Raw genomic sequence first — 57,671 nt, 5'->3', positions numbered from 1 at the left:
AGGACGCCGGCAAGGCAGAGCGCGTAGCCCGCGGACTGCGCCACGGCACGATTTGGATCAACGACTTCCACCCCTACCTGCCGCAGGCAGAGTGGGGCGGATACAAGTGCTCGGGCAATGGCCGCGAGCTGGGCCCGACTGGCCTGGCCGAGTACCAGGAGCACAAGCACGTCTACCGCAACCTGTCCCCGGCTGCGACCGGGCAGTTCGGTTTGAACTCCTAAGGCAAAGCTCAAGCCCGCGGGGATTCCCGCGGGCTTTTGTTTTTTCTTAGGCCCGGGACCGCTCGGCCATGTACGTGGACACCCGCGCGGCCGCCTCCAGGAGCATCCACCCGGAGAGCTGCACTGATAGATCGCGCTCGGCGATGCGGATCACCCCGACAGCCTCGCGCAGGTTGGTCGGGCCCAGGCCGTAGTTGTGGGGCAGGCGCGCATCCGCGGTCCAGTCGGTGGCAAAGACTGGTAGGCCGTCGACCTCCAAGCGGTGGTTCCACACGCTGGTTGCGGAGGCCAGCACCATGCGCGCCGCGAGCTTCTTGGCCGCCCGATTCGCTGGGGTATCCTCCGGCATGCGCACCGCGACGTCGGCAAGATAGCGCACCAGAATGCCCTTGAACAGGCCTCCGTCACCGTCACCGGTCTCGTGGTCGATCACTCCGGCTGGGGTGGCCATGTGGCTGGCCACTGCCTGCACCAACTCGCGGATGCGGGTGATAAAGCGCATGGCCTCGTCGATCTTGTCGGCATCCGCGATGTCGCCGATGCCCTCTCGGTAGCCAAAACCGGCTCGCTCGCGCAGCGCCAGGGCGATGTCCAAGCAGGCGCCCAGCGCAACGCCCTGGTTGTACGGGTGGATGTTGCGCACAATCTCCATGCCGTCCATGCGCATGCGGATGCCGTCCATGACCAGGCCGCGATCGTCCACGAGGTTGTCAAAGATCCAGTCGACGACCTCGACGGCCTTGTCCAGCCGTCCGGTACGCGCCATCATGATGGCGGCCGGGCCGTTCGCCGGCACGTTAAAGAAGGTTTCCCCACCGGTGCGCCAGGGCAGTACACCGGTGACGTCGTCAAGCCCCGCCAGGATGTTGAACTCCAGGTCAGCCAGAGACTTCGGGGCCTTGACCTTGTCCAGCTCCCCTGCCCGGCCAAGAGCGAGCGCGAGCCACGCCTTGTCGTCGTAATAGCGGTTGCGCTCATACTTGCCGTTGCGCACGCGGATCCCCCGCATGGTGGCCACGATGCGTTGGCGACGATCCCGGGTGTTCTCACGCTGGGCTGCATCTACCAGGCAGTCCAAGTAATGCGCCTGCCACCAGTAGTGCCAGTTGATAAACAGCTTTTCCTTGGTCATCGGCGGCCAGCTGACCACCGCCAGGTTGGTATGGGGAACACCAAAGACGCACTGTGCATGGCGATCATTGATGGCGTTTTCCGCCAGCGTTGCCCTATGCGCCCACTTTTCGTGCACGGAGATCCTCTCTCTACCTAGAACTGCCACCACGTATGCAGTCTGTTTTACAAATCTTAGAGTAGTCACGGGACGGGCTCGATCGCTTTTGCCTTTTCAGGGCAACCATTGCTCTTAATCCCATACGCCGATCGAAAACGCACCTGTTACCTCGGGCCCATCGAGCCCTTTCGAGCGGCCACCGGCCGGGCAGCGTTTGTGAGAGTCGGCTGCACTGCTTGGCAACCCACAGGTCGCGAAACCTGGAATGGGCGATGTTCCCCGGAGCAACAAACCGAGCCTAAATCACGGTATCGGTGTAGAAATAGCTATAGATCTCTCGAGTTTAGTTTTTGAGATCATCCCTCCGAGATAGCGCATCAACCACAACATGCTTTCGTAGGTAATCACGCATATACGGGAGCTCGAAGTCGACGAAGCCATAACCGGCACTGGTTATAAGTTCCGCATCAATAAGCCTGCGCCGATAATTCCCTACATACTGAGCATTTGCTTCCATTCGTTGCGCTATGTCAGACATGGACGACGGCCCATCATCCACCGCCATGGCCGCAAGGAAAGTTCGATCCACTGCCGATAGATCAGCTAGGGCAGACTCATGAACCAGCTGCCCCAGTTTCCGTCTTGCCACTACGGCGGCTTTGGCCACCGAGCCCTCCGTGATGACCTCTCCCTCCCGTTCCCTAAAACACTGCTGACCAATCAACTGAATGAGGAAGGGATAACCCCCGCACGCTTCGACTGCAGCATCGAGACCTTCGACACTCCACGTGAAACCAGCATCTTCAATAGGGTCTTTCAGTGCTCGCCTGACATCTTGACCATCAATCAATCCAAGATCGATCCTGTTAGCCCGACGCAGGAAGGTGACAGGATTTTTGCCCTCATCACTAGCTAGAAGCGGCTTGATGGACTGCGGTATGCCGGCGATCGCCACTGCAACGTTGCGGTCCTCCCGCACCAGGTGTTGGATCACGGTTCCGAATTCAATTGCTTCTTCGCGCCGATGATAGTGCAGTTCATCAAGAGTAATCAGAAGTCCAACAGGGCTCTGATTGAGTGCCCGATCTCGCTCTTCTTGGCGCTCTAGAAACTCCGTAAGAGCCGAGCGCAGCGTTACCTTTGGTTGGTACTGAACGACGTTCTCGAACTGGACACTGCCTACCGCCGGGATACCAATTCCCGAGATCTTCTTCTTATGAGTTTCTGAGCCTTCATCTGACATTCTGTACAGAGCTTCAATGATTCGCTCCGTAAACCCTTTTGTCGCTGTCTCAGAAATAACCCACCAGGATCTTTCCCTTGCTTTACTCTCGAACGCGTTGAGCAAGGCAGTCTTGCCCACACCGCGAAGCCCCGTGATCAGGGAGATGCGCTCATGAGACCCCGGCCCATCATCAAGGGCGTTTTCAAAATCCTCAATCTCATCCTCACGACCGGCAAGATAAGGCGGCGTGGAGCCCAAAGTCGCTCGGAAAGGGTTCTGGGGGCGGTTCATGATGCCGAGTGTACCTGCAGTTTTTAATCTCTTACAATCTTTTTAATCTTTACTATCTCGCACGTCTACGCAGTTCAGTAGGGCTTTTCTTAAAAATTTTAGACCCCAACCCCAACGCCCCCTGAAAGGCCTCAAGCTGCAACCAGCCCCTACTTCGCCCATCGCCCATGGGTGGGCAAGCGTCCCCAATGGCAATCCCACACCTCACCTTCGGGGATTCGACCGGGGAATCCCCATGCGGACGAGGGCCTTTTTCAGTAACGGCACCAGGTCCTCCGGCCCGCGTTCGATGCCACGCACCATCAGCCCGTCGATAAGCAAGCGCAGCTCCACAGCGTCGAACGCTTCCGGCTTCTCCGAAAAGCGCCCGATGGACTCGCACAGATAATCAAGTTTCTCGGCAGCTTGGCGTCGTGCCTTTTCTAACGCCGGGCTCCTGCCACCCCCAGCAAGGATGGCAAGGTGGCTAAGGGATTCAGCCAGCGTCTTCTCCGTGAGGGGCAAGACTAGCGATATGGCCTCAACACAGGCGTCGAATACCTCTCGACGACCTTGGCGCGCCTCATTGAGAATCTGTCCAATCTTTTCTCCCTGAAGCGAAAAGCACTCACCGAGGACGGCTACGAAAAGATCGTCGTGGCTGGGAAAGATGTGGCGCAGACTACCCGTGGACATGCCTGCCTCTTCCGCAACTCGTCGAACACTTGCCTCCGAAATACCGTCCCGCGCAATGAGTCGACGCGCTGCCGCAAGCCCTTCTTTGCGCCGCTGATCTGCCGTTTTCCTAACCACATCTCACAAACTAACACGATTGTGCTAAATTCACGATCAGTGCTCTAACACGTTCGTACTAGAAGGAAGTCTCCATGATCGTCGCTTTTATCGTCTTCTGTGAATTCGCCTTCTGGGCCGCCATCGGCACCGGCCTACTCCTGCGCTATCGCCTGAACAAACCGAAGGCCGGGCTCGTCGCCCTATCTCTCTCCCCAGTCATCGACCTCGCGCTGCTCATCGCTACCACCATTGACCTCCGAGGAGGCGGCGAGGTCCAAGCGCCTCACTTCCTCGCTGCGTTCTATATCGGTTTCTCAGTGATGTTCGGGCGCTCGATGGTGCAGTGGGCAGACGAAACGTACCGTCGCCGCGTACTGGGCCATGACGTTCCGCTCCGGGTCAACACCCTGACCAGCGAGCTGAAAAGTCTGGCACGCGCTGCAGGCGCAGTGGCAGTGGCAGGCCTCATTGCGGAGGTCGTTCGCCTCGTTGCACCGGAGGCCGCTGAGCTGCGCCAGACGTGGAGTATTGGAGGAAGCATCTTGTTCCTCTGGCTCATTTTCGGCCCGGGCTGGCAGCTAGTCTTTGGCTCCCGGAAACCAGCTTCCGCCCGCTAGACGCCTCATCAATAGTTTTCGCTCACCACGATTGCTTCAGATCCGCGTGCTGGCGAATCCAGGCGTGCATAGCGATCCCGGCCGCCACACCAGCGTTAATCGAGCGCGTCGAGCCGAACTGCGCGATCGAGCACGTCATCACCGCGGCCTTTTGAGCTGCCTCGCTCACGCCCGGACCCTCCTGCCCGAAGAGCAAGAGGCATCGACGCGGTAGGTCAGCAGTCTCCAGCGGCACGCTTCCGGGGGTGTTATCAATCGCCACCACAGTCAGGCCATGCTCAACCGCGTAGCGCATGAGGTCATCCACGGTCTGGTGATGTTCCAGGTGCTGGTAGCGATCCGTCACCATCGCTCCGCGCCGGTTCCACCGCCTGCGCCCCACAATGTGCACGGTGTCCGCCGCAAACGCATTCGCCGTGCGCACGACGGTGCCGATGTTCGCGTCGTTCTCAAAGTTCTCGATGGCCACGTGCAGCTCATGGCGCCGCGTATCGATGTCCTCGATAATCGCCGCCCGAGTCCAATACCGGTAGGCATCGACGACGTTGCGGCGATCCCCTTCGCTGAGCAGCTCCGGATCGTAGCGCTTATCGACGGGTCGGGGCACCCCCGGGTGTTCCTCCTCCCAGGGCCCCACACCGTGTCGCCCTTGCCCCCACTCGGTGGGGCCGGGGGCGCTGTCGGTTTGACTAGTCGAGTCCAAGATCGCTCAGGCCCAGCAGGTAGCGGTACTCCACGCCTTCGGCCCGGATGACGTCAGCCGCACCCGTGTTGCGGTCTACGACCGTCGCCACGGCGACGACCTCTGCGCCAGCCTCGCGCAGGGCGGCCACAGCGGTGAGCGGCGAGTTGCCAGTCGTGGTGGTGTCCTCGACGACCAGGACCTTCTTGCCCTCGACGTCCGCACCCTCGATGCGGCGCTGCATGCCGTGCTTCTTGGCTTCCTTGCGCACCACGCAGGCATCGATCGGGCGGCCTGCGGCGTGCATGATCGAAGTCGCCACCGGGTCAGCCCCCAGAGTCAGACCGCCGACCACGGCGAAGTCCAGGTCATCCGTCAGCTCGCGCAGCAGGGAACCGATCAAGGGCGAAGCCTCGTGGTGCAGCGTCGCACGACGCAGGTCCACGTAGTAATCGGCCTCCTTGCCGGAGGACAGCGTGACCTTGCCGTGCACGACAGCCAGCTCCTTGACCAGCTCAGCGAGGCGTTGCAGTTTCTGCGCGTTAGGAGTACTCATAGGTTCCCTATCTTAGCGTTGCTCGTCGTCAAAGAGGGTCGAGCCCGAGCTCAGATCTCGCCACACGCGAGCCTCCTCGGGAGCCTGGTGGCGCGGAGATCCATCCGCGATCGCATCGATCTCATCGCCACCAATTGAGCGGGGCTGCACTACTCCGCGGGCCTGGGCTTGTGCTCGCGTGGGCAGCTCGAGCGGCTCCTCCGGACGCTTGACCAGCGGAGTGGTCTCGGAGCTCTCCTCGCCAGCCAGCACCCGCCCGGATTCCCCGACAGTCCGCGTGGGGGCCACCGGGCGGGGAGGCATCTGCCGCGAGGGCACGAAGTCCCCGATATGCAGCGCCAGACCTGCCTCCGAGCTGGGCGGCAGCGTGCGGGCCGCATCCGCCAGCAGCGCCAAGGGCGCCAGCATGGCCTCCCAGTCCGCGGCGTGCGAGCGCTCAGCCGTTTGCGCCAGCACCCAGTCGGACTCCGTCCACACCGCGGTCACCACGTCTGGCATGAGCTCGAGCGCGGTGGTGACACGGACGTCGAGAAGCCGCTGAAGCACCGAGGCATCCGAGCCATAGCTTTGGAAACCCGCGACCTCGTCCCCCGGCACCAGGTCCTCGGAGGATCCCAGGTCGGTGCGGCGGAAGTCCACCACGATGTCCGAGCTCGCGCCCGTGCGCATGGCCATGACGTTGGTTCCGCCCAGATCCATAAGCAGCATCTCGTGCCCGTACTCAAAACCCGAGGCGATGTCGCGCGCCGGTGCACCGGTGGATGCTGCACCTCGCGTCCATTCGTCAATCAAGTAGTCGTCGGTGCGAGCGAAGTCGTAGCCCCGGGCCTCTGCCCAGGACTTGCGCTCGCGCCTGGTCGAACCGGGCAGGTGCAGGCCAGAACTGCGGTGCGCACTGAAGCGCTTCGGCTCGCTCGGCTTATCGCTGGGCTTTTCGACGACCGGGGCAGGCTCCGGTTCAGGCTCTACCGCCGGTTCCGGTTCCTCGACTGGGTCCGGAATGGGCTCCGGTTCAGGTTCCGCTACCGGCTCCGGCTCCTCGTGGGAAGCCTCCTCCGCAACCGGTGCGGGCTCTTCCAGCACGTACTCTTCCGGTTCGTCCTGCTCTACGGCAGGCTGAGACTCCGGCTCAGTGGAGGGGGCGATCTGAGCGCGATTGTGGGCGTCGATACGCAACAACACCACCGCGGCAAGCAGGGCGGCGAGGGCGAGTGCAATAAGTAGATAGGCCATCGCCCAGTTAGCTTAGTCGCCGCGCTCGACCGGGTTCTTCGGATCCGCCGACCATTGCGACCAACCGCCCACGTAGTGCGCAGCCCCGGTCAGTCCCGCGGACTCCATGGCGGCCAGGGCGAGTGCGGAGTGGTTGCCAGATCCCGAGTACACGATCACGTTCGAGGAGTCGTAGAGGCCCGCTGCCGCGAAGCGTTCGCGCACCTGCTCCGGGGTCTTGACCTTGTTCTCCACGGTGAACAGCTCATCGACCGGGATAGACACCGCACCCGGGATGTGCCCGGCCTTGAGGTCGAGGATCTCGCGGCGGCCGGCGTAACGGTTGGGCTGGCGGACGTCGACAAGCACCCCCTGGTGGTTCTTCACGTCCTCGATCGTGGCCACCGGCATGGAGCCCGGACGCACGGTCACATCGGCGTGACCTGAAATGTTGCCGGGCCCGACCACTGCCGGGCCACCAGCAGCGCGCCAGGCGTCCAGCCCGCCGCCCATGATGGCCACGTTCTCCACGCCTGCCCAGCGCAATACCCACCAGGCACGAGCGGCAAAAAGCCCGTGGCCCTGGTCGTACACGACTACCTGCCGGTCCTGGCGCAGGCCCCAATAATCCACGGCGCGCTGCAGCTGCTCCACCTCGGGCAACGGGTTACGCCCACTACGCGAACCCGGCAGCCCCGACAACGCTGCGTCTGGATCACAGAACAGTGCCGTGGGGATATGCCCGGCGCGATAACGCTGGTAACCGCCCTCGGAGTTGGTTTCCCAGATCGAGGCCAGAATGGTCAGGGCGCGACCGTGCTGGACGGCTGCACGGATGTCGGTAGCGGAGACGAAGGGGGAATCGTAGGTGCGCGGAGTCATGTCCACGAGCTTAGGCCTATTGCCTTGCGAGCGCAGAGATCACCTAGGCCCAATAGCCAGGAGAAACTTCCACGACTTCCTGCTCACGCAGCTGTTCCAGCCATTCCATCAATCCCTCCCGGGGATCATCCGGCCCCACATTGACCGCGATGACCCCCGCCGGCCCCTCCTCCACGGCGAGGCCGAGCTGCAGCAAAGGTGAAGCCACGTCGACACCGTGCGGCAGAATGCGCAGAGTCGAGTTCCCACCGCGTACCTCCACGCGGTCCACGTGCCAGCGCTGCGCCACCTTCACACAGGCAACAATGTCGCCCAACGCTACGTCCGCGCACACAAACGGGATGCTGGTGAGCACAAAGCGCCCCTGTCCCAGCGCACGCGCGCGCAGCTCTTCCTTGGTGCTGCCGCAGGTGGCCACAACCGTCTGATCCGTCACCCTGGCCAATCTAGGCTGGGGAAGCATGACCGTCGAACTCGCCCAACAACTCGTTCGTATCCCCAGCTTCTCGCGCGACCACGCCGCCCAGCGCCGCGTGCAGGACGTGTGCGTGGACTTTGTCCGGTCCCGCGTTACTGCGGACGCGCTCACGGTGCGCCGTAGTGCCGGCGATGACGCGCCCTGGACGCTGCTTAGCGTGGGCGAGGGTGGAGTGCTGTTCGCCTGCCACACCGACACTGTTCCAGTTGGCGAGGGCTGGTCGTTCGATCCCCATTCCGGCGAGCTCAAAGACGGGAGGTTGTTCGGCCGCGGGTCTGTCGACATGAAGGGCGGACTCGCCGCCGGCATCGACGCCCTGATCTATGCGGCCGAGCGGGGGTTGGCCACCAGCGTGCTGCTGACCTCAGACGAGGAGATCGGCGGTTTCGGCGCCGAGGCCTGGGCCGCACAGGGATCGCTCAACCCGCGCCTGGTGATCATTCCCGAGGCCACCGACAACACCTACTCGCGCGGCCACCGCGGCGCCGACTGGCTCACCGTCACCGCCACCGGCCGCTCCGCCCACGGATCCACGCCGCAGGCCGGCGTAAACGCGATTAGGTTACTGAGCACCGCGGTTATTTCGCTTCTCGACGACGCCCCCATCAACCACGACCCCTACCTCGGCCCCGACACCATCAACCTGGGAACGATCACCGGCGGCACCGCCCCGAACATGGTCCCGGATTCCGCATCCATGGTGCTGGACTGCCGCACCGTCGCTGGCGGCGATGACCTGGTGGCCTGGTTGGAGGGCCTTCACCCGGCGATTTCGGTCGAGCGCACCTTGATTCGACCTGCCCTGCATGCCCGCGACACCGCTGGGCTTCTCCAGGGCTTCGAGGACGTTGGGCCCGCAACGTACTTCACCGACGGCGCCCTGCTCCAGGATGCCGTCGGTGAGGCCCCGATTGTGATCTGGGGCCCAGGTGAGCCCGACCAGATGCACACGGTTGGCGAAAGTTTGCTGCTGAGCTCCTACGACGCTGCAGTTAAGAACTACTGCTCGGTGGTGGAGCGCGCTGCTTTGGGGCGCTGAGCCGCTGTGAGCCGATTCCTTTAGAGGTCTAGGGCTCAAGCTGGCAACAATGTCGGACGGCTGAAGCAGTTTTCGCCCCTGGCCGTCCGACATTGTTGCCACGCTGGCTAGCCATCGCCCCGATTAGGCAGCGGCCGAGGTGATCTCCATGCCCTCGCCGCCCTCAGCCACGTCGACGTTGACCAGGTCGCCGTCGCGCACATCGCCGGCCAGCAGCTTCTTGGCCAGGGAATCGCCGATCGACTGCTGAATCAGGCGACGCAGCGGGCGGGCACCGTAGGCCGGGTCGTAGCCACGCTCGGCCAGCCAGAGCTTGGCGGCGTCGGAGACGTTGAGGCCCAAGCGGCGTCCGGCCAGACGATCGCGCAGGTCACCCAGCTGGATGTCCACGATGCCGCGCAGCAGCTCCTCGGACAGCGGGTCGAAGACGACCACGTCGTCGAGTCGGTTGATGAACTCGGGCTTGAACTTCGCCTTGACCGCGTCCATCATCTGCTCGCGGGTTCCGCCGGCACCCAGGTTGGAGGTCAGGATGATTACCGTGTTGCGGAAGTCCACGGTGCGTCCTTGGCCATCGGTGAGACGACCGTCGTCAAGCACCTGAAGCAAGATGTCAAAGACATCGCTATGGGCCTTCTCCACCTCGTCGAAAAGCACGAGCGTGTAGGGACGACGGCGAACTGCCTCGGTGAGCTGACCGCCGGCGTCGTGCCCGACGTACCCGGGAGGGGCACCGACCAGGCGGGAGACGGAGTGCTTCTCGCCATACTCGGACATATCGATACGGACCATGGCGCGCTCGTCGTCGAAGAGGAACTCCGCCAGAGCCTTGGCCAGCTCCGTCTTACCCACGCCGGTGGGGCCGAGGAAGAGGAAGGAACCGGTCGGGCGGTTCGGATCGGCAATGCCGGCACGTGAGCGGCGCACCGCATCAGAGACAGCGGTCACGGCCTCGGACTGGCCAACCACGCGCTTACCCAGCACGCTTTCCATGGCGAGCAGCTTCTCCGTCTCACCCTGCATCATCTTGCCGGCGGGAATGCCCGTCCAGGACGAGACCACATCAGCGATCACATCCGGGGTGACCTCCTCGGAGACCATGGTGTCGCCGGAGCGCTCGGCGGCAGCGCTTTCGGACTGCTCCAGCTGCTTCTCCAGCTCGGGGATGCGGCCGTAACGCAGCTCGGAGGCCTTGGCAAAGTCACCATCGCGCTCGGCGATGTCGGACTCGTTGCGCAGGCGCTCCAGCTCCTCCTTGATCTTCTGCACCTCGTCAATCGCGCTCTTCTCGTTGGCCCAGCGGGCCTTGAGTTCGCCGAGCTTCTCGCGCTCGTCGGCAAGCGTGGAGCGCAGCTGCTCCAGGCGCTCGACGGAGGCGGCGTCCGACTCCTTGGACAGGGCGATCTCCTCGATCTCGAGGCGGCGCACGACGCGCTCAAGCTCATCAATCTCCTGCGGGGAGGAGTCGATCTCCATGCGCAGGCGCGAACCGGCCTCGTCGACCAGGTCGATGGCCTTGTCCGGCAGGAAGCGGTTGGTGATGTAGCGGTTGGACAGCTCGGCGGCGCTCACCAAGGCGGAGTCCTGGATGCGCACACCGTGGTGCACCTCGTAGCGCTCCTTGAGGCCACGCAGGATTCCGATGGTGTCCTCGACCGAGGGCTCGGCCGCGAAAACCTGCTGGAAGCGGCGCTCCAGGGCGGCGTCCTTTTCGATGTACTTGCGGTACTCATCCAGCGTGGTCGCGCCGACCAGGCGCAGCTCGCCACGGGCCAGCATCGGCTTAATCATGTTGCCTGCATCCATGGAGCCGTCACCGCTGGCACCCGCGCCAACGATGGTATGCAGCTCGTCGATGAAGGTAATGATCTGGCCATTCGAGGACTTGATCTCATCTAGCACGGCCTTGAGGCGCTCCTCGAACTCGCCGCGGTACTTCGCACCAGCCACCAGCGCACCCAAATCCAGGCTGATCAGGGTCTTGCCCTTCAGCGACTCGGGAACGTCGCCGCCGACGATGCGTCGAGCCAAGCCCTCCACAATGGCGGTCTTGCCCACGCCCGGCTCACCAATGAGCACCGGGTTGTTCTTGGTACGACGGCTGAGCACCTGTACAACTCGGCGGATCTCCTGGTCGCGCCCGATAACGGGGTCAATCTTGCCCTCGCGTGCGCGGGCAGTCAGGTCGGTGGCGTACTTCTCCAGCGCCTGGAATTGCCCCTCCGGGTCTTGCGAGGTCACCTTCTGCGAGCCACGCACGCTCGGGAATGCGCCCTTGATGGCCTCGTAGGTGGCGCCGCGCTTAACCAGCAGCTCCGCGGCGTCCGTCTTGCCCTGGGCAATAGCTGCCAGCAGGACCTCGGTGGAGACGTAATCATCACCCAATTCACCCGCGAGCTCCTGCGCGCTGTTGAGCACGTTGAGCGCGTCGCGGTTGAAGTTCGGGTTGGCCAAGTTCTGGCCGGACGCCTTGGGGTAAGAATCGACTAACTCGCGGGCCTCCTTGGCCACGGTTCCCGGGTCCACTCCGGTGGCCTTGAGCACAGGAGCAGCAATACCGTCCTGCTGCTCCAGGATCGCGGCCAGCAGGTGTGCCGGGCGAATGTCGGGGTTACCGTTAGCGGAGGCCTGCTGCAATGCCTGCTGCAGGGCCTCCTGGCTCTTGGTGGTGGGGTTGAACGAACTCATGGGTTATTCCTTTCGTTGTGTTTCACCCTCAACAACGTACGCAAAGTTGAGTCTGTTCCACTCAAGGCAAAGTTTTTTAAAAATTTTTGCGGCATCCCCTATGCCAGCCTATCTACCCGGACAAGGAACGAAAGATCACGTTTGCCCTGGTTCCTGAGCAACACCCGAACCCGCCCGCAGAACTTGCGAGCAATCCCTTCCAGCCCCTGGATCGCACGCACAATCAGGATCATCCTGACGGCATGAAACACCTCAAGCATTCCCTCGCCGCGGCACTCGTTGCCGGACTGTCCGTGTCTATCTCCCCGGTTTCTGCCATGACCACTAATGACGTTGACCCCCTAGACCAGGCCACGCCCGGCCCGCACGCCGTGAACGAGGTCCCCCGCACCCTCGAAGAGCTGTCCACCGACCTGACCGAAGGTTTCGCGGTGGTCAACTACCTCGATGCCGATGTCCTCGCTCAGGGCACCGACGCTGAGATTGGCGCCGCTGCCCGCGCCGCGTTCTCCTCGCACGACTACATCTCGGAGGTCGGTATCCCCGGTGTGGTCACGCGCGACGCCGGACCACACTGCGCTGACATGGTGGAGCTTCACCTCGCGGACAAGGCGCTTGACGACGCCCAGCGCGGCCACATCATCAAGCTCATCCACACTCTGGGTGGCCCGAAGGCTGCCGCTGCGACCATCACCGATAAGGGCGGGTTGGAGCTGGCCAGCAAGAAGGCCGATGGCCCGGCCAAGGAGCTCGCCGGTGCGCTGCTGAAGTCGGAGAACATCCAGCGCGATTGCCACTAGATCGCTCTAATCCAAGAGAAAAGCCCTCAGCATTTTTTGTGCTGAGGGCTCTACTCATTTCCGCGGGGCGTTACGACGCCTTCTGCTTACCGGGCAGCCAGCCGAGGAAATAGGCGGCACCCAGGGAGGCGATCGCGATAGCCAGAGCGACCCAGCCGAAGATGGCGGTGATACCCGCAAGCACCGCAATGGGCGCCAGGATGGTCATGCCGATCTCGAAGGGGGCGAAGCCCACGTAGGCCACGCCGTACTCGTTGAGTGCACCGGACTTCAGCTTCGGATCCACCATCTTGAGCAGGGCGATACCGGTAGCCACGGCAGCCGTTGCCCAGCCCCAACCAAACAGGCCGCGCTCCAGCCAGTTCTCGCCAAAGTAGATGGGCGAGACCAGGAACAAGAAGATCACGCAGAAGATCGTGCCCAGAACGAAGAGCAGCAGCAGCGGGACCCAGTAGTCGGCAATCGCAGCCGGGACAATGGAAGCGATACCAAAGGCGATCAGGTAGTCCGTGGCGGCACCCGAAATCGTAGAGACGGTGTCACGGTCCAGGTAGTTCGGGCGACCGATGATGTTCAGGCCCACACGCCCCAGAAGGCCCACCACAAAGGAGGTGGCAAACAGCGGGATGGACACGTTCTCCCAGATGTTCGAAATCATCTGGTTGAACAGGTAGGCAAAGAGCACCGTGAAGATGACAAAGCCACCGTGCAGCGCCAGCGGCTCGATGGCCGAGGGGTTGGTGGTCGCGCGACCGATCGAAGGGCGGTCATCCTCGTTGTCGATGTAGCCGGAGCGCAGGTCCTTGGGCAGTTCTCCGCGCAGCTCGGTGGACTTACCCTTGCGGATTCCCCAGTTGGCCACGATGACGCCGCCGATGATGGCGATGAGCGTGCCGACGGTTGCCGAGGTAAAGCCCAATGAGCTTGCCGCCTGAGCGCCTGCCCCCTCCAGGGCCGAACCAACCGCCGCAGCGGTACCGAAGCCGCCGACGAAGCCAACCGGCAGCATCATGCCGAACCAGCCCTCGGTGCCGAATAGCGGCTTGAACAGATAGACACCCAGCAGCGTGAAGATTGCCCACTGGGCCATGAACATGCCCGTGGAGTAGCTCCACATGTTGCGCGCACCCGAGGTCACGGAGCCATTGAGGTCCATGGAGTAGGCCATCGCGGCGAAGACTACGGCGATCAGCAGCGAGGTGTATGAACCAATCTGGTCGGAGAAACCGATCCAGCCCAAGACGTTGGGTCCGAGCACGAGTCCAATGAGTCCGGCAGTGATCGGCGCTGGCAGAAGCAACTGCTGCAGAACCCGAACCCGATGGCGCAGGAAGTTACCTACGATCATGAGCACTGAGATCCAGCCGACGTCGACAAGCAACGAATACGGGGTGTACTCCACGGCATGGCCTCCTTTCAGTTGTGTGGGTGTGACGATCGACTCACGATCTTAGGGCATGAGCCGGACAACACTGGCGTTTAGCTAATGACTACTAGATATTCGTTCCGAGCTCGCCGGAGAGCCGGGAGTGGAAGGCCTGCGTGGATGCGTTCATCCCCACCAGCTCCACATGCTTGCCACGCTCCTGATACTTGGTGGTGATGGTGTCCAATGCCGCGATAGCGGAGGAATCCCACACGTGCGCGGCGGAGAAGTCGATGATGACCCGGCTGGGGTCATGGGAGTAGTCGAAGAGGGTGGTCAGGTCGTTGCTCGAGGCGAACAGCAGCTGGCCCTCCACGACGTAGCGCACGAGTGAGCCGGCCGCATCGCGCTGAACCTCGCGCGTAACCCGCACCAGGTGTGCCACCTTGCGCACAAACATCACGGAAGCCACCAACACTCCGACAATGACCCCGATGGCGAGGTTGTGGGTGAGTACGACGACCGCCACGGTCGCCAGCATCACCAACGTCTCGCTGCGCGGCAGACGCTTGAGCGTTGCGGGGTGAATGGAGTGCCAGTCAAAGGTGCCCACCGACACCATGATCATCACGGCCACGAGGACGGCCATGGGAATGAGCGCCACGACGTCGCCCAGCGCGATGATGAGCAGTAACAGGAAGAGGCCGGCAAAGAACGTCGACAAGCGAGTGCGCGCCCGGGAGGCCTTGACGTTGATCATCGTCTGCCCGATCATCGCGCACCCACCCATGCCACCGAAGAGTCCAGACGCGATGTTGGCAATGCCCTGACCCCAGGACTCGCGAGTTTTGTCTGAATGCGAGTCCGTAATTTCGTCGACGAGTTTGGCCGTCATCAGCGATTCCATCAGACCCACCAGCGCCATGCCGAGGGCGTAAGGGCCGATGATGCGCAGAGTCTCCAGTGTGAGCGCCACGTTGGGGACGATCAGCTCGGGCAAGCTCGACGGAAGTTCACCTTGCTCCCCCACCGTGGGGACTGCGATCCCCGCGGCCACCACCAGGAAGGTGAGGGCGACGATGGCGATCAGCGGGGCGGGGATCGCAGTCGTGAGCTTCGGGATGAACACCAGCATGAGCAGGCCGAGCCCCACCAGCGGATAAACCTGCCACGGGACGTTGATGAGGTGCGGAATCTGCGCCAGGAAGATCAGGATGGCCAGCGAGTTCACAAAACCCACCATGACGCTGCGCGGAATAAACCGCATGAGCTTAGCCACGCCCAACAGCGCCAGAACGATTTGAAGCACTCCGGCCAGCAGGACGGTGGCGAGGAAGTAGTCGAAACCGTAGTTACGCATCACCGGTGCGATCACCAAGGCGACGGCACCCGTCGCAGCCGAAATCATGGCCGGGCGCCCGCCCACCACGGCGATGGTCATGGCCATGACCAAAGAGGAGTACAGCCCAACCTTGGGGTCCACTCCGGCGATAATCGAAAACGAAATCGCCTCCGGGATAAGAGCCAAGGCCACCACTAGCCCGCCCAGAATTTCCCGGGTGAGTATCGACGGCGTGCGCAAGGCCGTGCGCACCGACGGTTCGGGCGCGTACCGCTGGGCCCCATCCAGTGCTGTTACTTCTGTAGCCAAGTTCCTACCCCTTATTTATTGGTTTGGCCTGCCGGATCTCACAAGAAAGGTTAAAGGTATTACTACCGGTGGGTCACGGCCAAAACCCACTGACAGGAGTGGCCTTAACGCGATGAACCACATAGGGCACAATAGGAATCTATGTCCGTTGCTCTCTTGGCTCCTGTCGCTTCCCTTCTTCGCCAGCGCCCAGAGGAATTTCGCAACATAGTCCACGAGCAGCTGTTTGCTCGTCATCCGCAGGCCCGGCATGTTTTCGGTGTGACGGCATCGCGAGGCCATGCCGAACTCGCCCCGGCCCTTGCCTGGGCCCTGGAGCGCGCCGGTGAAGGCCCACGCATTAACGACGATGTGCTCGCACGCATGCGTCGCCTGGGTCTGGCGCACCGACGCCACGGTTTCCCTATTGACCTGTACGAGGACTTCGCAGCGATAGTCACGCAGAGCCTGGCAGAGCTGAACTCCTCGTGCGGCGCGCAGCTTTCCGACGACTCCCTCCACCGCGCCGCGGAAGTAACCGAGGCCCTGTGCCGTGCCATGGCGGCCTCCGCCCACACCGCGGACATGTCCGGCATCGCTCCCGCCTACGCAGCCATGGTGACGCAGGTGCAGCGCGTGAGCGCATCCACCTCGATCGTGCGAGCACGTGTGCAGTCGGGCCCAGAAATCTCCCCTGGCCAGGCGGTTCCCGTGAGCGCGTCCTATGCCTCGGGGCTGTGGCGACCGCTGGTGCCGGCCACGCCGGTCAACCCGGCGGGTGATATGGAATTCCACGTGACCAATGTCGAGGGCGGGCAGGCCTCCGGGTTGTTCGCCGCAGCCCGCGTAGGCGACCAATGGACGCTGGGCGCTCCTCTGCAACCAGTGGAGTTTCCTCACTGCTCGCGCTTGGGGCTGCTGAGCTTTGGCACCGGGCTTGCGGCCGCGGAGTCATTGATCTTTTCCTGCCTGGATAATCTTTCCCGGCCCAGCGTCCATCTCACCATGGTCGCTGACTCCCCGAGTGAGCTCTACGACCTCGACCGCATGCAGCGCCTGGCACGCAATGCGCGCTGGTTCGACGTGTCACCTATCAGCCACAGCGAACAGGACCAGTGGTGGGTCCCCCGTTCAGGGCGCCCGCGCCTGCATGCCCGCGATGTCAACGCCGAGGTCGGAGACGCCTCGCTAGCCTGCGAGCGAGTGATGAGCCAAGCGCCGGAGGCGGTGGTGATCGCCGGTCCGGATGACGCCGTGACTCAGGCCCGCTCGTGCCTTACACAGCTGGGCCTGCCCGAGGACGCAATGCGCATCGTTAGCTTCCAGCGCCACGGCCGATGGCCGGCCTTGAACGAGGATTAGGCACCGGTCCAATCCAAGATCGGTAGCTTCTTGCGCGCCTCCTGCACCGCGTCCTGGTCGATTGTGGCGTAAACGATTTCGTCCTCGTACCCCGCTTCGGCCAGGCGCTGTCCGTTGGGATCAACGATGACCGAGTGCCCGATGCCGGTAGGCCCAGAGGCTTCGCCCGCCTTGGCGTTTCCGCCTGGTCGCGCCTGACCAGCAGCGGCAATGTAGCTGACTGAATCCAAAGCCCGCGCGGTGCTCAAGGTGCGCCAGGCATTGAGCTTCCCATCGCCATCTGCCCAGCTGGTGGGCACCACGATGAGTTCTGCTCCCCGGCGCGCCAACTCCTTGAACTGCTCGGGGAAGCGAATGTCGTAGCAAATGGCAACGCCAACTTTGAGACCGTCGACGTCCACAACCACGTAATCCTCCCCAGGGCGCACTGTGTCGGACTCCCGGTAGTCGAAGGCGTCGTAGGTGTGGATCTTGTCGTATCCCTCGTGGTGCCCCAGCCCCGTAATTAGAGCGGTGTTAAACACTCGGTTCAGCGTCTTTCCATCGACTTCATGCTGATCCGCAGGCCGGAACGTACCAGCCACAATGAGCACCTCTAGTTCTTGTGCGAGCTCCTGCAAGCGCGTGGCAAAAGTCCCCTCCAGATCCTCAGCCTGAGTATCCAGCCGGCCGGCACTAAATGCTTGGCTGGTCGCCTCCGGGCACACGATGATCCGGGCCCCGTTCTGCGCAGCTTCTCTAATACGGGGAATAACAAGGTTGAGGTTGTCTTCCACCTTTTCGCCGGTGGTGAGCTGTACACACGCAATCTTCATGCGCCCTAGGCTAATCAACTTTGCGTCCACCCCACCGGATTTATCCACAACACCGCCCCCACACACGGGTTATCCACACAACAATCAGCACGCCACGTGCGGCCACTCGGAGCATTCTCCATGATCAATGCCCATGGAGCTTTCAGCGCACTTCGCCACTACCGCCCGTCAGGCTGCCGCCCGCCCCTCCCCTGCTTTGCCTGTCCCTTCGTATGTCCCATTGCCCCGCACGCAATCTGCGCTCGAGGCCGCGCATCTTGGGTGGGTGCACGCCGCCCAGCAATACGCCTCTACCAGGCGCTCGATTGCCGATGAGGCGATCGCTTTCGCCCGCAGCGTCGCTGACACGGACGACCTCCTAGCCTCCGCGTGGCGATGAGCAACTCACTCATTCACTCAGCTGCCACCGCTCTCAATTCCGGCCTCTCGGAGCTGTCGGCCGAGCGCCACGCGCTGCGTGCAGATGCTTCCTCCCTATTCCAGCAGGGGACAGGTGCTGGCCCGGAAGCTTTTCCTGCAGGCTTAATCTCCCTCGCCCCGCAGTTAACCGAGCTGGAAGCTCAAATCGCCGCGGTACAGCGCATTCTTTTTCTCACCGCTCAGTTGCAGGGATTGTTGGATGCTGCGATCGCCCGCATCGATTCGCTTTTCGACGCCTCCCCGGCCGTCCAGCAACTGCACCGTCACCTAGCCGGCTTAGGCGAAGCCCTCGATGTCGCCTGCGCTGAGGCGATAACCCGAGTGTGCACTCCCCCGACAGTTGCTGAAGCCTCACGATTCGAGCGCTATCCAGACTTGAGCATCGACGCCATACACGAGCTTGAGCTGGCTACCGCCCCTACGCACATTCGTGATCTAGCCCGTGCCAACCCGGACTTGCGCGTCGTGGATGCACGAGAGGGGTCGTTTGTCGCCATCGTCGGCGATATTGAGTCGGCTGAGAACGTGACCACTTTTGTCGCCGGGGTCAATTCGTCCACGCCAGATGGTTGGCAGCAACACATCGATCGCACCCGCCAATTCGCGCAGGCCTCCGGAGGAGCCGGCGTCGTCTGGTTGGGTTATCGCGCTCCCGACGACTTGGCTCGCGGATTGCAACGCAGCCCGGCCAAGCACGGCGCCCACAGGTTGCGTGCCTTTCAATCGCAGCTGGCTCAGCGCTTTCCACAGCAGCGACGCACCGTAGTGGGATACAGCTACGGATCGGTGGTGGCAGGCCACGCAGCAGCGCAAGGCTTGCATGCTGATGACCTAGTTTTCCTTGGATCCCCGGGAACCAGCTTGGATAATGCGAACCAGGCTCGTCTGTACGGCAAGGAACCACAGGTGCACGCGGTGACCTCACCGGGCGATCCGATCCGGCTGGTCACCGGCGAATCAACCGGAGTACACGGGCCAGACCCACGCGCCCCACGCTTTGGAGCGCACGCCATCGACCTGCAGACTGCAGGCGATCACGACAGCTACTTCACCGCACCCGGGTTCTATGAAGCTGTCGCGACCGCCACTGCCCGTGGGATTCCTTAGAACAGGCCGGTGGGCTTGTCGGAGTAGGAGACCAGCATGTTCTTGGTCTGCTGGTAGTGGTCCAGCATCATCAAGTGGTTCTCGCGACCAATACCCGACTCCTTGTAGCCGCCAAAGGCCGCGTGAGCTGGGTAGTTGTGGTACTGGTTCACCCACACTCGACCCGCGTGGATGGCACGAGCTGCGCGGTAGCAAGTATTAGCGTGGCGCGACCACACGCCGGCGCCCAGCCCGTAGTTGGTGTCGTTGGCGATGCGCACGGCCTCGTCGAAGTCCTTGAACGTGGCCACCGAGAGCACCGGGCCAAAGATCTCCTCGCGGAAGATGCGCATGTCGTTGGTGCCCTTAAACACCGTCGGCTCGATGTAGAAGCCGCCGTTGAGACCATCGATCTCGTTGACCTTGCCTCCGGTAAGGGTGCTGGCGCCCTCGCTCGGGCCGATCTCCAGGTATTCGGTGATCTTGTCCATCTGCTCCTGGCTGGCCTGAGCACCCATCATGACCTCGGTGTCCAGCGGGTTACCAGTCTTGATGGTGCGCACGCGCTCGATCGCGCGCTCCAGGAACTTGTCTGCGATCGACTCGTGAACCAACGCGCGTGACGGGCAGGTGCACACCTCGCCCTGGTTCAAAGCAAACATGGCGAAGCCTTCGAGAGCCTTGTCCAGGTACTCGTCCTCGGCGTCCATCACGTCGGGGAAGAAGATTGACGGAGACTTTCCACCTAGCTCGAGGGTGACCGGGATGATCTTGTCCGCCGCGGCCTTGTTGATCATCTTGCCCACAGCGGTGGAACCGGTGAAAGCAATCTTGGCAATGCGGTCAGAACCGCTCAGTGCCGCGCCTGCCTCCTCGCCCAAACCATTGACGATGTTGAGCACACCAGCGGGCAGCAGGTCCTCGATGAGAGAGACCGCGTACAGCAAGGAGGCCGGGGTCTGCTCGGCGGGCTTGAGCACGATCGTGTCGCCGGCCGCCAGTGCTGGTGCAATCTTCCACGCCGCCATGAGGATGGGGAAGTTCCACGGAATAATCTGGCCGACTACGCCGAGTGGCTCATGGAAGTGGTAGGCCACGGTGTCGTCATCGATCTGCGAGATCCCGCCTTCTTGGGCGCGGATGGCACCGGCAAAGTAGCGGAAATGATCGATGGCCAGCGGGATGTCGGCCGCCAGGGTTTCGCGGACAGCCTTGCCGTTCTCCCAGGTCTCGGCCACGGCCAGCTTCTCAAGGTTCTCCTCGAAGCGATCGGCGATGCGGTGCAGCAGCAGTGCTCGGTCGGCTGGGCTGGTCGCTCCCCAACTGGGGGCAGCCTGCTCGGCGGCATCGATTGCCTTATCCACGTCCGCTGCGCTCGATCGCGCCACCTCACAAAACACCTCTCCGGTGACGGGGGTGACGTTGTCCATGTAACGGCCGTCAACCGGCGGGGTCCACTCACCGCCGATGAAGTTCTCGTAACGCTTTTGGTAGCTCATTACCGCGTCGGAGCTACCGGGATTGGCATACACAGTCATGGGAACGTGTCCTTTCGGGAGTTAAGAGTATGGGCTGTAACCCACACCCTAACGCCCACAGACTGTGCTACACATCACTTTTAACTGAAAGTTCTGCGCAGCGTCGATAAGCCCGAGAATTAGCCTCGACGCCGCCGCTCCCACATGACGACCGCCGTCGATCGAGGGACATGAACCAACTCGCGCCCTGCGGTTGCTCGATTCTCGCGCTCATGCTCCAGCTCTGCGCGGGTGGAATCCAGCTCGTCGCGCAGACGCTGGTTCTCCTCATTCAGACGGATGATCTCCTTGATCCCCGCCAGGTTCACCCCCTCGTCCTGGCTGAGGCGAGAGATCTCGCGGAGCATGTCCACATCCCGCCGGGTGTAACGGCGTCCACCGCCGGAGGTGCGCATGGGACTAACCAGGCCGATGCGGTCGTAGGTGCGCAGCGTCTGGGCATGCAGCCCGGTTAGCTCCGCGGCCACGGAGATGACGTACACCTCCGGGGTTTCCTGCGATTGTTGCTTGTTCATGGCTTACACCGCCCCGGCCCAACCAGCTCGCGGGTCAAACCCGGAGTCTCGTTCAGCCTGCGCGTAGGTGCGCAGGGCCGAGGTGGCCGCGCTGTCGAGCTTGTTGGGGACCTTGACCTGAACGGTCACCAGCAGGTCACCGGCCTCACCGCCACGCTTGGGGATTCCCCGGCCACGCACCCGCAGCGTGCGACCGTCCGGAGTGCCGGCGGGGACCTTCACCCGCACCGGGGAATCCAGCGTGGGCACGGTGATGGTGTCGCCCAAGCCCAGCTCAGCAAACGAGACAGGGACGGTGATGTGGAGGTCGTCGCCCGAACGGGTGAACACCTCATCGGCCTTGACATGCACTATCACGAAGAGGTCGCCGGCCGGGGTGCCGTTGGGACCGGCCTCGCCCTGACCCGCCAGGCGCACCTTTTGGCCGTCGATGACACCCGCGGGGATGCGCACAGTAATCGAGCGCGTCCGGTGCACGGTTCCAGTGCCGGAGCAGTCCCCACACGGATCGGAGATCTTCTGGCCTGAACCGTCGCACTCACTGCACGGGCGGGAGAAGCCGAAGGCGCCCTTGTTTTCGGAGGTAAACCCAGAGCCCGAGCACTTTCCGCAGGTGGGAGCCGTGCCGGTGGTCGAGCCAGATCCGTGGCAGGAGGTGCACGGTGCGTTGCCGCTGATCTGCAGCGGGATCGTGGTGCCCTTGGCAGCCTCGCGGAAGTCGAGGGTTATTTCCGTTTCGACGTCTTGCCCCCGCGTCGGCCGAGCTGACCGACGAGAACCGCCGCCGCGGTTGAAAAGGCCACTGAAGATATCGTTAATGCTGCCGTCTTGAGCAAATCCCCCACCCGATCCTCCGAAGACGTCGGAGAAGTCGAAGTCGGCCGTGCCCGTTGACGCGCCCGACGAGCGAAACCCGCCGGGAAATCCGGCGCCTCCTGCCTGGCCGAAGGGCGAGAACCCTCCACCGGATCGCAGCATGGCACGGAACTGGTCGTACTCCTTGCGGCGCTTCTCGTCACCGAGCACGTCATAGGCAGTAGCCGCCCGCTTAAAACGGTCCTCCGCTACCGTGTCTCCGGGCTTAGCATCGGGATGATTGTCCCGCGCGATCTTGCGATATGCCTTCTTAATCTCCTCTGCGGAGGCCGAGGACTCCACACCGAGATCGGCGTAGTAGTCCTTCTCGGCCCACTCACTGGGTGCATTCATCGATCTTCTCCTCCTCCCACCACAACGCTGGTGTGTTCAGTTAAAGGCTAAATTTTGTTTGTTTGAGAATTATTGTGACTAGCTAATTAAGGGGAAAGCCCCGCCACGAGCAGTAGAAATAAGCGGTGGCGGGGCGGCGATGCTCGTTGTAGCGCAGCGGCTAGGCGTTATCTGAGTCCTTAGCGGGCTCAGACTCCGGCTGGCCGGCGGGGTCGGCGATGATCACCATGGCGGTGCGCACCACTTTGTCCTGCACGCGGTATCCCTTGCGCAACACGGTGCCCACGAACTTGTCGTCTCCGCTGGACAGATCCTGCACAGCCTCGTGAATTTCTGGGTCGAAGGCCTCACCTTCGGCACCGAAGCTCTCCAGCTGCTGCCCCTTGAGAGCCTGCTCCAGCTTGTCACCGATGCCCTTGAGGGGGCCTTCAGCGAGGTCGCCGTGCTGACGGGCCAAATCCAGATCATCCAGGATCGGGAGCAGCTGAGTGAGCACGCTGGCCTTTGCGGTGGCGATGATGCCTGCGCGCTCACGCTCGGTACGCCGACGGTAGTTGGCATACTCCGCGCTCACTCGCTGCAGGTCCTCGGTGCGCTCAGCCAGCTGAGTCTCCACGTCGGAGGCCTCGGCCTCGTCCACTGCTTCAGCCTCTTCGGCCTGCGCCGCGTCAGCGGCGACATCCGGGTCGGCCAGGGCGTCGTCGACAAGCGAGTCAGCCTCGGCGTCGACGACCTCTTCTGCCTCGAGAGTCTCAGCCTCCAGCGGGCTGATGTTTTCCTCGTCCGTGTTGGAGGGATCGCCCGGGTTGTTCGGGGCGGTCATTTACTTGTCACCGTCCTTCTTCTCGTCCTCGTCGACGACCTCGGCGTCCACAACGTTCGGATCAGTTGCCTCTGCGGAAGCCGCACCCTCGGCGCCAGCGTTAGCAGCCTCGGCCTCGTACAGAGCGGTTCCGGCAGCCTGTGCAGCCTGGGACAGCTTCTCGACGGCGGCCTTGATGGCCTCCAGGTCATCACCCTTCAGGGCCTCGTCCACTGCGTCGGCAGCCTCGTTGACCGCGGTCTTGTTCTCCTCGGACAGCTTCTCGCCGTTGTCCTCGACGAACTTGCGGGTCTGGTAGGAGGTGGACTCAGCGGAGTTGCGCACCTCCTGCTCCTCGCGGCGAGCCTTGTCCTCGGCAGCGTGCTCCTCGGCATCCTTGACCATGCGGTCGATCTCCTCCTGGGACAGGCCAGAGCCGTCCTGGATGGTGATCGTGTTCTCCTTGCCGGTGCCCTTGTCCTTTGCGGAGACGGACACGATGCCGTTGGCGTCGATGTCGAAGGTGACCTCGATCTGCGGCACACCACGCGGAGCCGGCGCGATACCACCCAGCTCGAAGGAGCCGAGCAGCTTGTTGGCGTTGGCCATCTCGCGCTCACCCTGGAAGACCTGGATCTGCACGGAGGGCTGGTTGTCCTCGGCGGTGGTGAAGGTCTCGGACTTCTTGGTCGGGATGGTGGTGTTGCGCTCGATGAGCTTGGTCATCACGCCGCCCTTGGTCTCAATACCCAGGGAGAGCGGGGTGACGTCGAGCAGCAGCACGTCCTTGACCTCGCCACGCAGCACGCCGGCCTGCAGAGCAGCACCCACGGCCACGACCTCGTCCGGGTTCACGCCCTTGTTCGGGTCCTTGCCAGTCAGCTCCTTGACCAGCTCAGAGACGGCCGGCATACGGGTGGAACCACCCACGAGGACGACGTGGTCGACGTCGCCGACGGACATGTCGGCGTCCTTGATCACCTGGTTGAACGGAGCCTTGGTGCGGTCCAGCAGGTCCTGGGTGATCTTCTGGAACTCGGTGCGGGTCAGGGTCTCGTCGAGGAACAGCGGGTTCTTTTCGGAGTCCACCGTGATGTACGGCAGGTTGATGGAAGCCTGCTGGGAGGAGGACAGCTCAATCTTGGCCTTCTCAGCGGCCTCGCGCAGACGCTGCATGGCCATCTTGTCCTTGGACAGGTCCACACCGTGGGAGGACTTGAACTTCTCTACCAGCCAGTCCACGATGCGCTGATCCCAGTCGTCGCCGCCCAGCTCGTTGTCACCAGCGGTGGCGATAACCTCGACCACGCCGTCGCCGATCTCCAGGAGGGAGACGTCGAAGGTGCCGCCACCCAGGTCGAAGACCAGGATGGTCTGCTCCTGCTCGCCCTTCTCCAGGCCGTAGGCCAGAGCGGCAGCGGTCGGCTCGTTGACGATGCGCAGCACGTTCAGGCCCGCGATCTGGCCGGCCTCCTTGGTGGCCTGGCGCTGGGCGTCCTCAAAGTAGGCCGGGACGGTAATCACAGCATCGGTAACGTCCTCACCGAGGTAGGACTCCGCGTCGCGCTTGAGCTTCATCAGCGTGCGGGCGGAGATCTCCTGCGGGGTGTACTTCTTGTCGTCAATCTCAGTGGTCCAGCTCTCGCCCATGTGGCGCTTGACGGAGCGGATGGTGCGATCGACGTTGGTTACCGCCTGGTTCTTGGCGGACTGGCCGACCAAGATCTCGCCGTTCTTAGCAAAAGCGACGATCGACGGCGTGGTGCGCGAACCCTCGGAGTTCGCAATAACGGTGGGCTCGCCACCCTCCAGCACAGACACAACGGAGTTGGTGGTACCCAGATCGATTCCTACTGCGCGTCCCATATCAGGAAGCTTCCTTTCTTAATGTGATTCATTCGGTTCATGTTGAGGCAACTGAACTCAACTCGGCGCCCCACTATAACAGGGGACCTGCGCCGGGTTCACTCAACCTGACACCCACTACAACGAACCAGGATCCTGTTTGTTCCCGCCCGAGCAAATTTTTTTTAAATTACCTGTTCAGGGTTGATAATAAGGGACTCAACCCCAAGCGTGGAGCGCGCAACTGTCAAGCTCACCGCAGTTCTGCCTTTGCGCACCCCACCTGGCATAATCTCTGGACTATGAATACTTCCCGCCCCCGCGACTTCGCGGACACTCTGCCCGATTCTGTCGAGGGCATCGACGAGGGCCACCCCAAGAAGCCAACGGTGGAGTCCGCTGAGGCTCCCTACGACCGCGCCGCAATCATCGGCCGAGATGGTCGCGTGGCTGCCGGTTGGGCGCTGCGATTCATCGTGATCGTGGCCGCTCTCGCCCTCGCCGGATACCTGCTGCGCTACGTCTGGGTAGGCCTGCTTCCCGTTCTGCTCGCCATCCTGGTTTCCACGGTTCTGTGGCCGGTGACCCGCAAGATGCGCAACATTGGCCTGCCAGCCTCTCTGTCTGCCATGGGAACCATCCTGGGCTTCTTCCTCATCGTGGGTGGAATCTTTGCCGCCATGGCTCCGACCATCGCCACCCAGAGCCGTGAAATCGCCGACCAAGCCGTGCGCGGCGCCGAGAAGCTCGCCGCTTTCTTGCAGGACAACCCCTTCGGCATCGACACCCAGAAGTTCAACATCGACAAGTTGGTGCAGGATGCCACCAACTTCCTCCAGCAGCAGTCGCAAAACATTGCCACGGGTGTATTCACCGGCCTGTCGGCTGCCTCCAGCTTCCTGGTCACCTTCGCGATCATGCTGGTGATCACCTTCTTCATTCTCAAGGACGGCGACAAGTTCCTGCCGATGATCCGTCGCTACGCCGGCCCGAACGCCGGCTGGCACCTGTCTGAGGTGCTCTCCCGTACCTGGAACACCCTGTCCGGGTACATCCGCGCGCAGGCGGCTGTGTCTTTCATCGATGCCATCCTCATCGGCATCGGCCTGATCGTCCTGGGCGTGCCGCTGGCCTTCGTCCTGGCTGTTCTGACCTTCTTCGCCGGCTTCATTCCGATCGTGGGTGCGGTCTCCGCTGGCGCTATTGCCGTGCTAGTCGCGCTGGTGACCAAGGGCGTGACCACCGCCCTGATCGTCCTGGGCATCATCATCGCTGTCCAGCAGATCGAGGGCAACGTGTTGTCCCCGCTGCTGCAGTCCAAGGCCATGAACCTGCACGCTGCCATCGTGCTGCTCGCCGTGGCTGTGGGCTCCACCCTCTTCGGTATCATCGGCGCCTTCCTGGCCGTTCCGGTGGCCGCCACCATCGCCGTGTGGATCCGCTACCATTCCGAGATGGTGGCTCTGCGCGCAGGCGAAATCACCGTCGACGACATCGAGATCGCTACCGCCAAGGGCCAAACGCTCTCTTCCCGCGAGGCTTTCATCGCCGTGCGCGACCACTTCAAGCAGCTGGGCGTGCGCAAGGCCAAGAGCGGTTCGACCGCTGCCAGCAAGGTTCACAAAGATGACGTTGCCGCCGAGGCCGTCGACTCCGACAAGGTGCAGGACCCGCACGGCCCCACTCATGGAGACGAGTGGCTTGACGACGTCCAGACCAGCCACAAAGCGGACAAGAAGTAGCTGCTCACTGGCTGCCTAGAAAAGGCGCCCCGCCTCCTGCAAAGTTGCAGGGAGCGGGGCGCTTTCTGTGTGTCTAGGTGTGCCTAGTCCACCAGGTCCACAACCCGGCGCTTGCCACCGGCGCGCTCGAATTCTGCCTTCGCCGCAGCAAGCAGGTGCGGGTCGCACAGCGCGTCGCAGATCACCTGGGCAAGGCCCACAACCGAGTCGGACAATCCCGCTCGCGCGGAGTCTGAGTGCGCCCATCGGGCAAAGTCCTCGGTGTGCAACGCCACGTCTTCGGGGCTAATAGCCACCATGGGGTGGATGCCGGGGACAAGATAGGAGACGTTGCCAAAGTCCGTGGAGGCCGCCAACGTATCCGGAACGATTCCAGCGGGCAGAGCGGTGCGCCCGCAGGCTGACTGGGTGCGGGTCCAACGCTGAGCCAATGCCTCATTGGTTCGCACCGGCAGGGTCATCGGGTGCTCGTCCCACTCCAGTTCCACCCCAACGCCAGCCATGAGTGCGGCACCGTGGCAAATATCGGCGATGCGCGAGGACAGGTCCATTAGCGTATCCACGAGCGCCGAACGCACGTAGATATCCATCTGGGCCTCATCCGGAATCACCGAGGGACGCACGCCACCCTCGGTGATCACAGCATGCAGGCGATCTGACGGTGGCATCTGCTGACGCAACAACCCCATGCCCTGGTATGCCAGGGTCGCCGCGTCCAGGGCATTGCGTCCCATGAAGGGCTGCGAGGAGGCGTGCGCGGCCACGCCGCTGAACTTCACCTTGAGCGCGCGCCGCCCGACCCAGGCGTGGTTGGCGATGTCGTAGCTGAACGGGTGGATCATCATGGCAGCATCGATTCCCTCGAGCATGCCACCGCGGATCATGTATTCCTTGCCCGAGTGCCCCTCCTCAGCCGGGGTGCCCAAAAAGACGACGCGCCCGGACACAGCGTGGCTGCGCAATGCGCGCACCGCGGCCAGGAAGGCTCCCAGCCCGCTGGCAGCAATGATGTTGTGGCCACAGGCATGACCGATGCCGGGCAGGGCGTCGTACTCGCTCATCACCGCGATCGTCGGGTGCTGCGACTGGTCGTAATCAGCACTGGCCCATTCGCTGCGCAGAGCCGTCTGCACGCCATGCGCGCCGCGCTCCACGGAGAAGCCATGGCGCTCGAGGATCTCGGCGATCACCCCGGCCGAGCGGTGCTCGGTAAAGGCTGTCTCTGGGTGAGCGTGCAGATCCGCGGCCAGGTCTGCTAGTTCTGCGCGCAATTCCTTCTCAGCGGCCCGCACGGCGTCCCACAGGGCCGGCTGCTGCTGGTAGTCGCTGCTGCTCACCTCGGGGGGTTCCACCTGTGCCATCTTCTCGTGGATGGCCCGCGATGCGGCATCCAGGTAGGCGGTGGATGGTTCTTCCGGGGTGTGCGAGAGCTCAGACATGAAAGCGGGTGTACTCCAAGTGTGTGGTTACGGAAGGCGTCGATAAGCGACCCCAGCTACTGCGGGATCATGACTCCGACGCCGGGGCCGAGCGGAAGATCCGCATAGAACCAGATTGCCAGAAGAATCGCCCACGCGGTCCAGAACGGCACCACGAAGGGAACCAGGCGGGACATAAGAGTTCCCAGACCTGCGTTCGGCTCGTAGCGGCGCAGCAGGCCGAGAATGACGATCATGTAGGGGTTGAGCGGGGTGATCACCTGGGTGGCGGAGTCGCCGACACGGAAGGCTGCCTGGATGAAGGAGGGTTCGTAGCCGAGGAGGGCGAACATCGGCACGAATACGGAGGCCATGAGCGTCCACATCGACGAGCCGGAGATGATGAGCAGGTTGAGGCAGGACGCCAGGATCACGAAGGCCAGGATGGCCGGGAAGCCCGTCAGACCAATCGATTCGAGGAAGGCAGCACCCTTGACCGCGGAGTAGGTGCCAATGCCCGTCCACGCGAACAGCGCCACGAACTGACCCAAGATGAAGGCGAGGACGAGGAAGCTGAGCATGTCCTTCAAGGACTCGCTCATCATGTCCACCAGGTCCTTCATCGAGCGGATCGTCTTTTCCACGATGCCGTAGGCAATACCCGCCAGGGCGAAGTAGGCGCAGACGAGGAAGACGATGGAATCCAGAAGCGGGGACTTGGGCAGGAAGCCACCCGACTCACCACGCCAGGGTGATCCGCCGGGGAGTACGGCTGCCAGCACCACGATGGTGAGCAGCACCATGGCCACCAGCGATACCCGCAGCGCGCGACGCTCGCGGTCGGTGAGCTTGGCCTGCAGCTCCTCTTCTTCCGGCTCACCATCTTCCGTGGCCACCTTCTCGGTGGGAACATCGAAGCGCCACATGCGTGGCTCGAGCACCTTGTCGGTGATAAAACCGGCAAGCACACCCAGCACAACGGCGGAGGCGATGTTGAACCAGTAGTTCGACAGCGGGTTAACCTCGGTGGCCTCGAGGTTGGGCAGGGTCGCCATCACGGCGTTGGTGATGCCGGCGAACAACGCGTCCAGGCTGGTAGGCACCAAAGCCGTGGAGTAACCAGCCCCCACTGCGGCGAATCCGCCCAGCAGTCCGGCCACCGGGTGACGCCCGGCCGCCTTAAACACCATGGCAGCCAGCGGCGGGACAACCACGAAAGACGCGTCGGCCATGACAGAGGCGGTAACGCCCACCACGCCCACGGCATAGGGCAGGACCCATTTGGAGGCGTTACCGAACAGGGTGCGGATCAACGCCGCCAGCATGCCGGAGCGTTCCGCGATGCCCACAGCCAGCAGGATCGGCAGAACCGTAACGAGCGGCGGGAACCCGATGTAGTTGTCATCAATATTGGTGGTGAGCCAGGTCAGCCCCTCTCCCGTGAATAGCCCCTTAATGGCCAGTTCCTTGTCGGAGCCCGGCACGGCCACGGTCACGCCGGACCATGCCATGGCGGTGGAGATCACGCCGGTGATAAGAAATAGGCCAACAAAGAGGGTGAAAGGTTCTGGGAGCTTATTTCCCAGCCACTCCACACCGTTGAGGAACTTATCGACGATTCCCGTGCTGGCCTCGGACTCGCGCCCGCCGCCCGAAGAATTCGAGGCGTTCGAGGCAGTTGTAGCAGTCGACACTGTCAGCTGACCCTTCATGTGGAGGCAAATGTGTTCCGAAACACTCTATAGGTATTCGCCACACAACACACCCCGACCCCCACCTGAGAGGGGATCGGGGTGAATATCGCGTTTCGGAGGTGGCCCGAGGCGTTAGAGGAAGAATCGCTGGTACAGCGTGAAGCCCGAGAGCCCAACACCCACCACGGAGATCAACGCGCTCAGGGCCGTCAGCGCAATGTCCTGCCAGGTTCGCTCGGCAGATCCTGTTCCCTGCGCCTTGGTTGCGGTGCTCTTGGGCGTCTTTCCTTGCTGCTTGGCGGCTGCCGCGGGCTTCTTGGCCTTATCGTCCTTCGCTGCGGCAGCGTTTGCTGCTCCCTTGCCGCCTTGCGACGCGCCGGCAGCCTTAGCTCCTCCAGCACCGGAACCGCCAGAAGACTTGCCCGACTGGGCCGCCCCGGCCGACTGCGCGCCACCGGACTTTGCGCCGGCTCCGTCTGCCTTAGCTCCGCCCTTGGCTGCCCCAGCAGCTGCCCCGCCCGCGGCCGGGGCAGCGGGAGCCCCCTTGGCCGCGCCCGCTGCACCGGAACCCTGGCCGTCGCCATCACCCTCAACACGGAAGGTCACGGTGCGCCACTCGGTAGCGTTGCTTGGGTTGCCGTGCTCAAGTCCACGCATCTTGATGCGGTACTCACCAGGCTTAGTAAAGACCCAGTTGTTGTGCAGGTGTACTGGCTTTTCACGCACGATCGTGGAAGCCCCATCGGAGCTCGCCAGGTACTCGCTCACCCCACCAAAGCCATTGCCGGTAAACGCGAACCACCGCGCTCCATCAGGAGCACTATCTGGGGAGATCTCGATGTCCCACGCCTTACCACCGGCGTGCTCTGTGGAAAATCCTGGCCACAGGCTGTTTCCCTGCTGGACCTCCTGAACCATGTGGACCACATCGTCCGCCTTACCCAAGAAGTCCAGGCCACCGGAGACCTGGTCCTCCGTGAGTCGGTGCTCGAACTGGTCACCCACCACCATGGTCACGTCGTTGGGGTTGCGGTAGACCTTCTCCTTGGCGTGCTGGAAAGACTCGTCTCCCAGCATGAATTCCGTCTTTCCACTCCGGTCAACTGGTCCGAGGTCAATGTGCCCCTCGGAGAGTTCTACCTTCGAGCTATCGGCCGTCTTGGCAGGAGCCCCAGTGGAGTCCTTCGACTTGTTAGTCGTGGTTGGTGCCGTGCCCGTGGTCTTGTTCGACCCGGAATTGGCGGCATCCGTAGTGCCAGGCTTGGTGCCCTTCTGCTTCGTGGGACCGCTGGCAGACTCGGATCCAGAACCAGAACCGCCGCCGACAGAGAAGGTCACCGTCTCCCATTCGGTCGCGTTGCTCGGGTTGCCGTGCTCCACCGCCCGCATCTTCATGGTGTAGGTACCAGGCTTGGTAAAGGCCCAGTTGTTGTGCAGGTGAATCTGCTTGGAGCGCTCAATGGTGGAGGAGCCGTCGGAGCTGGCGAGCATTTCGCCGACCCCACCGAAGGAACTAGAGGTCCAGGCAGCCCATTGACCGCCTGAGGGCGCGGAGTCTGGTTCGATCTCGATGTCGAAGGCTTTGCCGCCGGCATGTTCGGTGGAAAAGCCCGGCCACAGGCTATTTCCCTGCTGTGTTTGGTTCAGCATGTAGATCTTGTCACCGGGCTCACCCAGGAAATCGAGTCCGGAGATCTTGGGCACCTTGGTGGCGAACTCATTGCCAACCCGCATCACCACGTCATCCGGGTCGCGGTAGACCTTGCTCTGGGAATGCTGCTGGGAATCATCACCCAGGCGGAAGGCCAGCTTCCCGTTCTCGTCCACGGGGCCAAGATCGATATGCCCCTGGGAGATCTCGACCTTATCGCTCGCCGTAGTCGTCGAGCCTTCGTTCGTCTTTCCCGACTGCGAAGGCTTCGCGGCGTTGGACTGGGCAGAACCCTCACCCTTCGAGGGCGCAGACGTGTGCGCAGTGCCCGACTCTAGTGCCAGGTCAAAGCCAGCCAGCGACCCCTTGCCGTTGCCACCGCCCGCGGTGGAGCGGGCACTCGGCACCGCCGAAGCCTCGATCTGCGCGCCTGAGCATTTTCCGTCGAGTTTTACCTTCTGGGTGCGAGCACCCGGGGCCGAGGTGAAAGCAAACTCTCCGCAGGCTTTGCCTCCCTTGCCTAGGATTCGGCCCTGGACGTGCACGGATAGGCGCTCGTCGGAAGGCTCGGCGGTGACGTCAACAACGTCACCGTGGGCCTTGCCGGAAATCTTCACCGAGGCGTCGGCGACGTCATATTCTTCCCACTCAAAGGCAGGAGGCTCATCTTGAGAGTGCGGCTCCGGGAATTCTCCCAACTCAACGGTCGAGGCGGCCTTCTTCGTGCGCTCGAAGGCAACCGGCTGGGAGTACCACCGGGCCCCCGTACTCCCGGGGACATAGACCACCTGGAAGTTGGAGGACTTCGACCCGATCATCTCGGTCCACTGAGCCTTACCGTCCTTGAGCGGAACCTCTGCGAGGTGAAAGCCGTCGATGTAGAAGACGGCGGTTCCGTTGTTCGCGGAATCTCCAGAGTCGAAGGTAAGGTCAGCCAGCTTGTCGTTCCCACTGTGGGGCGCAACGGTGAAGTTGGGGTTTTCCAGCCCTTCGCCCATGTTTGAGGCGTTAAAGGCTTCGGCGACGTCTCCGATTCCATCCTTACTGGGGCTCGTTCCACCCACCTGCCAGGACATGGTCTGCGGCTCGGAGGCGACCAGGTTTCCCTCGGTGTCTCGCGCGGTGGCCTGATAGGTCACCTCGTAGCGGCCGGGTTTGGTGAAGGTCGTCCGCGCCTGCTCATCCGCCCCAGCCCACGCAGAGCGCAGTCCAGGTTCGTGCGAGGACCACAGGCGGGTTATTCCCGCATCACCCGGGTTGGGACGCCAGACTTCCATGCGTCCAGGCCCATGAAAGTCGACGATATCCAGGGTGAATGAACCGTCGCGAAGCTGATCCGTGGGAATGTCCACGCCCGCACTGTTCGGAGCGACCGACGGGGCGCTGTAGAGCAGCGTCCCCTTATCGCCTAGGAAATCATCGCCCTTGGTGGAGCCGACCTCGTACGTGGAATTGCTCGCCTTGTCGGCGCTCCCGCTAACCCACATCACGGAGTCATCAATCTGGGAGACCTTGTCACCCTGCTCGCCCATGAGAACGAAGTTGTTGTTTTCCCAATAGGCTTTCGGAGCGGCTACGTTCCCCTCGGTCAAGACGACTTTTCCATCGTCGGGTCCGGCGTAGGCCGGTGGTGCTGCCATGGCCACAAGAACTGCCGTCGCGGTAACAGCGAAGGCCGAGGCCGACCGTGCACGCAGGGACGTCATCCCACAAACTCCTTATTGCAAACCGTTATCCTTTAAGGAGGTAACATAGCCTCCTGAAAAGCTTATTGCAATTGACTTTGCAAACCATAGTCATTAACTTTTGCGATCATGAATGCCCTCTGCCGCTTAGCCTCTACCAGCGCGCTTGCAGCGCTCATAACCGTTTCAACCCCTTCCGTCGCTAGCGCGCAGACCTTCGACTCCGGGCACATCGACGCCTTCAACGTCAACGCTCCCTCCGCAGACTCTTTGGAGCTGGCACTCAAAGAGGACATCACTGGATCCCACGTGGTTCGCGCCCCCGAGGACGTGGTCATCCGCATTCCCGATCATGCGCTGACCGACGCCACCCAATCCGTCCCCGGAGTAGAGCGCTCCACCTGGTATCTCCCCCAGACCCAGGTCGCCGATCTGCCCTGGCCGGGATGGGATACCAACGGTGTGCGCGAGAGCGGGTTCGAAGCCATTGACCTCAACTTTGTCAGCGTGGATGGCCCCGGCAATGTCTTCCTCTACCTGCAGGACACCTTCGGCAGCCCCATGCCTGCCACCACCGACGGTGGACTGTGGCTGCACTCTGGCAGCGTGATCACACAGGATCACCCCGCCCACGTGCACGCCAACTGGGGTTTTGACACCCCGGGCACCTACACCATGACGGTGAACGCGAGTGGCATAAACCCAAGTGGCGCCCTGGTTCAGTCCAACACCGCCACCTACACGTTCTCTGTCGGCGACGAGTCTGCAGAGCGAGGCGCTGCCCCCGCAGAGTCCGGCGGTGCCGCCCCCGGAGCTGCCGAGGGGTCTTCACAAGCAGGCGGCGCTGCCTCCTCCGCAGGAGGGGCGGCCCCTGCAGCATCGGGCAAGGCCGGTGACGCCCCTGGCGTTACCGGGCATGCCCCAGCCGGTCGCGCGAATTCTGCATCCGGGAAGTCGGCGAGCCCGGCGAAGGCATTCACCCCAGCTGGTGAGGCTACCTCTAATGGTCCGCTAGGCATCTCCCGCAGCACCTGGATTTTCTTTGCCGTTGCCCTCCTCCTGCTGGCAATCGGTTGCTACCTCTATTTCTTCCAGCGCCCCGGGAGCAAGCGTGCAGCCGTGGCAGCTGGTGGCAGCACGGCGATGAGCGCGGGTGGCAGCACGCCGGCTCACAAAGACATCTTCGCCCCGAACTCCACGCCTGCCCCGCCGGCAGACCCGCAGACCTCGATCTTCCCGCCCCAGGACTACCGCCGGTGAAGTACCGCGGATTAATAGCAACCGGTTGCGCCCTTGCCTTGGCCGGTTGCAGCAGTAACGCCGAGCTCCCGCAGCGTGCCGATGGGGTAACCGATGTCGTGGCCACCACCTCCATCCTCGCGGATATGGCCAAAAACGTTGCCGGAGATCGCGCCCGCGTCACCTCGCTTGTGCCTGCCGGTGCGGATCCACACTCCTATGAGCCCAGCCTGCGCGATGTCCGCGCGGTGGCCAATGCCGATGTGGTGCTCGCAAACCACTTGCTCCTCGAAGACCAATCGGTGATGAACACCGTCAACGAGGCCTCCTTGGACACGGCCCACGTGGTCAAGGTGGCGGAAACGGCGGAGCGCTACGGAGCGTCGCTCATTCCGCTGGTGGAAGACGTCACCTTGGATACCCCGTGGCTGGGTGCTCGCGTGATCGGTGACATCCCGGCCGGTGAACGCGCGGTCGACCTCGTGTTTACCGACGTCAGCGGCCCCGGCGACATGTCTGCCTTCCTCACCGGAACGTTCGGCCAGCCGCAGCCCTACGTCAATACGGCCGACGGGCTCGATTCCCGGGACCTCATTCGCCTGCCACCGAATGCCCACACCCACATGAGCTGGTCCTTCACCAAGCCCGGACGGTACGAGGCCACGGTGGAAGCTCGCGTCGGCGATCGCGTGGTAGCCCACGACGTTGTGCGCTTTGCCGTCGGCGTGGAGCCCGGGGAAGCGTCGATACGCGAAGGCCACGTGGACGTGGCGGCCGACCTCGAAGCCAATCAGGTGGGGGTGCGTACCGACGACGGCAAGCTCGTGCACGACGTCATCGAAGTGCCAGCGCGTGCCCTGCAAAACATCCCCAATGAACCCGCGTATCGGTTCATGGGGCGACCGGGCACAGAGGTCTACATCCTCCCGCAGGCGGTGCTGGGCAAGCACGTGCACGGGGAAATCGACCCCCATGCCTGGCATGACATGCGCAATGCCAAGGCATACGTGCAGGTCATCCGCGACGAGCTCATGAGCGCGGACCCTGCCGGTGCTGAGGAGTACCGCCGCAACGCCCAGGATTACCTCAACCGCATCGACGCCGTGGATGCGCAGGTCACCCACACGATCTACGAGATTCCCCGGGAACGCCGGCAGCTGGTGACTACCCACGACGGGTACGCCTACCTCGGCAAGGCCTACGAGCTCAACGTCGCGGGCTTTGTCAGTCCTAACCCTGCGGTGGAGCCCAGCGCGCGCGACGTCGTGGCGCTGACCCGCACGCTGGAAGGACTCAAAGTGCCCGCGGTCTTTCTGGAGCCCTCCGAGGCATCCCGTCCGGGAACCCTCAAGGAGATCGCGGACCAGCTGGGCGTGCGCGTGTGCACCATCCACGGTGACACGCTCGGCCCGGATGTGCCCACCTACCTCGACCTCATGACTACTAACGCCAACGAATTGAAGGAATGTCTCTCATGATTCGCACCCGCGCTCTTGCCGCTACCGCCGCTGCCCTCCTGAGCACCCTCGGCGCTCCCCTCGCCCACGCTCAGGCTGCCGATCCAGCTTTGCAGCAGCAGGTCGATGCCAACGAAGCTGTCTCCGAAGGAGAGCGCGTAGTCATTGGCGCTGGCCACGTTGACCTGGGCCCGGTTATCGACGAGTCGGGCAACCTCAAGCTCATGGCCCGCGACGATACCTCCGCTACCCCGGTGTGGCGCGATGCCTCGGACATCGTCTTTGAGGTGGGTGACGCCGCCCAGCTCACCCTCCCGGAGGACGACGCCTACAAGTTCACCGGCGCCGGCCCCGGAGAGACCGCCTGGGTCCTTCCGCAAACCGAGATCGCCGACGTCCCCTGGCTGGGCTGGAACACCCAGTCCCCCAGCATCGCGGACGCTAAGGGAGCCACGCTGACGCTGAAGGAGCACCGCGGCAGCGGAGTCCACTCTCTGTTCCTGCAAAACGGTGGCTTCGGGGACGCAGACGTTTTGTGGACCACTAACAAGCCCGACTCGGTGTGGGCAGAGGTCAATACCCACACCCACGCCAACTGGACCTTTAGCCAGCCCGGATCCCAGGCACTGGTCGTTGAGGTGGCAGTCGACATGCCCGATGGATCAAAGAAAACGGCCCAGGACACGCTGCACTTTGCAGTCGGTCAGCCCGCTAGCGAGTACGTGGAGCCCACCGAGGTGGTCACGCCCAAGGGCGGCGACTGGTTGATGTGGGCCATCGTTGGCGGCGCCGTGGTGCTAGGACTGCTCATTGTAATCCTGGTGGTGCGCCGTCGTGGCTAATCTCCATGCCCACCTAGAGTCCGTCACCTTGTCGGGTCGTCGGGTTCTCCACGACATTGACCTGGATCTCGCACAGGGAACCTTCGCCGGCCTGCTCGGACCCAACGGAGCGGGTAAGACGACCCTGTTGCGCTCTATCCTGGGCCTCATTCCCGTTACCGGCGAGGTCCGCCTGGGTGAGGCCACCGGGCGAGGCCTGCGCAAGGCCACCGGTTATGTACCCCAGCGCCACCAGGTCGCCTGGGACTTCCCCATCTCGGTCGAACGCTGCGTGCTGCACGGACGCACCGACCTGCATGGTTGGTTTAGCCGATTCGGGGCGGAGGACTTCCACGCCGGCGATGAGGCCATCGAGCTGGCAGACCTGCAGGACCTGCGCACCCGCCCCATCGCCGAGCTCTCCGGCGGGCAGCGCCAACGCGTCCTGGTGGCTCGAGCTCTCGCTCGCCAGCCACGCCTGCTCATCCTTGACGAGCCCTTTACCGGAGTGGACGTTCCCACGGCGGAAAACCTGCTTCGCCTCTTCCGCCAGCTCGCCAACAGCGGAGTCACCGTCTTAATGAGCTCACACAACCTCGGCGAGACCGTCGATACCGTCGACGAGGTTCTCCTCCTCAACCGCACCCTGATCACCGGAGATCTGCGCACCACCGAGCCGTGGATCCGCGCCTTCGGGGTCAACGAACATTCACCGCTACTACGTACCGTGGGGGTGGCATAGTGCTGACCGTCGCTCAGTTCATTCAAGACCTGTCTAACCCGGCGCTGGGCTTCTTGCCGCGCGCCTTGATCGCTGCCGTGATTGCGGCGATTACGTGCGCGGTCGTCGGCACGTTCGTCGTCCTGCGCTCCATGGCCTTTATCGGTGACGCCGTAGCTCACGCAGTTTTCCCTGGCGTGGCTATCGCCTTTGCGCTGCATGCGTCTGTGCTCCTGGGAGGCGCCATCGCCGGAGCCGCAGTCGCTATCGGCGTGGCCTTAGGGTCGCAACGCCGAAGGGTGAAAGAGGACTCACTCATAGGCGTGTTCTTCGCTGCGGCCTTCGCACTCGGCATGGTGGTGATCTCCCGCGTGGAGGGTTATACCGCGTCTCTCACGTCCTTCCTCTTTGGCTCGCTGACCGGTGTCTCGCGCACTCACGTGATCACCTCACTGGTCGTCGGTGCGCTGGTCATCGCGCTCATGGTGATCTTCCTGCGCCCGATGACCAACGTGGCTCTCGACGCAGAGACTGCCCGCGCCATGAACATCCCGGTCGCGCTTTTCGACGTCCTGTTGTACCTGTGCGTCACCGCTGCCGTGGTGATTTCGGTGCAGTCGGTCGGCAACATCTTGGTGCTGGCACTGCTGATCACACCGGCTGCCACCGCTCGATTGATGACCAATAGCTTGCCCACGATGATGATGCTCGCCGCCATCATCGGTGCCCTGTCCTCTGTACTGGGGCTCTACCTGTCCTGGGCCATCGATCTGCCTGCTGGCGCCACGATCGTGCTCACGATCACCGCGGTCTTTGTGGTGGTCTGGGCATTCTTTGGCCAGCGCCGGGCGCGCTCTTAGGCGCCCACACTAAACCTGAGCCGCGGAGGTCTGCGCAAGCTCCCTCTGCGGCTCACTGCGCTCTGGCTGGTGGCGCTCCAGCTCCTGCTTATTGCGCCGAGCTCGCCTGGCGCCCAGCACCGCGGCTGCTCCACCGACCAGCAGGATGGCTACGCGCAGTCCCCACAGCCAGGTGCCCGACCAGCCCAAGGCGGCGAACACCGTGGGCACGTTGAGGAAGACGAGCAGGGTACCCACAATGCCGCCCAGCGCCACGGGATTGAGTCGGCTGACCAGCCAGGCGGCAATAGGCGCAGCAATTGCCCCGCCAATTAGCAGTGCGATGACCGCCGTGACATTGGCGACCAGGTCGTGCCACAAGCCCAGGACAAACCCGGCAGTGGCCGCAGCGGATACCAAAAACTCTGCAGTGTTGACCGTGCCCACGATTCGGCGAGGCTCAGAACGCCCCAGTGACAGCAACGTAGAGGTGGTCACTGGCCCCCAGCCACCACCGCCGGAGGCGTCGACAAAGCCGCCGCCGAGCCCGAGAATCGCCAGGAACCCCGTGGAATGCGGACGCGGGCGGAGCTGACGCTGCACCTTTCCCCGGGAGAACCTGACCACCAGGCTCACTCCGATGAGCCCCAAGATCAGTGAGGTGAGCGGCTTGGCGGACTCGGTGGACAAAGACGACAACACCGTCGCTCCCAGGAAGGCACCCACGGCGCCGGGGACGCCGATCTTGAGCACGACTTTCCAATCCACGTTGCCGAAGCGCCAGTGGCTAAGACCGCTGACCAGCGTGGTTCCTACCTCAGCAGTGTGCACCACAGCGCTAGCGGTTGCCGGGGTGAGAGCCGCCAGGGTGATCAGGATGGTGGTCGAGGTCGCACCGAAGCCCATGCCCAATCCACCATCAACCAGCTGGGCAGCCAAACCTGCGATGGCAATGAAGATGAGTGTGCGCATGAGCTAATTCTTCCCGTCAAGTACTAATCGGTCTGCAATTAGTGAACCATTCTGTCTACTCTAGTTCGAGTTTTATATTCTTACCCGGATAGTGCTGCACGGTAGCGGCTCGCCACGACCCCGGCTAGGTCTCTGCCCAAGGGGGCAGCGATCGGAACCGAGACCTGCCGATGGGCCTTATCCAGCAGCAGCCCTTCGCTGACGAAGATCGGCACCACCAGGTCCCCTTCCTGAACAGCATCCGGCAACGGAATACTCGCCCCCGTCGCCGGAACAACCTCAACGTCCACCGAGAGCAGCTGAGCAACCTGCTGCCGAAGCTCTTCCATGTCACGCTGAGCCTGCTTGCGCGAGGACCCCACCGGGAAGAGAATCACCCGCTGAACACCTGGCACTCGAGCCCGGTGAGCGACCACCTCGGCAACATCCGGGCCCACCCCGATTGATGGGCCCAGCACCAGATCAAGTGCATCTATAGCTGCCACCTCGGAGGGGACGTCGTGACGCGCGTGGTATCCCGAGCTAAAGAGCAAGGGAATTACCACGGCCTGGGGGTGGCCGGCCTCGGCAACCCGCCGGGACACTGCTTCCAACGTGTCCGCGCTGAAATCCAGGTGCGCCAGCTCAACCGGTACGTCCAGCTCGGCGGCAACTGCCTCGACCAACGCCTCTAGCTCACCTAAGGCGCGCGGGTGGCGGGATCCGTGAGACAAAAGGATCAGCGGGACGCGGGAGCTCATTAGCGCAGACGAGTCCCCACAAATCCGGCGGCCAGGGTGTTGCCAGAAGCCTTGTCTACCAGCAGGAAGTTGCCCACTGCACCGCGTGCGGCGTACTCCTCCACCGGGAGCTCTCGGGCGACCTGGATGCTGACGTGCGCGATCTGGTTGAGCTCTACCGATTCGGCATCGTGCTCGTCGCCGTCTGCGCCGCCCAAGTCGAGCACACGGGAAATACCCGAGATCCGGCCGCGCTCGAGGGCTGCCCCGTAGCGAACCAGGACGTTCTGCCCCGGCTTGAGCGGCTTATCGGTGAGCGCAACGACCGTGGATTCGAACTCGCGAACCGGCTCCGGGAAGCTCCCGGCGGCGATCAGGTCGCCGCGCACCAAGTCGATCTCGTCGGCAAGACGCAGAGTTATCGAGTCCCCGGCGGTGGCAGTCTGCGCCGCGTCGAGCCCATCGGCGGTATCGATGTGGGTGACCGTCGTGCGCTGTCCACCGCTGACGGTGACCTCGTCGCCGACGGAAATGGAGCCCGCCTCCACCAGCCCTGCATAACCGCGGTAATCGGTGGAATGCTCGCGCAGGACGTACTGAATGGGGAGGCGGAAATCCAGCTCGGTGGCCCGCCCACGAGTCACAGGAATGGTCTCCAAGACCTTGAGCACGGTCGGGCCGGTGTACCAGTCCATATTGGCGCTTGGCTCAACGACGTTGTCGCCGCGCAGAGCGGAGATTGGGATGACGTGCGGATCTTCCACTCCAAGCTCCATGGCCTTGGCGTTAAACGCTGCCTCGATGTCACGGAAGACCTGCTCCGAGTAATCCACCAGGTCGATCTTGTTAACGGCCAGTACCACCGAGCGCACTCCCAACAGGGAGGCGATGGTCAGGTGGCGTACGGTCTGCTCGACCACGCCGTGGCGGGCATCGACGAGCAGGACCACCACCTGGGAGGTGGACATGCCCGTGACCGTGTTGCGCGTGTACTGCACATGGCCCGGGGTGTCAGCGAGGATGAAGGCCCGCTCGTCGGTGGCGAAGTAGCGGTAGGCCACGTCGATGGTGATGCCCTGTTCGCGCTCGGCACGCAGGCCGTCGACAAGCAAGGACAGATCGAGGCCATCGAATCCACGATCCGCAGAAGTCTGCTCCACGCTGGCAAGTTGGTCGGCGAGGATGGACTTGGTGTCGTGGAGCAGGCGGCCCACAAAGGTGGATTTGCCGTCGTCAACGCTGCCGGCTGTGCACAGGCGCAGGGTCTCGCGGTGGCGTAGGGAGTCGGACATCAGAAGTAGCCTTCCTTCTTGCGGTCCTCCATGGCGGACTCGCTCAATCGGTCGTCTGCGCGGGTGGCACCACGCTCGGTCAGGGTGGAGGTAGCGATCTCCGTGATGATGTCCTCGATCGTCGTGGCCTCGGACTCCACGGCTCCGGTGCAGCTCATATCGCCCACCGTGCGATAGCGCACCCGCTTGGTCACGATCTCCTCGTTATCCCGCGGCCCGCCCCATTCGCCGGCGGTCAGCCACATGCCGTCGCGCGAGAAGACCTCGCGGTCATGGGCAAAGTAGATCTCCGGCAGGGAGATGTTCCGGGCGCCGATGTACTCCCACACGTCCGACTCGGTCCAGTTGGAGATGGGGAAGACGCGAATGTTCTCCCCGGGAAGCTTCTGCCCGTTGTAGAGGTGCCACAGCTCGGGTCGCTGACGGCGCGGGTCCCAACCGCCGAAGCTGTCACGCACGGAGAACACGCGCTCCTTGGCGCGGGAACGTTCCTCGTCGCGGCGAGCCCCGCCAAGGACGGCGTCGTAACCACGATCAGCGATCGTCTCCACCAGGGGCACCGTCTGCAGGGGGTTGCGCGTGCCGTCGGGGCGTTCTTGTAGCTCGCCGCGGTCGATCCAGTCCTGCACCTTGGCTACGTGCAAGCGCGCACCGGTCTCGGCAACAATGCGGTCGCGGAACTCCAGGACCTCCGGGAAGTTGTGCCCGGTATCTACGTGCAGCAGCTCAAAGGGAATGCTCGCGGGCGCGAAGGCACGTCGTGCCAATTCCAGGACTACACACGAATCCTTACCGCCGGAGAACAGGAGTCCCACCTTGTCGCACTGGCCGGCGATATCGCGGAGGATGTGTATCGATTCATTCTCTAGTTCCCGCAGGTGCGGGGATAAAGCTGCAAAAGTCACGTTAACTACTCTCTCAAAAATTCCGGTTCTCGGTGCGAGGTCGAGGGGCGCGGGTTTTAGGTGTGCAATCCACACTCGGTCTTAGCTGATCCCGCCCAGCGCCCGGCGCGTGGGTCTTGCCCCTCAGCGACGGGAAGAGTGCAGGTAGCGCACCCAATGGAGGGGTATCCCTGGCGTGTGAGCGGGTGCACGATCAGGTCACGCTCGGCGATGAAGGCCTCGGTGTCCTCCAGGCTCCAGGTAATAATCGGCGAGATTTTCAGCCGGCCGGTCTTATTCAGCGACAAGGCCGGGGCCTGGGCGCGCGTGGGCCCATCGGCCCGGCGCAGGCCATCGATCACTCCCACGTACGGGCTTAGCGCGCGCTGCAGGGGCTCGACCTTGCGCATCCGGCAACACGCCGTGGGGTTGGAGCGGTAGAGGTTCTTGCCGTACACCTCGTCCTGTTCCTCCCTCGAGAGGGTGGCGGTGACCCGCAGGAGATGGTTGTCGGGGTATCGCTTCTCGACGTCCCGGGCAACCTCCAGGGTCTCCGGAAAGTGGTACTCGGTATCCAAAAAGAGCAGGTCAGCGCCCGGGAGGTGATCCTTGGCCAACTCCGCGAGCACTGTGTTTTCCATGCTCATCGTGATCACGACCGGCCCCGGAGCGTGCTGCTTGGTCCACTCGAAGATGCGCTCGGCCGGGGCGTCGTAAAGCTCATCGGCGTAGCGCTCGACGAGCTGGCGGTTGCGTTCTAAGGTCTCGTCGTCCAGTGGCTGGGCGGTCGTGGCGTCACCCGGCGGGCTGAGTTCGGGATCCCGCTTCGGCTCGTTCTCGTCGGAGCTGGGATTCAGCAGGGAAAAATTAGAAGCCATTGCGTGCGCCGCCTTTCTGTAATGCCTCGGACCCAACCTTTTCAGTGTGGCCGGATGCTAAAGATTCTGCATCACGAGCGCCTTTGCTCAGGTGGTTGAGGTACGCCTGCGCGGTGGACGGTGCGGGCTCGAAGGCGTGGTCGGCCGGTTGAGCTCCGTGGTCCTTGACGGAGAAAGCCCGGTGGCATTCAGTGCATGCCCAGGCGTGGTCGTCGATCTCCTCCGGAAACAGCGCCTGGCCAGCGCAGAAGGGGCAGTACATCGGGGTCAAGAGACCAGCTCCTCGTCGGCGCGCAGCACCCAGTCACGGAAGATTTCGCCGTCGTTGCGGTCCTCCAGGTAGTTCGACACCACGCGCACCACATAGTCGGTGAGCTGCGTGGAGGTGACCTTGTGGCCGCGGATCTTGCGGCCAAAGTTCGCCCCTTCGCCGACGGTTCCGCCCAGGTGAACCTGGAAACCCTCGACTCGGTTGCCGTCCTCGTCCGTCACGGTCTGACCCTTGAGGCCGATGTCGGAGACCTGGGTGCGGGCGCAGGCGTTGGGGCAGCCGTTGAGCGAGATCGTGATCGGCGAGTCGAGGTCCCCGAAGCGGGACTCCAGCTCGTCGACCAGCTCGATCGCACGCGACTTGGTAGTCACATGGGCAAGCTTGCAGAACTCCAGGCCGGTGCAGGAGAGCATGCCGCGCTTGAACTCGCTGGGGTGGGCATGCAGATCAAGCAAGGCAAGATCGCGTTCGAAGGGCTCCAGCTGATCGCGTTCCAGGTCGAGGAAGAGGATTTCCTTGAAAGGAGTCAGGCGAATTCGGGTGATGCCGTAGCTCTCCGCCAGGTCGGCAACCTTGATGAGCTGCTCCGCGCGCATGTGCCCCAGGATGGGCTTAACGCCCAGGTAGAACTTGCCGTCGGCCTGCTCGTGCACGCCGATGTGGTCCCGGTCGATCAGATTCGGGGTGGGGTCGGGGCCGTCGAGAAGCGAATACCCCAAGTACTCCTCCTCGAGCACGCGCCGGAACTCCTGCGGACCCCACTTGGCCACCAGGAACTTCAGGCGCGCTCGGTTGCGCAGGCGGCGGTATCCGTAGTCGCGGAAGATGCCCACCACACCTGCCCAGACCTCGGGCACCTGCTCGGCGGTGACGAACACGCCCAGAGACTGCGAGAGCATCGGGTTGGTGGATAGCCCTCCACCCACAAACACCTGGAATCCGGGGCCGTGCTCGGGGTGCCGCACGCCCTGGAAGGCGAGGTCCTGGATCTCGTGGGCGACGTCCTGGCGGGCATTTCCGGAGATCGCAGACTTGAACTTGCGCGGCAGGTTTTGGAATTCATCCCGGGGCAGATATTCGCGCTTGATCGTCGCGATCGCTTCCGTGCCATCCACGATCTCATCCGCTGCGACCCCGGCCACCGGGGATCCGAGCACCACGCGCGGCACGTCACCACAGGCATCGAGCGTGTCCAGGCCAACCGTAGCGAGCTTGTCCCAGATCGCCGGAGCGTCCTCTACGCGAACCCAGTGCAGCTGGATGTTCTGGCGGTCGGTCAGGTCGATGGTGCTGCGCGCGTAGTCTCGGCTAATCTCACCGACCACCCGCATGCGCTCCGGGGAGGATAGACCGCCGTCGAAGCGGATGCGCATCATGAAGTACTTGTCATGCAGCTCGGAGTTGTCCTTGCCGGTGTGCTCCCCGCCGAGGTTCTGCTTGCGCTGGGTGTACATGCCCACGAACTTCATGCGCGGATACAGGTCATCCGGGGTGATGGAGTCGAACCCCTCGTGCGCGTAGGTATCACGCACGCGCTGCATCACCGCGATTCCGGGAGCCTCCTGCTTAACCTCTTCGTCGTGGTTGAGCGGCGCGGTCCCGTCGATCTTCCATTGCCCCTCCGACTTGGGTGCTCGTTGGGGTTTAGGCCTGGCGGTGGTCACGACTGTTGCTCCTTGGTTGACGATCTCGTCACTTGAGTACAACACAACATACCGAACCGCTTGGTCTAGTGAGAGCGAGCCGAGCGGTTTACCGACCTTCTGGGCGCTTATCGACGCTCTTTGCCCACCTCAATGCCACCATAAACCGTGTGAATATTAAGGGGTGAACCAACGTTGACCCCACCCCCTAGACCATTCTGTCTACTTTAACCGGAACGCTGCTGAAGATTCATAACGATGAGCACGCAGGCCTCGGCGTCAGAAACCGCCTGATGGTGCCGAAGGCGGTATCCCGGCGCGCACGTCTGCGCCACCGTGGGCAACTTGTAGTTGTCCAGACCCGGGACCAGCTTCTTGGCAATGCGATACGTGCAATAGAAGGATTTGGGCAGCGATGCTAGCGCCGAATGAATCCACGCATGAGCACACCCTCACTTCTGCCATTTCTGGCAACGAATTCCAATAGCGAAAGAGTATCCGGCTCTCAGGCTTTTTCACCATTAACCAAGGTTGAGCGGGCGACCATCACCCCTTGGCTCCAGGGCCTCACCCCTCTAGACTCCTGAAAGACAATTGAACATTTAAACGACCAAAGGACCCGGGTGGACCTTCTTAAACTCCTCGCGCACAATGCACGCCCATATCGGCTGGCCATCGTGGCCGTCATCGTGCTGCAGGCAGCCTCCACGGCAGCAACTCTGTATCTACCCTCGCTCAACGCCCGCATCATCGACCAGGGCGTGGCTAAGGGCGATGTTCCTTATATCTGGAGCGTCGGCGGGGTCATGCTGGCGGTTGCCTTTGCCCAGGTGATCACGGCCTGCGCGGCGATCTGGTTTGGATCCCGCGCCGCGATGGGCACTGGCCGCGACATCCGCTCCCGAGTGTTCAACCGCGTGGCTCGCTTCAGCGTGGAGGACGTCAGTCACTACGGCGCCTCCACGCTCATTACCCGCGGCACCAATGACGTCCAGCAAGTCCAGATGGTCTTTTTGATGTTCCTCAACTTCATGGTTGCCGCGCCCATCATGATGGTGGGCGGCATCATCATGGCTTTGCGCGAGGACCCGGGAATGTCCTGGCTGGTCCTAGTCAGCGTGCTTGTGCTCGGCGTGGTGGTCGGACTGCTCATCATGCGCCTACTGCCGAAGTTCCAAGCGATGCAGACCAAGATCGATCGCGTCAACGGTGTCCTGCGCGAGCAAATCACGGGTATTCGCGTGGTACGCGCCTTCACTCGCGAGGAGCATGAGTCTAAGCGCTTCCGCGCAGCAAACACGGAGCTGACTGACTTGAGCCGGGCGATCGGCAATCTTTTCGTTTTGCTCTTCCCGCTGATCCTGGTGATCCTGAATGTTTCCATCGCAGCGCTGCTCTGGTTCGGCGGCCACCGTGTGGACAACGGCGACGTCGAGGTTGGATCGCTCACCGCGTTCATGCAGTACCTGATGCAGATTCTGGCCGCGGTGATGATGGGTGCGTTCATGGCCATGATGCTGCCGCGTGCCATGGTGTGTGCTCAGCGCATCACCGAAGTGCTTTCCCACTCTCCTAGCATCGTCGAGCCCACCGAGCCTGCCGGCCAGGTTGCTGGTCCGGCGACTGTGGCCTTTGACGACGTCACGTTCTCCTATCCCGGGGCAGAAGCCCCCGTCCTGGACAGCATTTCCTTCCATGCTCGTCCCGGAACCGTCACGGCCATCATCGGTTCGACAGGCTCCGGCAAGACCACCCTGGCGGGTTTGGTGCCCCGCCTCATGGTGCCCAGCTCCGGAAGGGTCAGCATCGGCGGTGCTGATATCACCGAGCTGACTCGCGATCAGATCACCAAACTCGTCTCGGTGGTGCCACAAAAGCCGTATCTCTTCTCCGGAACGGTGGCGAGCAACCTGCGTGTTGCCAACGCTTCCGCCAGCGAGGAGCAGCTGTGGGATGCACTGCGCATCGCACAGGCAGACTTCGTCGACGACCTGGAAATGCCCATCTCCCAAGGTGGAACCAATGTTTCCGGCGGCCAGCGCCAGCGCCTGTGCATCGCCCGCGCCTTGGTGTCTCAGGCCCGGGTCTACGTGTTTGACGATTCCTTCTCCGCACTGGATATGGTCACCGAATCTCAGCTCCGTACAGCTCTTGCTCCGCGGATGAAGGACGCCACCATGATCGTGGTGGCTCAGCGCGTGTCCTCAATCCAGGATGCTGACAACATCATCGTGCTCGATGCCGGCAAGATCGTGGCCAGCGGAACGCACGATGAACTGGTGAATTCCAGCGAAACCTACCGCGAGATCGCCGAGTCTCAGATGATGGAGGATGCCCGCTAATGGCCTCCCACAAAGCTTCGTCCGCCAAGTCCACCGAGCTCACTGACGAGGAAATCCTGGAGCTGCAGGAGAAGATGGGCGGTGATGACTGGTCGGGCTCCGCACCCCGTACCGCCAAGAACTTCCTGCCTTCTGCACGGCGCATGCTCGGGCTGCTCGCACCACACAAGATCACCATGGCCGTGGTGGTCGGTCTGGTCATCGTGTCCGTGCTGTTTAGCGTGTGGGCACCCCGCGTCTTGGGCCGGGCAATGGACGTCATTTTCTCCGGCGCGATTGGCTCGCGCATGCCTGCTGGGGTGACCCAGGACCAGGTCATTGAAGGCCTGCGCGCCCAGGGCGAAAATACATTCGCCGACATGCTCTCCGGGATGCACCTCGTCCCTGGCCAGGGCATCGATTTTTCGCTTCTGGGCCGGCTAATCCTGATTATCCTCGGCCTCTACGTGGCTTCCTCGGCGGCGATGTGGCTGCAGGGCTTCCTGCTCAACCGCATCGTCATGGACGCGATTTTTGAGCTACGCGCCAGCGTCGAGCGCAAGGTCAACGCTCTGCCGCTGAGCTACTTCGATCGCGGTCAACGCGGCGATATTCTCTCGCGCACCACCAACGATGTGGACAACGTTCAGCAGGCCATGCAGCAAGCTCTTTCCCAGGCGTTGCACTCCATCCTGCTCATCATCGGCATCACCATCATGATGTTCTCGGTGAGCTGGCAACTCGCCCTCGTCGCCCTGCTGGGCATTCCCCTGACCGGCATCGTGCTGGCAGTGATCGGCACCCGATCGCAGGCGCAGTTCAAGACGCAGTGGCGCGCAACAGGCCAGCTCAATGGGCATATCGAGGAAACGTTCTCCGGCCATGAAGTAATCACGCTCTTCGGGCGCCAGGAGGCGTCAGTGCAGGAGTTTGAGGAGCGAAATGGAGAGCTCTATGGGGCGTCGAGAAGCGCCCAATTCCTCTCGGGCCTGATGATGCCCATCATGCAGTTCATCTCGTACCTCTCGTACGTGGCCATCGCGGTGCTGGGTGGATTGAAGGTCGCGTCCGGGTCGCTGACTCTGGGCCAGGCCACGGCTTTTATCCAGTACTCACGTCAGTTCAATCAGCCGCTGAGTGAGCTCGGCGGCATGATGCAGATGGTGCAGTCGGGCGTGGCCTCGGCAGAGCGCGTCTTTGAATTCCTGGACGCCGAGGAGCAGGTTCCAGAAACCGAGCAGTCCGCTTCGCCCCACCGCGCCCGCGGACTGGTCGAGTTCGAGGACGTCTCCTTCTCCTACACCGACGAGCCTCTCATCCAGGACCTTGATCTGCGCGTCGAGCCAGGCCAGACCGCCGCCATCGTCGGCCCCACTGGCGCGGGCAAGACGACCCTGGTCAACCTCATCATGCGTTTCTACGAGCTGGATAAGGGCAGGATTCTTCTCGACGGCCACAACATCGCCGAAATGCCTCGCCACCAGCTGCGATCCCAGGTGGGCATGGTGCTGCAGGACGCCGTGCTCTTCGAGGGCACGATCATGGACAACATTCGTTACGGCCGCCTGGACGCCACTGACGAGGAGGTCATCGAGGCGGCGAAGGCGTGCTACGTCGATCGGTTCGTGCACTCGCTTCCCGACGGCTATGACACCCAGATCGATCAAGACGGCGGCTCCTTGTCCGCGGGCGAGCGGCAGCTAGTCACCATCGCGCGTGCGTTCCTCTCACAGCCGGCGCTGCTGATCTTGGACGAGGCCACTTCCTCGGTGGATACGCGCACGGAAGTGCTAGTGCAGAAGGCCATGGCAGCGCTGCGCTCGGAGCGCACCTCCTTTGTGATCGCTCACCGCCTGTCCACCATCCGCGACGCGGACGTCATCCTGGTCATGGAAAACGGCCAGATCATGGAGCAGGGAGACCACAATTCTCTGCTGGCACGCGAGGGTGCTTACTACCGACTGCATCAGGCTCAGTTCGCGCACTGACGACGCAGGCTCACCATGAGGCTGGGGTTCTCCGACTTCCCTTAAAGGGACGAGAACCCCAGCCCTTTCTGTGTGATTAGAGGTTCATTGTGCCGTCGCCTTCGCGTAACCGAACGGTTACGCGAACGGGATATTCATTACCTCAGTGGGAAAACGTAACCGCAGGGTTCGGATCATTTCTAGCAGTGGATCACGTCTGTCCAACCGCCGTACAGGTCTGGGAATCGTTGGGCTGGCGATTTCACGAGGGGACTGATGTGCCTTGTCGGAAACGCACTCGTTGTCTCTTATCCGATCCACCGGGAAAGTGTCTTACTCATGTCATTTCGTTCTCGAGCACTGCTCGCCACTGTAGTTTCCGCCAGCTTGGTGACCTCCCTCGCGCGCCCTGCCACAGCCGCCGACGCTACGAATCAACCCGACCTAGGAAACCTATACGGATCCAATACTCCGTACCCGGCCCCGGAAACCGCGCCGGTGCTAGAGCAAGCTCCAGCAGGATATTCCCCGGTCTACGTGGCAGCGTTCCTTCGCCACGGTTCACGCACCTCGTCCAGTGCGGATCACATCAACCAGATGATCAAGGTTCTGGAAAAGGCAAAGTCAGAAGGTACATTAACACCCCTCGGGGAAGAGCTCCTTTCGTTTTACCGCAATGACATGCTGCCTGCCCATAACAAGATTGGCGGCGGGAATCTGACCGAACTCGGCAAGTCGGAGTGGACGGCCTGGTCCCAGCGCGCACAGGATCGACTGCAGAATCTGCCGTCCGGAAAGATCGCAGTTGAAGCCTCGACTAAAGCTCGCGCGATCGATTCGGCCAATGTGTTTATCGGAGTCACCCAGAACTCGCCAGAGAACCAACACGCTCTCCCGGCAAAAGCCACGCCTATCAAGGAAGTCCTGCAGTCTTTTGATGTGCCGAACTTGCCGTCTTCCCAAGAACGTGACCAGTATTTGAAGACTGATGGCCTCTACGCAACCGTCAAGGGATATCCCACGAACCCGGCTGATGCGCTCTCTGTGATGCCCAATGTGCTGCGCCCCTACATCGGTGACGCCGCCGATCAGCTTTCTTACTCTGGGTACTGCGGTGGCCCGGCTCGCGAATTGTTTGAGACGCGCTCGATCGCAGCCGGAATGAAAACTGAATTGGGCGACAAGCAGTTCCCGGAGCCATCCGGTGCTGAGCGAGAGTCGTTCATGCAGGGCCTCACTATGGTTCAGCGGTGCACCGCAATTGATGAGTGGTACAAGCGCGGGGCCGGTTTCGGAACCACCAGCGACGGGGCGGAACAAACCTTCTCGTACGCTCACGGCAAGCCGGTGCTGAAGCACATGTTCGATGCGATCGACCAACGCGAAAACACAGGCCAAGTAGCAACGGTCATGGCTTCGCATAACGAAGTGCTAACCCCGCTTAACGCAATAATGGCCATCTCTGAGATCGGAGCCGACGCAACGGCCAAGAAGGACGGTGAGCTATTCAATTACACCGACTTCAATGGGTTTACTCAGGCAGAGTCCGACCCGATGATGGGCAATATCGAGTGGGATGTGTTTGGCAACGCGCAGGGCGACCTCATCGTCCGCATGCAGCACAACGAGAAGCCGGTGCACTTTGGTCGCAATTGCCAGGTCAAAGCGGGAACGCAGAACTTTTACGACTACACAGAGCTCAAGGCGTGCCTGCCTGATGTTGGACAAGGCCGTGAAACTGCGCGTGCAGAGCGCTACCCCGCCATGGTCAAACAGATGGAGGATCAGGCCGAACAGATCAAGGCCGTCTCGACACGCCTGGGAGAAGCTGAACAGGCTCTCGCAGAGTCCGACGCCGCCCTGGACCAAGCCCAAAATCAAAACGACGTATTGCGCCAGCAGATCTTGGCTGATCAACAAGAACTCGTTGCATTGATTGAAACCTTTAAGAAGACCAAGGCAGAGTACGACCAGAAGGTGGATTCCAACAGCGCTGAGGCTCAGAAGGTAATCGATGACGCCAACGCCACTATCCAAGCGCAAGCAACGACGCTCAAGGAGCAAGCCGACAAGCTCAGCGACCGAGATGCAGAAATCAAGGCTCAAGCTGCCAGGATCAAGGAACAGGCCGACGCTCTTGATTCCCAAAACGCGACTCTCGACGACCTTGCTAGACAGCTGAAGGAGCAGGAGGAGAAGCTCGCGATCAACAAGGCGCAGCAGACCGAAACCGATAATCTTCTGGAGACTGCCAAGAAGGATCTGGAAGTAGCCCGTTCCCAGAACAACGGTGAGGTCGTCTTCGGCATCATTGGCATCATCATCGGCATTCTTGGGGCGATATTCGGCGCAGGAAGCTGGCTCATGCAGCAACCCTTCGTTCAGGACCTACTTCGCCGATAGCAGCCCGGCATCTCCCCTGAAGGGGAGCTTCGGCCACACCACGGGGCGTCGAGAAGCGCCCCAAGAAACTGGGGTTATAGGACAGGCCTTAATTATCCTTAGGTGCAATTCAGGTTTTTTCTATAAATTTGCCCGATTTCATTGCCAAGCGTGATTGCGGTGCCTAGTGTCGGAGACAGATCGCCCGGGATCCGCCCCAGGCGAAAACGCGAAATCCACAGAAAGAGGTTGACAACACATGGCAATCATGACCGTTGGAGAGAAGTTCCCCGAGTTCGAGCTGACCGCGCTTAAGGGCGGCGACCTGCACCAGGCTAACGCTCAGAACCCGGAGGACTACTTCGAGACCGTTTCCCTGGACAAGTACTCCGGTAAGTGGAAGGTCGTCTTCTTCTACCCGAAGGACTTCACCTTCGTTTGCCCGACCGAGATCGCTGCCTTTGGCAAGCTCGATGAGGAGTTCCAGGATCGCGACACCCAGATTCTGGGCGGCTCCATCGACAACGAGTTTGCTCACTTCAACTGGCGTGCAACCCACCCGGAGCTGAAGGAAATCCCGTTCCCGATGTTCTCCGACATCAAGCACGAGCTCATCCGCGCCCTCGGCGTCGAGAACGCTGACGGTGTTGCCGACCGCGCCACCTTCATCATTGACCCGGACGGCGTGATCCAGTTCGTGTCCGTCACTCCGGACGCCGTGGGCCGCAACGTAGACGAGGTGCTGCGCGTTCTCGACGCTCTGCAGTCCGAAGAGGTCTGCGCCTGCAACTGGGAGGCCAACGACCCGACCAAGAACATCGACAAGATGGAAGTTCTTAAGGAAGGCCTGAAGTAAAGCATGAGCATCGATAACCTCAAGAGCTCCCTGCCCGAGTACGCCAAGGACCAGAAGCTCAACCTGGGCACCCTGGCGCGCGGCACTGAGCTCAACGAGCAGCAGCTGTGGGGAACCCTGCTGGCATGTGCCGCTGCTACTCGTAACGACACGGTGCTTTCCGAGATCGCCGAAGAGGCCAAGGAGCACCTTTCCGAGGAGGCTATCGACGCCGCCTACGGCGCAGCCACCGTCATGGCCATGAACAACGTGGCCTACCGCGCCAAGGGTTGGCTCGGCGATGACTATGCCCAGGTCAAGTTCGGCCTGCGCATGAACATCATCTCCAAGCCGGGCATCGAGAAGGCCGATTTCGAGCTCTTCGCCCTGGCCGTGTCCACCATCAACGGCTGCGAGCACTGCGCTGTGGCCCACGAGAAGGTCGTCCGCGAAGGTGGACTGACCAAGGAGCAGGTCTGGGAGGCTATCAAGATCGCCGGAGTGATCCAGGCGGTTGCCCAGGCGGTTCAGATCGAGGCTGCACGGTAGTTACTCGGTAGAACCCCTTCCCCACAGACATCGCTGCTGATTTTTCGGCAGCGGCGTCTTCGAATTTTTCCGGGTTATTCACAACTGTCCGCTGCGAGAAGGCGTCGATACGCCGCTTGTGGATATAGAACCAAGGCCGTGCGCAGCCCAACCCATATGATGAAAGGCATGTCAGATCTGGCCAGTACTCCCCTCTCGCTCGTGTTAGGCATCCTCAGCGTCGTCCTTTTTGTCCCGGCGCTGATCGTCTTCGCAATCGGGGTGTTTCGGATTTACCGGCTGATCTCCGCCGGCCAGCCAGTAGAGCGCGGCACTCGCACTGACCGTCCGGTGTCCAGGTTCGGCCGGATGCTTGCTGAGGTGTTCGGCCACACCCGCATGGCCAAGCGCCCGGTATTTGCTGTGCTGCACTGGCTGGTCATGATGGGCTTCCTCATGGGTATCGTCGTCTACTTCGAGGCGTTCATCCAAGTGTTCAACCCCGCCGGTGGCTGGCCCCTGCTGGGTAGCTGGAGCGTCTACCACCTGCTGGAAGAGATCCTGGGAGTGGGCACCGTCGTGGGCATACTCGGGTTCATTGGATACCGCATCTTCGTCGGACGCGCGAAGCGCTCCAGCCGATTCTTCTACTCCAACGCCACGGCTGCCCGAGCAATCGAGGCCATCGTCTTGGTGGAGGGCCTGGGTATGGTTCTGGTGAAGGCGGCCAAGATTTCCGCCTTCGGCGCCGAGCACATCTGGCCTAATCCGCTGACGTACTGGATCGCCCAGCTGCTGCCGTCGTCACCCGCGCTGGTAAGCATCTTCGCCTTTATCAAGCTCGTCTCCGGCTTCGCGTTCTTCTTCCTCATGGGCCGAAACCTCACCTGGGGCGTGGGCTGGCACCGCTTCACAGCGTTCTTCTCCATCTTTTTCCGCTCTTCCAACCATGGCCTGGGCAAGCTCAAGCCCATGGTGGCAGACGGAGAAAAGGTCACCCTCGATTCGGATACCGATTCCACCGGCGTGGGTAGTCTGCACGACGCCAGCTGGAAGATGTTGCTGGACACCACCGCCTGCACCGAGTGCGGCCGCTGCCAGGATCTGTGCCCGGCGTGGAACACCAACAAGCCGCTGAGTCCCAAGAAGGTCATGATGGACCTGCGCGATCATGCGATCGCCAATTCCGCAGCTCTGACGGACACCAACCCGGCTCCCGAGGACCACGCGGGTATCGACGTGTTGAAGCTGGCCGGCCAGGGTGGCGTCATCGACGACGACGTGCTGTGGTCCTGCACCAACTGTGGCGCCTGCGTTGACCAGTGCCCCGTGGACATCGAACACATCGATCACATCGGTGACCTGCGCCGATTCCAGGTACTCGCCGAGGCCGACTTCCCCTCCGAGCTGGCCGGAATGTTCACCAACATCGAGAACAAAGGCAACCCCTGGGGACGCAACAACAAGGAGCGCGCCGACTGGATCACGGCCGCCAAGCGCGACGGCATCGACATCCCTGTGGTGGGCGAGGACATCGACACCCTGGATGACACCGAGTACCTCTTCTGGGTAGGCTGCGCGGGAGCTTATGACGACGCCGGAAAGCGCACCTCACGCGCCGTGGCCGAGCTGCTCCATGTCGCCGGCGTGAAGTTCGCCGTGCTGTCCAAGGGAGAGTCCTGCACCGGCGATCCTGCCCGTCGTGCTGGCAACGAGTTCCTGTTCCAGATGCAGGCAGACAAGAACGTCGAGAAGCTCAATACCCTCTTCGAAGGCCACGATCCCGGGCGTCGCAAGATCATCACCACCTGCCCGCACTGCTTTAACACGCTGCGTAATGAGTACCCAGATTTCGATGGGCATTACGACGTCTTCCACCACACCCAGCTACTCAACCGTCTGGTGCGCGACAAGCGCCTGACCCCCATCCCCCGCACCGCCGACAATCGCGCGCCCATCACCTATCACGACCCATGCTTCCTCGGCCGACACAACAAGGTCTTCGACCCACCGCGTGAGCTGCTCGGCGCCACGGGCCTGGAGCTCAAGGAGATGGAGAAGTCCGGCAACGAGGCATTCTGCTGCGGCGCTGGTGGCGCCCGGATGTTCATGGAAGAGAAAATCGGCCAGCGCATCTCCGAGTTCCGCTCCGAACAAGCGCTGGCCACAGGCGCCGAGACCGTCGCCGTCGGCTGCCCCTTCTGCAACACGATGCTCACCTCGGGTGTGAAATCGCTCGAGTCCTCCGCTGCCGTCACTGACGTCGCGGTGATGCTGCGCGACTCCGTGCTTATCGACGGTTCCCTGCCCACCCCTCAGCCCAAATCCCAGGTCGTGCACCCCACGCGTATCGACCTCGGCCTCACCCCTGTGCGCAAATCAGCCGCCCCTGCGCAGCCTGTCCCCGAGCACCCCACCGCTGAACAGCCCACCACTGAACAGGCGGGCACTGCGCCACCCTCATCGAACCAGGCTGCGCCTGCTCAGCCCGCGAACATTTCTGCCCCAGCTACGCCTCCGGCACCTACCCCGACGCCTGCTCCGGCACCCCCAGCCCCTGCGGCTCCCGCTGCGCCCGTTACACCGCCGGCGCCTGCCGCTCCGAGTGCGCCTCCAGTACCGCCGGCACCCTCTGCCCCTGCGGCTCCCGCTGCCCCCGCAGCTCCCCCTGCGCCCGCCACACCGCCGGCGCCAAGTGCCCCGCCAGCGCCAGCAACGCCACCTGCGCCCGCCGCTCCGAGTGCGCCTCCAGTACCGCCGGCACCCTCTGCCCCTGCGGCTCCCGCTGCCCCCGCAGCTCCCCCTGCACCCAGCACTACAAGCGCACCCCAGAAGACCGAAACTCCCAACGTCCCGCCAGCGCCCCCTGCACCCAGTGCCCCGCCGGCCCCTTCGGCTCCGCCTGCTCCCCCGACAAGCAACTAGTGGAGTGATTTCAAGTTAATTCTTCCCAACCCCTTGTTAGGTCACCCTTACTTAGGATAGGGTGACCTTACTTCACGAAAGGGGTTGGGAAGATGGACACCACGAACTTCCAGAACAACTACGCAGTCGATCTAGCTAACCGCATGCTCAGCGGCGCTGGCCTTCTGTCGTTCGTCGCTTACCGGACCTACCCGGCCCGCACCATCACCACGCTCGAGCACAGCCTCGACGTGGACGGCACACTCGTCGTCAAGTGTTGGCAGGACGACGTAGCACACCTCCCCACCAGTGAAGTGCGTATCGACGTCCACAAGGAAGCCCTTGACTGGGGCACCTCCATCGCCTTTGCCAGCGTGCACGCCTTGGGGCGAATCGAATGGCGGGCCGGTGGCGGACCAGTGCGCGTGGGCACCGTCCACCTCCAGCAGTGCCACCTGCATTGGCCGGGAGGCACCCAGCGGATCGATGCCGAAGCCATCAATCCGGCGACCCGGCGCCTCGAGGAAGTCGAGGTCCTGCAGGCACTTTCGACAGCTGGAATGAATACCCTGCATTCCCTCCATAGCGAAGTACAGGTAGGCCTGACCCATGGTTGCGTTTTGACGGACATGAGCTACCCACTGTGCCCCCACCAGCAGAACCGGATGTGGATTGGAGACGCCAGCGAGCACGGGATCGTACTAATTGGATCAACAGACCGTCGCCTCATCACAACCCTGGTAGCGCTTCCCGACGCCGCTACCACCCCCACAGACTTGGCCATTGCCGTGAGCGCGGCCGTGGCCTAATTACAGACTTCGGGCTGGTGTGCTGGTACCTCCATTTCATTGACCGCTAGCCCGATAGATAAAAGCGCGCGGATCTTCCCCCAACGAAGATCCGCGCGCTTTGTTTTTTAAGCCCCGCCTTCTAGCGAGCCTCGAAGGTGTCGCAGGCAGCAGCGGCAGTCACATCTACACCGGAGGCGGTGCAGCTCAGCGCATCATTGTGCACGCACTCGAGACGGTGGCACACACCCACTGCACCTTCACCTTCACCCTTGGCACGGACATCCAGGGTGGCGAAGGTGGCACACGTAGCACCCTCGTTCATGGTGATAGCGGGAGCGGTACAACCGTTCTGGTTGAACGCGCAGGTAGTGGCGGAACAGGTGGAAACAGTGGCCAGCGACATGGTGAACAACTCCTGGAGATCTACAATCTGGAAAGAACTAAAGCCGACAATAAAGACTTTTCAAATTCAAAACAAGGAAGTTGAACCTAACTTAAAATAGGCTTACCTAAAAATAATTAAGACAACATTTTGTTTCTTTATTACCCATAACTGCTGGCCGGGCGGCATGGCGCACGACGCTTGTACGCCCCCTGACCGGCCAAAAGGCGTCCTGGGGGGCGGTTCAAGTGCAAATGTTTACAAAACGGTGGATGTCAACCTGTTTGGAGTCACTGCACCCCCACAAGATTGATACCCACCTGCTCAGCAGGCCCAGCAGCAACCGGC

At 62.5% G+C, this 57,671-nt stretch carries 48 protein-coding genes (1 of these 48 running past the window's edge); 20 read left to right on the top strand and 28 right to left on the bottom strand.

Annotation, left to right across the window (positions count from 1 at the left end):
- On the top strand, positions 1-224 hold the 3' end of the coding sequence (locus tag FHE74_RS09060) for an aldehyde dehydrogenase family protein (RefSeq protein ID WP_139466194.1). 1,357 nt of this gene lie to the left of the window's left edge; the window shows 224 of its 1,581 coding nt (coding positions 1,358-1,581); its start codon lies off the left edge, out of view; the stop codon is at positions 222-224.
- A gap of 46 nt (positions 225-270) precedes the next feature.
- On the opposite strand, the gene FHE74_RS09055 is transcribed toward FHE74_RS09060, so the two are convergent.
- From FHE74_RS09055 to FHE74_RS09045, 3 genes are all read right to left on the bottom strand, one after another.
- The gene (locus FHE74_RS09055) at positions 271-1,473 is read right to left on the bottom strand and encodes a glycoside hydrolase family 76 protein (protein ID WP_139466193.1); all 1,203 of its coding nucleotides are present in this window, start codon (positions 1,471-1,473) and stop codon (positions 271-273) included.
- Positions 1,474-1,798: 325 nt separating this feature from the next.
- On the bottom strand, positions 1,799-2,971 hold the full coding sequence (locus FHE74_RS09050) for an AAA family ATPase (protein WP_139466192.1): 1,173 nt from the start codon (positions 2,969-2,971) through the stop codon (positions 1,799-1,801).
- Positions 2,972-3,175: 204 nt separating this feature from the next.
- Entirely contained in the window at positions 3,176-3,763 is a 588-nt protein-coding gene (locus FHE74_RS09045) for a TetR/AcrR family transcriptional regulator (protein ID WP_139466191.1), read from the bottom strand.
- A gap of 74 nt (positions 3,764-3,837) precedes the next feature.
- Between FHE74_RS09045 and FHE74_RS09040 the strand changes: the two genes are divergently transcribed.
- Entirely contained in the window at positions 3,838-4,362 is a 525-nt protein-coding gene (locus tag FHE74_RS09040) for a hypothetical protein (RefSeq protein WP_139466190.1), read from the top strand.
- Positions 4,363-4,384: 22 nt separating this feature from the next.
- Here the strand turns inward: FHE74_RS09040 and FHE74_RS09035 are convergent, their stop codons facing one another.
- The 5 genes from FHE74_RS09035 to FHE74_RS09010 are packed head-to-tail and all read right to left on the bottom strand — an operon-like array spanning position 4,385 to position 8,130.
- The gene (locus FHE74_RS09035) at positions 4,385-5,065 is read right to left on the bottom strand and encodes a TrmH family RNA methyltransferase (protein WP_180339732.1); all 681 of its coding nucleotides are present in this window, start codon (positions 5,063-5,065) and stop codon (positions 4,385-4,387) included.
- A complete protein-coding gene (gene pyrE / locus FHE74_RS09030; protein WP_139466188.1) occupies positions 5,052-5,600 on the bottom strand; it encodes an orotate phosphoribosyltransferase in 549 nt (182 codons plus the stop codon). The genes FHE74_RS09035 and pyrE overlap by 14 nt, the downstream gene beginning before the upstream one ends.
- 12 nt (positions 5,601-5,612) lie before the next feature.
- On the bottom strand, positions 5,613-6,833 hold the full coding sequence (locus tag FHE74_RS09025) for a type III secretion system chaperone family protein (RefSeq protein ID WP_180339731.1): 1,221 nt from the start codon (positions 6,831-6,833) through the stop codon (positions 5,613-5,615).
- A 12-nt stretch (positions 6,834-6,845) separates the two neighbouring features.
- Positions 6,846-7,694 (bottom strand): sulfurtransferase, encoded by an 849-nt coding sequence (locus FHE74_RS09015; RefSeq protein WP_139466187.1) that lies wholly within the window; start codon positions 7,692-7,694, stop codon positions 6,846-6,848.
- A gap of 43 nt (positions 7,695-7,737) precedes the next feature.
- Positions 7,738-8,130: a DUF4265 domain-containing protein gene (locus tag FHE74_RS09010; protein ID WP_246049253.1), complete on the bottom strand. Its 393-nt coding sequence runs from the start codon at positions 8,128-8,130 to the stop codon at positions 7,738-7,740.
- A 25-nt stretch (positions 8,131-8,155) separates the two neighbouring features.
- Between FHE74_RS09010 and FHE74_RS09005 the strand changes: the two genes are divergently transcribed.
- Complete coding sequence (locus FHE74_RS09005; RefSeq protein WP_139466185.1) at positions 8,156-9,211, top strand: M20 family metallopeptidase; 1,056 nt, start codon at positions 8,156-8,158, stop codon at positions 9,209-9,211.
- A gap of 123 nt (positions 9,212-9,334) precedes the next feature.
- Here FHE74_RS09005 and clpB read toward each other — a convergent pair whose 3' ends face one another.
- Positions 9,335-11,899: an ATP-dependent chaperone ClpB gene (clpB, locus tag FHE74_RS09000; protein ID WP_139466184.1), complete on the bottom strand. Its 2,565-nt coding sequence runs from the start codon at positions 11,897-11,899 to the stop codon at positions 9,335-9,337.
- 242 nt (positions 11,900-12,141) lie between these two features.
- On the opposite strand from clpB, the gene FHE74_RS08995 reads away from it, so the two are divergent.
- Complete coding sequence (locus tag FHE74_RS08995) at positions 12,142-12,699, top strand: hypothetical protein (RefSeq protein WP_139466183.1); 558 nt, start codon at positions 12,142-12,144, stop codon at positions 12,697-12,699.
- Positions 12,700-12,769: 70 nt separating this feature from the next.
- Here FHE74_RS08995 and FHE74_RS08990 read toward each other — a convergent pair whose 3' ends face one another.
- A complete protein-coding gene (locus FHE74_RS08990; RefSeq protein WP_180339730.1) occupies positions 12,770-14,101 on the bottom strand; it encodes a sodium/glutamate symporter in 1,332 nt (443 codons plus the stop codon).
- 91 nt (positions 14,102-14,192) lie between these two features.
- A complete protein-coding gene (locus FHE74_RS08985; RefSeq protein WP_139466182.1) occupies positions 14,193-15,716 on the bottom strand; it encodes a SulP family inorganic anion transporter in 1,524 nt (507 codons plus the stop codon).
- Positions 15,717-15,857: 141 nt separating this feature from the next.
- Between FHE74_RS08985 and FHE74_RS08980 the strand changes: the two genes are divergently transcribed.
- Positions 15,858-17,057 carry an FAD-binding oxidoreductase gene (locus FHE74_RS08980; protein WP_139466181.1) on the top strand — a complete coding sequence of 400 codons (1,200 nt, stop codon included), beginning with the start codon at positions 15,858-15,860 and terminating at the stop codon, positions 17,055-17,057.
- On the opposite strand, the gene FHE74_RS08975 is transcribed toward FHE74_RS08980, so the two are convergent.
- Positions 17,054-17,872 carry a carbon-nitrogen hydrolase family protein gene (locus FHE74_RS08975; RefSeq protein ID WP_139466180.1) on the bottom strand — a complete coding sequence of 273 codons (819 nt, stop codon included), beginning with the start codon at positions 17,870-17,872 and terminating at the stop codon, positions 17,054-17,056. The two genes, FHE74_RS08980 and FHE74_RS08975, sit on opposite strands and share 4 nt — an antisense overlap.
- A gap of 133 nt (positions 17,873-18,005) precedes the next feature.
- Between FHE74_RS08975 and FHE74_RS08970 the strand changes: the two genes are divergently transcribed.
- Together FHE74_RS08970 and FHE74_RS08965 are read left to right on the top strand one after the other, a co-directional pair.
- Positions 18,006-18,251, top strand: a complete 246-nt coding sequence (locus tag FHE74_RS08970) for a hypothetical protein (RefSeq protein ID WP_139466179.1) — start codon at positions 18,006-18,008, stop codon at positions 18,249-18,251.
- Positions 18,248-19,399, top strand: coding sequence for an alpha/beta hydrolase (locus FHE74_RS08965; RefSeq protein ID WP_139466178.1), 1,152 nt, complete (start codon positions 18,248-18,250; stop codon positions 19,397-19,399). Before FHE74_RS08970 ends, FHE74_RS08965 begins: the two co-directional genes overlap by 4 nt.
- Here the strand turns inward: FHE74_RS08965 and exaC are convergent.
- The 5 genes from exaC to dnaK all read right to left on the bottom strand — a co-directional run bounded on the left by exaC (position 19,396) and on the right by dnaK (position 25,308).
- Complete coding sequence (gene exaC / locus FHE74_RS08960; RefSeq protein WP_139466177.1) at positions 19,396-20,916, bottom strand: acetaldehyde dehydrogenase ExaC; 1,521 nt, start codon at positions 20,914-20,916, stop codon at positions 19,396-19,398. The two genes, FHE74_RS08965 and exaC, sit on opposite strands and share 4 nt — an antisense overlap.
- Before the next feature lie 119 nt (positions 20,917-21,035).
- Positions 21,036-21,431, bottom strand: coding sequence for a heat shock protein transcriptional repressor HspR (locus tag FHE74_RS08955; RefSeq protein WP_139466176.1), 396 nt, complete (start codon positions 21,429-21,431; stop codon positions 21,036-21,038).
- Between the two features lie 3 nt (positions 21,432-21,434).
- Entirely contained in the window at positions 21,435-22,640 is a 1,206-nt protein-coding gene (dnaJ, locus tag FHE74_RS08950; protein ID WP_139466175.1) for a molecular chaperone DnaJ, read from the bottom strand.
- Between the two features lie 160 nt (positions 22,641-22,800).
- On the bottom strand, positions 22,801-23,463 hold the full coding sequence (gene grpE / locus FHE74_RS08945; RefSeq protein WP_139466174.1) for a nucleotide exchange factor GrpE: 663 nt from the start codon (positions 23,461-23,463) through the stop codon (positions 22,801-22,803).
- Positions 23,464-25,308, bottom strand: coding sequence for a molecular chaperone DnaK (gene dnaK / locus FHE74_RS08940; RefSeq protein WP_139466173.1), 1,845 nt, complete (start codon positions 25,306-25,308; stop codon positions 23,464-23,466). It abuts the gene before it with no gap.
- Positions 25,309-25,589: 281 nt separating this feature from the next.
- Here dnaK and FHE74_RS08935 point away from each other — a divergent pair, with 281 nt between their 5' ends.
- Positions 25,590-27,029: an AI-2E family transporter gene (locus tag FHE74_RS08935; RefSeq protein WP_139466172.1), complete on the top strand. Its 1,440-nt coding sequence runs from the start codon at positions 25,590-25,592 to the stop codon at positions 27,027-27,029.
- An 83-nt stretch (positions 27,030-27,112) separates the two neighbouring features.
- On the opposite strand, the gene FHE74_RS08930 is transcribed toward FHE74_RS08935, so the two are convergent.
- The 3 genes from FHE74_RS08930 to FHE74_RS08920 all read right to left on the bottom strand — a co-directional run bounded on the left by FHE74_RS08930 (position 27,113) and on the right by FHE74_RS08920 (position 33,498).
- Entirely contained in the window at positions 27,113-28,468 is a 1,356-nt protein-coding gene (locus tag FHE74_RS08930; protein WP_139466171.1) for a M20 family metallopeptidase, read from the bottom strand.
- Positions 28,469-28,524: 56 nt separating this feature from the next.
- Entirely contained in the window at positions 28,525-30,159 is a 1,635-nt protein-coding gene (locus FHE74_RS08925; protein WP_139466170.1) for an AbgT family transporter, read from the bottom strand.
- 114 nt (positions 30,160-30,273) lie between these two features.
- A complete protein-coding gene (locus FHE74_RS08920) occupies positions 30,274-33,498 on the bottom strand; it encodes a choice-of-anchor M domain-containing protein (RefSeq protein ID WP_139466169.1) in 3,225 nt (1,074 codons plus the stop codon).
- Between the two features lie 108 nt (positions 33,499-33,606).
- Between FHE74_RS08920 and FHE74_RS08915 the strand changes: the two genes are divergently transcribed.
- The 5 genes from FHE74_RS08915 to FHE74_RS08895 are packed head-to-tail and all read left to right on the top strand — an operon-like array spanning position 33,607 to position 38,575.
- Positions 33,607-34,737 (top strand): choice-of-anchor M domain-containing protein, encoded by a 1,131-nt coding sequence (locus FHE74_RS08915; protein WP_139466168.1) that lies wholly within the window; start codon positions 33,607-33,609, stop codon positions 34,735-34,737.
- Positions 34,734-36,194, top strand: a complete 1,461-nt coding sequence (locus tag FHE74_RS08910; protein WP_139466167.1) for an anchored repeat ABC transporter, substrate-binding protein — start codon at positions 34,734-34,736, stop codon at positions 36,192-36,194. Before FHE74_RS08915 ends, FHE74_RS08910 begins: the two co-directional genes overlap by 4 nt.
- The gene (locus tag FHE74_RS08905; RefSeq protein WP_180339729.1) at positions 36,191-37,015 is read left to right on the top strand and encodes a choice-of-anchor M domain-containing protein; all 825 of its coding nucleotides are present in this window, start codon (positions 36,191-36,193) and stop codon (positions 37,013-37,015) included. The genes FHE74_RS08910 and FHE74_RS08905 overlap by 4 nt, the downstream gene beginning before the upstream one ends.
- Positions 37,008-37,736, top strand: a complete 729-nt coding sequence (locus tag FHE74_RS08900) for an anchored repeat-type ABC transporter ATP-binding subunit (RefSeq protein WP_139466165.1) — start codon at positions 37,008-37,010, stop codon at positions 37,734-37,736. The genes FHE74_RS08905 and FHE74_RS08900 overlap by 8 nt, the downstream gene beginning before the upstream one ends.
- Positions 37,736-38,575, top strand: a complete 840-nt coding sequence (locus FHE74_RS08895; RefSeq protein ID WP_139466164.1) for an anchored repeat-type ABC transporter permease subunit — start codon at positions 37,736-37,738, stop codon at positions 38,573-38,575. The genes FHE74_RS08900 and FHE74_RS08895 overlap by 1 nt, the downstream gene beginning before the upstream one ends.
- Before the next feature lie 9 nt (positions 38,576-38,584).
- On the opposite strand, the gene FHE74_RS08890 is transcribed toward FHE74_RS08895, so the two are convergent.
- The 7 genes from FHE74_RS08890 to FHE74_RS08860 form a co-directional block, all read right to left on the bottom strand.
- Positions 38,585-39,526 (bottom strand): sulfite exporter TauE/SafE family protein, encoded by a 942-nt coding sequence (locus FHE74_RS08890; protein ID WP_139466163.1) that lies wholly within the window; start codon positions 39,524-39,526, stop codon positions 38,585-38,587.
- A gap of 80 nt (positions 39,527-39,606) precedes the next feature.
- The gene (locus FHE74_RS08885; protein ID WP_139466162.1) at positions 39,607-40,266 is read right to left on the bottom strand and encodes a sirohydrochlorin chelatase; all 660 of its coding nucleotides are present in this window, start codon (positions 40,264-40,266) and stop codon (positions 39,607-39,609) included.
- The gene (locus FHE74_RS08880) at positions 40,266-41,537 is read right to left on the bottom strand and encodes a sulfate adenylyltransferase subunit 1 (RefSeq protein ID WP_139466161.1); all 1,272 of its coding nucleotides are present in this window, start codon (positions 41,535-41,537) and stop codon (positions 40,266-40,268) included. The genes FHE74_RS08885 and FHE74_RS08880 overlap by 1 nt, the downstream gene beginning before the upstream one ends.
- Entirely contained in the window at positions 41,537-42,442 is a 906-nt protein-coding gene (gene cysD, locus FHE74_RS08875) for a sulfate adenylyltransferase subunit CysD (protein WP_139466160.1), read from the bottom strand. The genes FHE74_RS08880 and cysD overlap by 1 nt, the downstream gene beginning before the upstream one ends.
- Positions 42,443-42,498: 56 nt before the next feature.
- Positions 42,499-43,299 carry a phosphoadenylyl-sulfate reductase gene (locus FHE74_RS08870; RefSeq protein ID WP_139466159.1) on the bottom strand — a complete coding sequence of 267 codons (801 nt, stop codon included), beginning with the start codon at positions 43,297-43,299 and terminating at the stop codon, positions 42,499-42,501.
- A complete protein-coding gene (locus FHE74_RS08865) occupies positions 43,289-43,570 on the bottom strand; it encodes a hypothetical protein (RefSeq protein ID WP_139466158.1) in 282 nt (93 codons plus the stop codon). The genes FHE74_RS08870 and FHE74_RS08865 overlap by 11 nt, the downstream gene beginning before the upstream one ends.
- Positions 43,567-45,234: a nitrite/sulfite reductase gene (locus FHE74_RS08860; RefSeq protein ID WP_139466157.1), complete on the bottom strand. Its 1,668-nt coding sequence runs from the start codon at positions 45,232-45,234 to the stop codon at positions 43,567-43,569. The genes FHE74_RS08865 and FHE74_RS08860 overlap by 4 nt, the downstream gene beginning before the upstream one ends.
- A 602-nt stretch (positions 45,235-45,836) precedes the next feature.
- Between FHE74_RS08860 and FHE74_RS08855 the strand changes: the two genes are divergently transcribed.
- From FHE74_RS08855 to FHE74_RS08825, 7 genes are all read left to right on the top strand, one after another.
- Positions 45,837-47,555 carry an ABC transporter ATP-binding protein gene (locus FHE74_RS08855; protein ID WP_139466156.1) on the top strand — a complete coding sequence of 573 codons (1,719 nt, stop codon included), beginning with the start codon at positions 45,837-45,839 and terminating at the stop codon, positions 47,553-47,555.
- Positions 47,555-49,522, top strand: coding sequence for an ABC transporter ATP-binding protein (locus tag FHE74_RS08850; RefSeq protein ID WP_139466155.1), 1,968 nt, complete (start codon positions 47,555-47,557; stop codon positions 49,520-49,522). The genes FHE74_RS08855 and FHE74_RS08850 overlap by 1 nt, the downstream gene beginning before the upstream one ends.
- A 318-nt stretch (positions 49,523-49,840) precedes the next feature.
- Positions 49,841-51,904 carry a hypothetical protein gene (locus tag FHE74_RS08845; RefSeq protein ID WP_139466154.1) on the top strand — a complete coding sequence of 688 codons (2,064 nt, stop codon included), beginning with the start codon at positions 49,841-49,843 and terminating at the stop codon, positions 51,902-51,904.
- A 238-nt stretch (positions 51,905-52,142) separates the two neighbouring features.
- Positions 52,143-52,739: a peroxiredoxin gene (locus FHE74_RS08840; protein WP_139466153.1), complete on the top strand. Its 597-nt coding sequence runs from the start codon at positions 52,143-52,145 to the stop codon at positions 52,737-52,739.
- Positions 52,740-52,742: 3 nt separating this feature from the next.
- Positions 52,743-53,267, top strand: a complete 525-nt coding sequence (gene ahpD / locus FHE74_RS08835; RefSeq protein WP_139466152.1) for an alkylhydroperoxidase, AhpD family — start codon at positions 52,743-52,745, stop codon at positions 53,265-53,267.
- Positions 53,268-53,435: 168 nt separating this feature from the next.
- Positions 53,436-56,171, top strand: a complete 2,736-nt coding sequence (locus FHE74_RS08830) for a heterodisulfide reductase-related iron-sulfur binding cluster (RefSeq protein WP_139466151.1) — start codon at positions 53,436-53,438, stop codon at positions 56,169-56,171.
- 92 nt (positions 56,172-56,263) lie between these two features.
- A complete protein-coding gene (locus tag FHE74_RS08825) occupies positions 56,264-56,959 on the top strand; it encodes a hypothetical protein (protein ID WP_139466150.1) in 696 nt (231 codons plus the stop codon).
- 121 nt (positions 56,960-57,080) lie between these two features.
- On the opposite strand, the gene FHE74_RS08820 is transcribed toward FHE74_RS08825, so the two are convergent.
- On the bottom strand, positions 57,081-57,344 hold the full coding sequence (locus FHE74_RS08820) for a DUF1540 domain-containing protein (RefSeq protein ID WP_139466149.1): 264 nt from the start codon (positions 57,342-57,344) through the stop codon (positions 57,081-57,083).
- Positions 57,345-57,671 lie beyond the last annotated feature (327 nt).

Source organism: Corynebacterium tapiri (assembly GCF_006334925.1).
Lineage (GTDB): Bacteria > Actinomycetota > Actinomycetes > Mycobacteriales > Mycobacteriaceae > Corynebacterium > Corynebacterium tapiri.
The sequence above is the reverse complement of the archived record's forward strand: the minus strand, read 5'-3'. Positions and strand labels throughout refer to the sequence as shown.

Bases quoted from the DNA above. Each gene is read 5' to 3' on its own strand.
- FHE74_RS08905 (WP_180339729.1), top strand. From the start codon at position 36,191: ATGATTCGCACCCGCGCTCTTGCCGCTACCGCCGCTGCCCTCCTGAGC.
- ahpD (WP_139466152.1), top strand. From the start codon at position 52,743: ATGAGCATCGATAACCTCAAGAGCTCCCTGCCCGAGTACGCCAAGGAC.
- FHE74_RS09005 (WP_139466185.1), top strand. From the start codon at position 8,156: ATGACCGTCGAACTCGCCCAACAACTCGTTCGTATCCCCAGCTTCTCG.
- FHE74_RS08820 (WP_139466149.1), bottom strand. From the start codon at position 57,344: ATGTCGCTGGCCACTGTTTCCACCTGTTCCGCCACTACCTGCGCGTTC.
- FHE74_RS08880 (WP_139466161.1), bottom strand. From the start codon at position 41,537: ATGTCCGACTCCCTACGCCACCGCGAGACCCTGCGCCTGTGCACAGCC.
- pyrE (WP_139466188.1), bottom strand. From the start codon at position 5,600: ATGAGTACTCCTAACGCGCAGAAACTGCAACGCCTCGCTGAGCTGGTC.
- FHE74_RS08975 (WP_139466180.1), bottom strand. From the start codon at position 17,872: ATGAAGATTGCGTGTGTACAGCTCACCACCGGCGAAAAGGTGGAAGAC.
- FHE74_RS08850 (WP_139466155.1), top strand. From the start codon at position 47,555: ATGGCCTCCCACAAAGCTTCGTCCGCCAAGTCCACCGAGCTCACTGAC.
- clpB (WP_139466184.1), bottom strand. From the start codon at position 11,899: ATGAGTTCGTTCAACCCCACCACCAAGAGCCAGGAGGCCCTGCAGCAG.
- FHE74_RS08935 (WP_139466172.1), top strand. From the start codon at position 25,590: ATGAATACTTCCCGCCCCCGCGACTTCGCGGACACTCTGCCCGATTCT.
- FHE74_RS09050 (WP_139466192.1), bottom strand. From the start codon at position 2,971: ATGAACCGCCCCCAGAACCCTTTCCGAGCGACTTTGGGCTCCACGCCG.
- FHE74_RS08965 (WP_139466178.1), top strand. From the start codon at position 18,248: ATGAGCAACTCACTCATTCACTCAGCTGCCACCGCTCTCAATTCCGGC.
- FHE74_RS08930 (WP_139466171.1), bottom strand. From the start codon at position 28,468: ATGTCTGAGCTCTCGCACACCCCGGAAGAACCATCCACCGCCTACCTG.
- FHE74_RS08870 (WP_139466159.1), bottom strand. From the start codon at position 43,299: ATGGCTTCTAATTTTTCCCTGCTGAATCCCAGCTCCGACGAGAACGAG.
- FHE74_RS08915 (WP_139466168.1), top strand. From the start codon at position 33,607: ATGAATGCCCTCTGCCGCTTAGCCTCTACCAGCGCGCTTGCAGCGCTC.
- FHE74_RS08840 (WP_139466153.1), top strand. From the start codon at position 52,143: ATGGCAATCATGACCGTTGGAGAGAAGTTCCCCGAGTTCGAGCTGACC.
- FHE74_RS08890 (WP_139466163.1), bottom strand. From the start codon at position 39,526: ATGCGCACACTCATCTTCATTGCCATCGCAGGTTTGGCTGCCCAGCTG.
- FHE74_RS08970 (WP_139466179.1), top strand. From the start codon at position 18,006: ATGGAGCTTTCAGCGCACTTCGCCACTACCGCCCGTCAGGCTGCCGCC.
- FHE74_RS08955 (WP_139466176.1), bottom strand. From the start codon at position 21,431: ATGAACAAGCAACAATCGCAGGAAACCCCGGAGGTGTACGTCATCTCC.
- FHE74_RS08920 (WP_139466169.1), bottom strand. From the start codon at position 33,498: ATGACGTCCCTGCGTGCACGGTCGGCCTCGGCCTTCGCTGTTACCGCG.
- FHE74_RS08845 (WP_139466154.1), top strand. From the start codon at position 49,841: ATGTCATTTCGTTCTCGAGCACTGCTCGCCACTGTAGTTTCCGCCAGC.
- FHE74_RS08825 (WP_139466150.1), top strand. From the start codon at position 56,264: ATGGACACCACGAACTTCCAGAACAACTACGCAGTCGATCTAGCTAAC.
- FHE74_RS09040 (WP_139466190.1), top strand. From the start codon at position 3,838: ATGATCGTCGCTTTTATCGTCTTCTGTGAATTCGCCTTCTGGGCCGCC.
- exaC (WP_139466177.1), bottom strand. From the start codon at position 20,916: ATGACTGTGTATGCCAATCCCGGTAGCTCCGACGCGGTAATGAGCTAC.
- dnaK (WP_139466173.1), bottom strand. From the start codon at position 25,308: ATGGGACGCGCAGTAGGAATCGATCTGGGTACCACCAACTCCGTTGTG.
- FHE74_RS08925 (WP_139466170.1), bottom strand. From the start codon at position 30,159: ATGAAGGGTCAGCTGACAGTGTCGACTGCTACAACTGCCTCGAACGCC.
- dnaJ (WP_139466175.1), bottom strand. From the start codon at position 22,640: ATGAATGCACCCAGTGAGTGGGCCGAGAAGGACTACTACGCCGATCTC.
- FHE74_RS08830 (WP_139466151.1), top strand. From the start codon at position 53,436: ATGTCAGATCTGGCCAGTACTCCCCTCTCGCTCGTGTTAGGCATCCTC.
- FHE74_RS08980 (WP_139466181.1), top strand. From the start codon at position 15,858: ATGTCCGTTGCTCTCTTGGCTCCTGTCGCTTCCCTTCTTCGCCAGCGC.
- FHE74_RS08885 (WP_139466162.1), bottom strand. From the start codon at position 40,266: ATGAGCTCCCGCGTCCCGCTGATCCTTTTGTCTCACGGATCCCGCCAC.
- FHE74_RS09025 (WP_180339731.1), bottom strand. From the start codon at position 6,833: ATGGCCTATCTACTTATTGCACTCGCCCTCGCCGCCCTGCTTGCCGCG.
- FHE74_RS08995 (WP_139466183.1), top strand. From the start codon at position 12,142: ATGAAACACCTCAAGCATTCCCTCGCCGCGGCACTCGTTGCCGGACTG.
- FHE74_RS09015 (WP_139466187.1), bottom strand. From the start codon at position 7,694: ATGACTCCGCGCACCTACGATTCCCCCTTCGTCTCCGCTACCGACATC.
- grpE (WP_139466174.1), bottom strand. From the start codon at position 23,463: ATGACCGCCCCGAACAACCCGGGCGATCCCTCCAACACGGACGAGGAA.